Origin of the sequence: Streptomyces sp. SA15, assembly GCF_002291145.1 — a bacterium.
Taxonomy (GTDB): Bacteria; Actinomycetota; Actinomycetes; order Streptomycetales; family Streptomycetaceae; genus Streptomyces.
This window is the reverse complement of record NZ_NTGE01000109.1, coordinates 56,004-112,195: the sequence shown is the minus strand read 5'-3', so window position 1 is coordinate 112,195 and position 56,192 is coordinate 56,004. Positions and strand designations below refer to the sequence as shown.

Annotated in this window: 50 protein-coding genes and 1 pseudogene (2 of these 51 cut by a window edge); 29 read left to right on the top strand and 22 right to left on the bottom strand. The window is 70.3% G+C overall.

Annotated elements, in window-relative coordinates:
* Both CLM62_RS24560 and CLM62_RS24555 read right to left on the bottom strand, forming a co-directional pair.
* A protein-coding gene (locus CLM62_RS24560) for an HAD-IC family P-type ATPase (protein WP_095752063.1) crosses the window boundary here: on the bottom strand, nt 1–1,654 show its 5' portion. It extends 740 nt beyond the left edge of the window; the window shows 1,654 of its 2,394 coding nt (coding positions 1–1,654); its start codon is at nt 1,652–1,654; its stop codon lies beyond the left edge, outside the window.
* Nucleotides 1,655–1,835: 181 nt separating this feature from the next.
* Complete coding sequence (locus tag CLM62_RS24555) at nt 1,836–2,111, bottom strand: DUF2530 domain-containing protein (RefSeq protein WP_095752062.1); 276 nt, start codon at nt 2,109–2,111, stop codon at nt 1,836–1,838.
* 124 nt (nt 2,112–2,235) lie between these two features.
* Between CLM62_RS24555 and CLM62_RS24550 the strand changes: the two genes are divergently transcribed.
* Nucleotides 2,236–3,687: an NCS2 family permease gene (locus CLM62_RS24550; protein WP_095752061.1), complete on the top strand. Its 1,452-nt coding sequence runs from the start codon at nt 2,236–2,238 to the stop codon at nt 3,685–3,687.
* A 98-nt stretch (nt 3,688–3,785) separates the two neighbouring features.
* On the opposite strand, the gene CLM62_RS24545 is transcribed toward CLM62_RS24550, so the two are convergent.
* Nucleotides 3,786–3,968 carry a ribbon-helix-helix protein, CopG family gene (locus CLM62_RS24545; protein WP_095752075.1) on the bottom strand — a complete coding sequence of 61 codons (183 nt, stop codon included), beginning with the start codon at nt 3,966–3,968 and terminating at the stop codon, nt 3,786–3,788.
* A 152-nt stretch (nt 3,969–4,120) separates the two neighbouring features.
* Between CLM62_RS24545 and CLM62_RS24540 the strand changes: the two genes are divergently transcribed.
* Nucleotides 4,121–4,558: a MarR family winged helix-turn-helix transcriptional regulator gene (locus CLM62_RS24540; RefSeq protein WP_095752060.1), complete on the top strand. Its 438-nt coding sequence runs from the start codon at nt 4,121–4,123 to the stop codon at nt 4,556–4,558.
* 24 nt (nt 4,559–4,582) lie between these two features.
* On the top strand, nt 4,583–5,956 hold the full coding sequence (locus CLM62_RS24535; protein WP_095752059.1) for an MFS transporter: 1,374 nt from the start codon (nt 4,583–4,585) through the stop codon (nt 5,954–5,956).
* Between the two features lie 24 nt (nt 5,957–5,980).
* Here CLM62_RS24535 and CLM62_RS24530 read toward each other — a convergent pair whose 3' ends face one another.
* Nucleotides 5,981–6,499: a GNAT family N-acetyltransferase gene (locus tag CLM62_RS24530; RefSeq protein WP_095752058.1), complete on the bottom strand. Its 519-nt coding sequence runs from the start codon at nt 6,497–6,499 to the stop codon at nt 5,981–5,983.
* A 61-nt stretch (nt 6,500–6,560) separates the two neighbouring features.
* On the opposite strand from CLM62_RS24530, the gene thpR reads away from it, so the two are divergent.
* Complete coding sequence (thpR, locus tag CLM62_RS24525) at nt 6,561–7,133, top strand: RNA 2',3'-cyclic phosphodiesterase (RefSeq protein ID WP_095752057.1); 573 nt, start codon at nt 6,561–6,563, stop codon at nt 7,131–7,133.
* 136 nt (nt 7,134–7,269) lie between these two features.
* On the opposite strand, the gene CLM62_RS24520 is transcribed toward thpR, so the two are convergent.
* On the bottom strand, nt 7,270–8,262 hold the full coding sequence (locus tag CLM62_RS24520; RefSeq protein ID WP_095752056.1) for an aldo/keto reductase: 993 nt from the start codon (nt 8,260–8,262) through the stop codon (nt 7,270–7,272).
* A gap of 210 nt (nt 8,263–8,472) precedes the next feature.
* Complete coding sequence (locus CLM62_RS24515; protein ID WP_095752055.1) at nt 8,473–9,057, bottom strand: Uma2 family endonuclease; 585 nt, start codon at nt 9,055–9,057, stop codon at nt 8,473–8,475.
* Between the two features lie 91 nt (nt 9,058–9,148).
* On the opposite strand from CLM62_RS24515, the gene CLM62_RS24510 reads away from it, so the two are divergent.
* On the top strand, nt 9,149–9,910 hold the full coding sequence (locus tag CLM62_RS24510; protein ID WP_095752054.1) for an aminoglycoside adenylyltransferase family protein: 762 nt from the start codon (nt 9,149–9,151) through the stop codon (nt 9,908–9,910).
* On the opposite strand, the gene CLM62_RS24505 is transcribed toward CLM62_RS24510, so the two are convergent.
* Nucleotides 9,895–10,572 (bottom strand): SGNH/GDSL hydrolase family protein, encoded by a 678-nt coding sequence (locus CLM62_RS24505; RefSeq protein ID WP_095752053.1) that lies wholly within the window; start codon nt 10,570–10,572, stop codon nt 9,895–9,897. The two genes, CLM62_RS24510 and CLM62_RS24505, sit on opposite strands and share 16 nt — an antisense overlap.
* A gap of 89 nt (nt 10,573–10,661) precedes the next feature.
* Between CLM62_RS24505 and CLM62_RS24500 the strand changes: the two genes are divergently transcribed.
* Nucleotides 10,662–11,636, top strand: a complete 975-nt coding sequence (locus tag CLM62_RS24500) for a hypothetical protein (protein ID WP_095752052.1) — start codon at nt 10,662–10,664, stop codon at nt 11,634–11,636.
* Nucleotides 11,637–11,689: 53 nt separating this feature from the next.
* On the opposite strand, the gene CLM62_RS24495 is transcribed toward CLM62_RS24500, so the two are convergent.
* Nucleotides 11,690–12,481, bottom strand: coding sequence for a TetR/AcrR family transcriptional regulator (locus CLM62_RS24495; protein WP_095752051.1), 792 nt, complete (start codon nt 12,479–12,481; stop codon nt 11,690–11,692).
* A gap of 88 nt (nt 12,482–12,569) precedes the next feature.
* Here CLM62_RS24495 and CLM62_RS24490 point away from each other — a divergent pair, with 88 nt between their 5' ends.
* From CLM62_RS24490 to CLM62_RS24480, 3 genes are all read left to right on the top strand, one after another.
* Complete coding sequence (locus tag CLM62_RS24490) at nt 12,570–13,541, top strand: ATP-binding cassette domain-containing protein (protein ID WP_095752050.1); 972 nt, start codon at nt 12,570–12,572, stop codon at nt 13,539–13,541.
* Nucleotides 13,538–14,359, top strand: a complete 822-nt coding sequence (locus CLM62_RS24485; RefSeq protein ID WP_095752049.1) for an ABC transporter permease — start codon at nt 13,538–13,540, stop codon at nt 14,357–14,359. Before CLM62_RS24490 ends, CLM62_RS24485 begins: the two co-directional genes overlap by 4 nt.
* A 152-nt stretch (nt 14,360–14,511) precedes the next feature.
* Nucleotides 14,512–16,035, top strand: coding sequence for a cellulase family glycosylhydrolase (locus CLM62_RS24480; RefSeq protein ID WP_095752048.1), 1,524 nt, complete (start codon nt 14,512–14,514; stop codon nt 16,033–16,035).
* Between the two features lie 63 nt (nt 16,036–16,098).
* Here CLM62_RS24480 and CLM62_RS24475 read toward each other — a convergent pair whose 3' ends face one another.
* The 3 genes from CLM62_RS24475 to CLM62_RS24465 all read right to left on the bottom strand — a co-directional run bounded on the left by CLM62_RS24475 (nt 16,099) and on the right by CLM62_RS24465 (nt 18,016).
* A complete protein-coding gene (locus tag CLM62_RS24475) occupies nt 16,099–16,374 on the bottom strand; it encodes a helix-turn-helix transcriptional regulator (protein WP_095752047.1) in 276 nt (91 codons plus the stop codon).
* A complete protein-coding gene (locus CLM62_RS24470) occupies nt 16,374–16,868 on the bottom strand; it encodes a DUF2975 domain-containing protein (RefSeq protein ID WP_095752046.1) in 495 nt (164 codons plus the stop codon). The genes CLM62_RS24475 and CLM62_RS24470 overlap by 1 nt, the downstream gene beginning before the upstream one ends.
* Before the next feature lie 62 nt (nt 16,869–16,930).
* Nucleotides 16,931–18,016 carry an aldo/keto reductase gene (locus CLM62_RS24465; protein WP_095752045.1) on the bottom strand — a complete coding sequence of 362 codons (1,086 nt, stop codon included), beginning with the start codon at nt 18,014–18,016 and terminating at the stop codon, nt 16,931–16,933.
* A gap of 108 nt (nt 18,017–18,124) precedes the next feature.
* Here CLM62_RS24465 and CLM62_RS24460 point away from each other — a divergent pair, with 108 nt between their 5' ends.
* Nucleotides 18,125–18,751, top strand: coding sequence for a TetR/AcrR family transcriptional regulator (locus CLM62_RS24460; protein ID WP_095752044.1), 627 nt, complete (start codon nt 18,125–18,127; stop codon nt 18,749–18,751).
* A 72-nt stretch (nt 18,752–18,823) separates the two neighbouring features.
* Here the strand turns inward: CLM62_RS24460 and CLM62_RS24455 are convergent, their stop codons facing one another.
* Nucleotides 18,824–21,991 carry an amidohydrolase family protein gene (locus CLM62_RS24455; protein ID WP_095752043.1) on the bottom strand — a complete coding sequence of 1,056 codons (3,168 nt, stop codon included), beginning with the start codon at nt 21,989–21,991 and terminating at the stop codon, nt 18,824–18,826.
* A 276-nt stretch (nt 21,992–22,267) separates the two neighbouring features.
* Complete coding sequence (locus CLM62_RS24450; RefSeq protein ID WP_095752042.1) at nt 22,268–23,104, bottom strand: helix-turn-helix domain-containing protein; 837 nt, start codon at nt 23,102–23,104, stop codon at nt 22,268–22,270.
* A 113-nt stretch (nt 23,105–23,217) separates the two neighbouring features.
* On the opposite strand from CLM62_RS24450, the gene CLM62_RS24445 reads away from it, so the two are divergent.
* Nucleotides 23,218–23,814 (top strand): NADPH-dependent FMN reductase, encoded by a 597-nt coding sequence (locus CLM62_RS24445; protein ID WP_095752041.1) that lies wholly within the window; start codon nt 23,218–23,220, stop codon nt 23,812–23,814.
* A 28-nt stretch (nt 23,815–23,842) separates the two neighbouring features.
* Here CLM62_RS24445 and CLM62_RS51855 read toward each other — a convergent pair whose 3' ends face one another.
* From CLM62_RS51855 to serC, 3 genes are all read right to left on the bottom strand, one after another.
* Complete coding sequence (locus CLM62_RS51855) at nt 23,843–24,409, bottom strand: HEAT repeat domain-containing protein (protein WP_257004064.1); 567 nt, start codon at nt 24,407–24,409, stop codon at nt 23,843–23,845.
* A 5-nt stretch (nt 24,410–24,414) separates the two neighbouring features.
* On the bottom strand, nt 24,415–24,681 hold the full coding sequence (locus tag CLM62_RS51850) for an ankyrin repeat domain-containing protein (protein ID WP_257004063.1): 267 nt from the start codon (nt 24,679–24,681) through the stop codon (nt 24,415–24,417).
* 180 nt (nt 24,682–24,861) lie between these two features.
* On the bottom strand, nt 24,862–25,980 hold the full coding sequence (gene serC / locus CLM62_RS24435; protein ID WP_095752039.1) for a phosphoserine transaminase: 1,119 nt from the start codon (nt 25,978–25,980) through the stop codon (nt 24,862–24,864).
* A gap of 105 nt (nt 25,981–26,085) precedes the next feature.
* On the opposite strand from serC, the gene CLM62_RS24430 reads away from it, so the two are divergent.
* The 4 genes from CLM62_RS24430 to CLM62_RS24415 all read left to right on the top strand — a co-directional run bounded on the left by CLM62_RS24430 (nt 26,086) and on the right by CLM62_RS24415 (nt 33,148).
* Nucleotides 26,086–28,947, top strand: coding sequence for an FAD-binding and (Fe-S)-binding domain-containing protein (locus CLM62_RS24430; RefSeq protein WP_095752038.1), 2,862 nt, complete (start codon nt 26,086–26,088; stop codon nt 28,945–28,947).
* 96 nt (nt 28,948–29,043) lie between these two features.
* The gene (locus tag CLM62_RS24425) at nt 29,044–30,168 is read left to right on the top strand and encodes a peptidoglycan bridge formation glycyltransferase FemA/FemB family protein (RefSeq protein ID WP_095752037.1); all 1,125 of its coding nucleotides are present in this window, start codon (nt 29,044–29,046) and stop codon (nt 30,166–30,168) included.
* A gap of 119 nt (nt 30,169–30,287) precedes the next feature.
* A complete protein-coding gene (locus tag CLM62_RS24420; protein WP_095752036.1) occupies nt 30,288–31,223 on the top strand; it encodes a DMT family transporter in 936 nt (311 codons plus the stop codon).
* A gap of 56 nt (nt 31,224–31,279) precedes the next feature.
* Entirely contained in the window at nt 31,280–33,148 is a 1,869-nt protein-coding gene (locus tag CLM62_RS24415; RefSeq protein ID WP_095752035.1) for a leucine-rich repeat domain-containing protein, read from the top strand.
* 72 nt (nt 33,149–33,220) lie between these two features.
* On the opposite strand, the gene CLM62_RS24410 is transcribed toward CLM62_RS24415, so the two are convergent.
* Nucleotides 33,221–33,961, bottom strand: coding sequence for a class I SAM-dependent methyltransferase (locus CLM62_RS24410; RefSeq protein WP_095752034.1), 741 nt, complete (start codon nt 33,959–33,961; stop codon nt 33,221–33,223).
* 127 nt (nt 33,962–34,088) lie between these two features.
* On the opposite strand from CLM62_RS24410, the gene CLM62_RS24405 reads away from it, so the two are divergent.
* The 8 genes from CLM62_RS24405 to CLM62_RS24370 all read left to right on the top strand — a co-directional run bounded on the left by CLM62_RS24405 (nt 34,089) and on the right by CLM62_RS24370 (nt 44,205).
* Nucleotides 34,089–34,883, top strand: a complete 795-nt coding sequence (locus tag CLM62_RS24405) for a TIGR03084 family metal-binding protein (protein ID WP_095752033.1) — start codon at nt 34,089–34,091, stop codon at nt 34,881–34,883.
* Complete coding sequence (locus CLM62_RS24400; RefSeq protein WP_095752032.1) at nt 34,880–36,565, top strand: acyclic terpene utilization AtuA family protein; 1,686 nt, start codon at nt 34,880–34,882, stop codon at nt 36,563–36,565. Before CLM62_RS24405 ends, CLM62_RS24400 begins: the two co-directional genes overlap by 4 nt.
* Nucleotides 36,520–38,160, top strand: coding sequence for an acyl-CoA carboxylase subunit beta (locus CLM62_RS24395; RefSeq protein ID WP_373559183.1), 1,641 nt, complete (start codon nt 36,520–36,522; stop codon nt 38,158–38,160). The genes CLM62_RS24400 and CLM62_RS24395 overlap by 46 nt, the downstream gene beginning before the upstream one ends.
* An 11-nt stretch (nt 38,161–38,171) precedes the next feature.
* Nucleotides 38,172–40,013, top strand: coding sequence for a biotin carboxylase N-terminal domain-containing protein (locus CLM62_RS24390; protein WP_218835623.1), 1,842 nt, complete (start codon nt 38,172–38,174; stop codon nt 40,011–40,013).
* A gap of 82 nt (nt 40,014–40,095) precedes the next feature.
* Entirely contained in the window at nt 40,096–41,226 is a 1,131-nt protein-coding gene (locus CLM62_RS24385; protein ID WP_095752029.1) for an acyl-CoA dehydrogenase family protein, read from the top strand.
* Between the two features lie 47 nt (nt 41,227–41,273).
* A complete protein-coding gene (locus CLM62_RS24380; protein WP_095752028.1) occupies nt 41,274–42,842 on the top strand; it encodes a 4-coumarate--CoA ligase family protein in 1,569 nt (522 codons plus the stop codon).
* Nucleotides 42,839–43,585: an enoyl-CoA hydratase family protein gene (locus CLM62_RS24375; RefSeq protein ID WP_095752027.1), complete on the top strand. Its 747-nt coding sequence runs from the start codon at nt 42,839–42,841 to the stop codon at nt 43,583–43,585. The genes CLM62_RS24380 and CLM62_RS24375 overlap by 4 nt, the downstream gene beginning before the upstream one ends.
* 2 nt (nt 43,586–43,587) lie before the next feature.
* Entirely contained in the window at nt 43,588–44,205 is a 618-nt protein-coding gene (locus CLM62_RS24370) for a TetR/AcrR family transcriptional regulator (protein WP_179382211.1), read from the top strand.
* 73 nt (nt 44,206–44,278) lie between these two features.
* Here the strand turns inward: CLM62_RS24370 and CLM62_RS24365 are convergent, their stop codons facing one another.
* Nucleotides 44,279–45,388, bottom strand: a complete 1,110-nt coding sequence (locus tag CLM62_RS24365) for a citrate synthase 2 (protein WP_095752026.1) — start codon at nt 45,386–45,388, stop codon at nt 44,279–44,281.
* 347 nt (nt 45,389–45,735) lie between these two features.
* On the opposite strand from CLM62_RS24365, the gene pdxH reads away from it, so the two are divergent.
* On the top strand, nt 45,736–46,365 hold the full coding sequence (gene pdxH / locus CLM62_RS24360; protein ID WP_179382210.1) for a pyridoxamine 5'-phosphate oxidase: 630 nt from the start codon (nt 45,736–45,738) through the stop codon (nt 46,363–46,365).
* Nucleotides 46,366–46,390: 25 nt separating this feature from the next.
* On the opposite strand, the gene CLM62_RS24355 is transcribed toward pdxH, so the two are convergent.
* Together CLM62_RS24355 and iscB are read right to left on the bottom strand one after the other, a co-directional pair.
* Nucleotides 46,391–46,897, bottom strand: coding sequence for a carboxymuconolactone decarboxylase family protein (locus CLM62_RS24355; RefSeq protein WP_095752024.1), 507 nt, complete (start codon nt 46,895–46,897; stop codon nt 46,391–46,393).
* A 442-nt stretch (nt 46,898–47,339) separates the two neighbouring features.
* Nucleotides 47,340–48,671: an RNA-guided endonuclease IscB gene (gene iscB / locus CLM62_RS24350; RefSeq protein ID WP_179382207.1), complete on the bottom strand. Its 1,332-nt coding sequence runs from the start codon at nt 48,669–48,671 to the stop codon at nt 47,340–47,342.
* 548 nt (nt 48,672–49,219) lie between these two features.
* Here iscB and CLM62_RS24345 point away from each other — a divergent pair.
* The 3 genes and pseudogenes from CLM62_RS24345 to CLM62_RS24335 all read left to right on the top strand — a co-directional run bounded on the left by CLM62_RS24345 (nt 49,220) and on the right by CLM62_RS24335 (nt 51,449).
* Nucleotides 49,220–49,631, top strand: a pseudogene (locus CLM62_RS24345) (RidA family protein).
* On the top strand, nt 49,624–49,854 hold the full coding sequence (locus tag CLM62_RS24340; RefSeq protein ID WP_306457932.1) for a hypothetical protein: 231 nt from the start codon (nt 49,624–49,626) through the stop codon (nt 49,852–49,854). The pseudogene CLM62_RS24345 and the gene CLM62_RS24340 overlap by 8 nt, the downstream one beginning before the upstream one ends.
* Before the next feature lie 149 nt (nt 49,855–50,003).
* Nucleotides 50,004–51,449 (top strand): PAS domain-containing protein, encoded by a 1,446-nt coding sequence (locus CLM62_RS24335; protein WP_095752022.1) that lies wholly within the window; start codon nt 50,004–50,006, stop codon nt 51,447–51,449.
* Nucleotides 51,450–51,460: 11 nt separating this feature from the next.
* Here the strand turns inward: CLM62_RS24335 and CLM62_RS24330 are convergent, their stop codons facing one another.
* The gene (locus tag CLM62_RS24330; protein ID WP_095752021.1) at nt 51,461–52,216 is read right to left on the bottom strand and encodes an SIS domain-containing protein; all 756 of its coding nucleotides are present in this window, start codon (nt 52,214–52,216) and stop codon (nt 51,461–51,463) included.
* A gap of 338 nt (nt 52,217–52,554) precedes the next feature.
* Between CLM62_RS24330 and CLM62_RS24325 the strand changes: the two genes are divergently transcribed.
* Both CLM62_RS24325 and CLM62_RS24320 read left to right on the top strand, forming a co-directional pair.
* Nucleotides 52,555–53,247 carry a metal-dependent transcriptional regulator gene (locus tag CLM62_RS24325; protein WP_095752020.1) on the top strand — a complete coding sequence of 231 codons (693 nt, stop codon included), beginning with the start codon at nt 52,555–52,557 and terminating at the stop codon, nt 53,245–53,247.
* A gap of 635 nt (nt 53,248–53,882) precedes the next feature.
* Complete coding sequence (locus CLM62_RS24320; RefSeq protein WP_095752019.1) at nt 53,883–54,776, top strand: alpha/beta fold hydrolase; 894 nt, start codon at nt 53,883–53,885, stop codon at nt 54,774–54,776.
* Nucleotides 54,777–54,806: 30 nt separating this feature from the next.
* On the opposite strand, the gene CLM62_RS24315 is transcribed toward CLM62_RS24320, so the two are convergent.
* Nucleotides 54,807–56,192: the 3' portion of a transporter gene (locus CLM62_RS24315; RefSeq protein ID WP_095752018.1), read on the bottom strand. It continues 216 nt past the right edge of the window; 1,386 of the gene's 1,602 nt are visible here — the last part of the coding sequence; its start codon lies beyond the right edge, outside the window; the stop codon is at nt 54,807–54,809.

Genomic DNA, 56,192 nt, shown 5'->3' with positions numbered 1-56,192 from the left:
CGGTCATCGCCACCGTGTGGCCGTGGGACTGCAGCGCCCCCACCATGTCCCGCTTCTGCTGCGGGGTGACCCGTCCGAAGACCGTGCCCTCGTCGAGGGCCGTGGCCATCCCCTCCTTGTCGGTGGGGAGCCGGCGTGCGTCGATCGTGGTTCCGGTCAGCCCCAGCTTCGAAGCCACCGCGCCCACCGACACCGCGTTGTCCCCGGAGATGACCTTGGCGTCGACGTTCTGCTCGGCGAAGTAGCGCAGGGTGTCGGCGGCGTCCGGCCGCAGCCGCTGTTCCAGTACGACGAGGGCGGTGGGCCGGGCGCCCTTCGCGACCTCGGGATCGTCGAGGTCGCGGACGGCGCCGGCCAGCAGCAGCACCCGCAGCCCCTGTTCGTTGAGCCGCTCGGTCTCGGTGAGGGCGGGGTCGTCGTCGGGGAGGAGGACGTCGGGGGCGCCCAGGAGCCAGGTGCTGGCTTCCCCGTTGCCCTCGCTGAAGGAGGCGCCGCTGTACTTGCGGGCGGAGGAGAAGGGGAGGGATTCGGTGCAGCGCCAGTCCTCCGCGTCCGGGTAGGCGTCGATGATCGCCTGGAGGGAGGCGTTCGGGCGGGGATCCGATTCGCCGAGGGCGCCCAGCACCTTGCGTACGTACGTCTCGTCGCTGCCGCCCAGCGGGCGCAGCTCGGTGACGTCCATGCCGCCCTCGGTGAGGGTGCCGGTCTTGTCGAGGCAGACGGTGTCGACGCGGGCCAGGCCCTCGATGGCGGGGAGCTCCTGGACCAGGCACTGTTTCCGGCCGAGACGGATCACGCCGATCGCGAAGGCGACGGAGGTGAGCAGGACCAGGCCCTCGGGGACCATGGGCACGATGCCGCCGACCGTGCGGGCGATGGAGTCCTTGAGGTCGTTGTCCTTGACGACCAGTTGGCTGATGATCAGGCCGATCGCGGTCGGGACCATCATCCAGGTGACGTACTTGAGGATCGTGGAGATGCCGGAGCGCAGCTCGGAGTGGACGAGCGTGAAGCGGGATGCCTCCTCGGCGAGCTGGGCGGCGTAGGCCTCGCGGCCGACCTTGGTCGCCTGGAAGGCGCCGCCGCCGGCCACCACGAAGCTGCCGGACATGATCTGATCCCCCGGCCGCTTGACCACCGGATCCGCTTCGCCGGTGAGCAGCGACTCGTCGATCTCCAGGTTGTCGACCTCGACGCACACGCCGTCGACGACCGCCTTGTCGCCGGGGCCGATCTCTATGAGGTCGTCCAGCACGATCTCGGAGGTGCTGACCTGGGCGGCCACGCCGTCCCGTCTCACGGTGGGGCGGGCCTCACCGATCACCGCGAGCGAGTCCAGGGTCTTCTTCGCCCGCCACTCCTGGATGATCCCTATGCCGGTGTTGGCCAGGATCACGAAGCCGAACAGGCTGTCCTGGATCGGCGCGACGAACAGCATGATCACCCAGAGCACGCCGATGATCGCGTTGAACCGGGTGAAGACGTTCGCCCGGATGATGTCGACGGTGGACCGGCTGCTGCGCACCGGCACGTCGTTGACCTGGCCGCGTGCGACGCGCTCCGCGACTTCGGCGGCTGTGAGGCCGGTCACCGGGGTCGGGATCGCGGTGGGGTGCACAGGGCCGAGTTCGGTGCCCGCGTCGGTGTGCGTCATGCACCAGACGGTACGTGCGGATTTGGGGGTTCACCCGCCGAGTGGGCGGAAGATCCGACTTGGGGATGAGGGGCACGGCGGCAATTGATGCCGTGGTACTACTCGGGGCGGGTTATGGGCCGTTGCGGCCACTACTGCGGTTACTCCGGTTGCGGCGGTTACGGCGGTACGGCCCGCCCGGTCACTCGGCAGCGGCAGTCGGCGCGTCCTCCGTGGCCGCCGCCCTCTTGATCGCCGCGTCGCGCTTGCGGACGTACCAGATGCCGATCAGGCCCAGGCCGCCCCCGGCCAGGCAGGTCCACAGCCACCAGGTGTGGCCGTGGTCGTCGAACCAGCCGTAGAAGGGGAGCTGGACCAGGAAGAGGACGAACCAGATGATCGTGCCGCCGGTGACGGTGGCGACGACCGGCCCCTCCAGGGGCTCGGGCGCCTCGTGCTTCGGGGTCCATTTGGCCATGGGGCACAGCTTACGAGGCGATCAGGTCTACGCGCGGAGATGGCCGATCTCGACGTTATACGTTCATACTGAAACGGTTTGTGTCTGATCGCTTCTCTTCGTAGGAACCGGAACCGCCAAAAGCATGTCCACCTCGGCCCCCGCCAAGGTCCCCGCCCCTGAACAGCCGGGAGCCAGGCGCGCATACGGCGCACTCGACCGCTTCTTCAAGATCTCCGAACGAGGCAGCACCCTGCCCCGTGAAATCCGCGGCGGTTTCGCCACCTTCTTCGCGATGGCCTACATCATCGTGCTGAACCCGATCATCCTGGGCAGCGCGAAGGACATGTACGGGCACCAGCTCGACAACGGACAGCTGGTGACGGCGACGGCCGTGACAGCCGCGTTCACCACACTGCTCATGGGTGTCATCGGCAACGTACCGATCGCGCTCGCCGCCGGGCTCGGGGTGAACTCGGTCGTCGCCCTCCAGCTCGCGCCCCGGATGTCCTGGCCCGACGCGATGGGCATGGTCGTCCTCGCCGGGTTCGTCGTCATGCTGCTCGTCGCCACCGGTCTGCGCGAGCGCGTCATGAACGCCGTCCCCTACGACCTCCGCAAGGCCATCTCCATCGGCATCGGCCTGTTCATCATGCTGATCGGCCTCATCGACTCCGGCTTCGTCTCCCGCATCCCGGATGCCGCCCAGACCACCGTCCCGCTCCAGCTCGGCGGCGACGGACATCTGGGCGGCTGGCCGGTCCTCGTCTTCGTCCTGGGTGCCCTGCTCACCCTCGCGCTCATCGTCCGCAAGGTCTCCGGCGCGATCCTCATCTCGATCGTCACGATGACCGTCCTGGCCGTCGTGATCAACGCGGTCGCGGACATCCCCTCCTGGGGGCTCACCACTCCCAAGTGGCCCGGCAACCCCGTCGCCACCCCCGACTTCGGCCTGATCGGCGACGTCAGCCTCTTCGGCGGCTTCGACAAGGTCGGCCTTCTGACCGGCGTCCTCTTCGTCTTCACCGTGCTGCTGTCGTGCTTCTTCGACGCGATGGGCACGATCATGGGTGTCAGCGACGAGGCCGAGCTGACCGACGCGCAGGGCCAGATGCCCGGCATCAACAAGGTCCTCTTCGTCGACGGTCTCGCCGTCGCCGCCGGTGGCGCCGGCTCCTCCTCCGCCACCACCGCCTTCGTCGAGTCCACGGCCGGCGTCGGCGAGGGCGCGCGTACCGGCTTCGCGAACGTCGTCACCGGCGGGCTGTTCGCCGTGGCGCTGTTCCTGACGCCCGTCGCCACGATGGTCCCGTCCCAGGCGGCCACCCCGGCTCTGCTCGCCGTCGGCTTCCTGATCATGGCCGGGTCCGTCAAGGAGATCGACTGGGCCGACCACACGATCGCCATCCCGGCCTTCGTGACGATGGTGATGATGCCGTTCACCTACTCGATCACCAACGGCATCGGCATGGGCTTCATCACCTTCGTGGTGCTGCGCCTGGCGGCCGGGCGCGGCAAGGAGATTCCCGCCGCGATGTACGTCGTGTCCGCCGTGTTCGCCTTCTACTACCTGATGCCGGCGCTCGGTCTCACGTGATCCCGAGGAGCGTGTGATCCCGAGGAGCATGTGATCCCGAGGAGCATGTGATCCCGAGGGTCACGTGACCTCGTACACGTGACCTCGTACAACGTGGGTCACGTGACCCCGTAGAACTTCTCCGTCTCGTCCACGGCGGCCTGGAACCGCTCGTCGAAGTCGTCACGGACGAGCGTGCGGACCACATAGTCCTGGACGCTCATTCCCCTTTTCGCCGCGTGGTGCCGGAGCCGCTCGAGCAGCTCCCCGTCTATCCGCAAGCTCAGCACGCTGGTCCCCATGGACACGAGGGTCGCGGTCGTGTGCCGGGTGGCGTTCACTTTCCGCCACCGTCTCACTCGTATGGGTGATGATCAGGTTTTCGTGGTCAGTGTCACGGGAATCCCTGTGCGCGCCAGCTTGTTTAGCGAGAGTAATGAGTTACCCTAAAGAGATGCCGGACCTTACACATGGCGACGACGCTGCCGCCGTGAACTCCCTTCGCTCCGCCGTGATGCGGTTGTCCCGTCGGCTCAAGCACCAGCGGGTCGACGAGTCGCTGAGCCCCACCGAGATGTCGGTGCTCGGCACCCTGTCCACCTACGGCAGGGCCACCCCGGGCGAGCTCGCCCGCAAGGAGCACGTCCAGCCGCCCTCGATGACCCGCATCGTGGCGCTGCTCGAGGCCAAGGGGCTGGTCCGCCTGGAGCCGCACCCCGAGGACCGGCGCCAGAAGGTCGTCACGAAGACCGAGCAGGCCGAGGCGATGCTCGAGGAGAGCCGCCGTAAGCGCAACGCCTTCCTGGCCACCCTGGTCGACGGCCTCGACGAGGACGAGTGGGCGAAGCTGCGCGCCGCCGCCCCGGTGCTGGAGAAGCTGGCACACCTGTAAGCAGCGACGAGGAGGCGAGCCCTTTTGAGTACGGGATCCGGAGCAGACTCCGCCCCCGCACCTACCCACCACGATTCCCAGACCGCTCCCGACACCCCCTGCAAGTCGTCGATGTTCAGCTCCCTGAAGGTCAGGAACTACCGCCTGTTCTTCATGGGCCAGGTCGTCTCCAACATCGGCACCTGGATGCAGCGCATCGCCCAGGACTGGCTCGTTCTCAGCCTCACCGGCTCCTCGGCCGCCGTCGGCATAACGACGGCTCTGCAGTTCCTGCCGATGCTGCTCTTCGGCCTCTACGGCGGTGTCCTGGTCGACCGCCTGCGCAAGCGCCCCACGCTGCTCGTCACGCAGTCCGCGATGGCCCTCACCGCGATCGCCCTCGCCGTGCTGACCCTCACCGGCCAGGTCCAGGTCTGGCACGTCTACGTCGCCGCCTTCGCCGTAGGCCTCGCGACCGTCGTCGACAACCCGGCCCGCCAGTCCTTCGTCTCGGAACTGGTCGGCCCCGGCCAGCTGCAGAACGCGGTCAGCCTGAACTCGGCCAACTTCCAGTCCGCCCGCCTGGTCGGCCCCGCCGTCGCCGGCCTGATGATCACCGGCGTGGGCACGGGCTGGGCGTTCCTCTTCAACGGCCTGTCCTTCGTCGCGCCCCTCACCGGCCTGCTGCTGATGCGCTCGCGTGACCTGCACGCCGTGGAGCGGGCACCGCGCGGGAAGGGGCAGTTGCGGGAGGGCGTCCGCTACGTCACCGGCCGGCCCGAGCTGATCTGGCCGATCGTCCTGGTCGGGTTCGTCGGCACCTTCGCCTTCAACTTCCCCGTCTACCTCTCGGCCTTCGCGGACGACGTGTTCCACGCGGGCGCGGGCGCCTACAGCATGTTCAACACGCTGATGGCGGTCGGCTCCGTGGCCGGCGCCCTGCTCGCCGCGCGGCGCGGCACCGCCCGGCTACGGCTGCTGATCGCGGCCGCGATCGCCTTCGGCGCGCTGGAGATCCTGGCGGCCATGACGCCGACGCTGTGGCTGTTCGCCCTGCTCATGATCCCGCTCGGCCTCTTCGGCATGACGGTCAACGTCACCACGAACACCAGCATCCAGATGACCACCGAGCCGGCCATGCGCGGCCGTGTCATGGCCCTGTACATGATGGTCTTCCTGGGCGGCTCGCCGGTCGGCGCCCCGATCGTCGGCTGGATCACCGACACCTACGGCGCCCGGGTGGGCCTCGCCGCAGGCGGCGCCGTAGCCGCCATCGCCGCCGCGGTGATCGGCCTGATCCTGGCCCGCGTCGGCAACCTAAGGCTGTCGGTCGGCTGGAACGGCGGCCATCCGCACGTCCGCTTCGTTCCGCGCGAGCAGCGGGAGGAGCGGGACGAGCAGCTGGCGACGGTGGCGTGAGAAAGGCAGGGGCCCGGAGGCGGACTACACCCTCCGGGCCAGCACCTGTCCCGGCCACCCGTCCCTGCCCGTGAAGGCCTCGGTACGGGTGAAGCCCTGGCTCTCGTAGTAACGCACCAGCTTGCCGTCGTCGCCGGCGTAGCAGTCGACCCGCAACAGGGACACCCCCGCCCGCCTCGTCTCCTCGGCGGCGTGCGCGAGCAGGGCGCTGCCCAGGCCGTGGCCCTTGAAGCGGCGGTCGGAGGCGAGCCAGTGGATGTAGCGCTCGGGCTCGCCGGGCGGCGCGAGGTGGGACAGGTAGGCGCCGGCCGAGTCGGTGAGGGTGAGGGTGGCGGCCGGCACGCCGTCGGCCTCGGCGATGTACACATCGCCCTCGTCCATGTACCGGGCGACCGACTCCACGGTATTCGGGCTCTCCGACAGAGGCTTCGTCCCCCACTGGCCGGGGCGCCCCTGCTCGACGAGCCACTCCACGCAGCTGTCGAGCATGCTGAGTATCACGGGGATGTCGTCGGGGCCGCCATCTCTGATGATGATCTCCATGGAGGCAGACTAAGCGGCTCCGGAGCCGCTTAGGTGACCGTTCCCTGGAAGGGTGACGTCCATGAGACTCTTCGCCGCCGTGCTGCCCCCCGAGGAAGTGAACCGCGAACTCGCCGCCGAGATCGCCCAGTTGAGGAAACTGCCCGGCGCGGACGACCTGCGCTGGACCGGCCGCCCCGGCTGGCACTTCACCCTCGCGTTCTACGGCGAGGTCGACGACGACCTCGTACCGGACCTGTCGGCGAGGCTGGGGCGTGCGGCGCACCGTACGCCGCCGTTCCCGCTGGCGCTGCGCGGCGGTGGCCAGTTCGGGCACGGCCGCGCGCTCTGGGCGGGCGCGGAGGGCGACCTGCCGGCCCTGGGTCTGCTGGCGGACCGGGCGGAGTCGGCGGCGCGTAAGGCGGGCGTACCGATGGGGGAGCACCGCCGTTACAAGGCCCACCTGACGGTGGCCCGCAGCCGGGAGGACATCGCCGTACGGCCGTATCTGGAGGCCCTGAAGACCTTCACGAGCCGTACGTGGACGGTGGACGAGCTGGTCCTGGTCCGCAGCAACCTGCCGAGGTCGGGGGTGCCGGGGGAGCAGCCCCGCTACGAGGCGGTCGCCCGCTGGGCCCTCGGGGCGGCCGGTTAGGCTCGAAGGCGTGGACCCGAAAACCCGGAACCGGATCATGGCCGGTGTGCTTGTGCTGATGCTCGTGGTGGTCGCGGTGGCGGCGGCGGTCGGCGGGTAACCGACCGCCCCCGCCTTGCTGTGCCCTGGCCGGGCGCTACCAGGCGAAGGCCTCCGGGGAGGGCCCCGGGCCCGGGAAGATCTCGTCCAGGCCGGCCAGCAGCTCCGCGCTCAGCTCCAGCTCGACCGCGCGCAGCGCGGACTCGAGCTGCTCGGCGGTGCGCGGCCCGACGATCGGCCCGGTCACGCCGGGCCGGGTCAGCAGCCAGGCCAGCGCGGCCTCGCCGGGCTCCACTCCGTGCTTCTCCAGCAGGTCCTCGTACGACTGGATCTGCGCACGTGCGGCGGGGTCGTTGAGCGCGTCGGCCGCCCGTCCGGAGGTACGGCGTCCGCCCTGGACCTCCTTCTTGATCACACCGCCGAGCAGACCGCCGTGCAGCGGCGACCAGGGGATGAAGCCCGCCCCGTACTCCTGCGCGGCCGGGATGACCTCCATCTCGGCACGCCGCTCGGCGAGGTTGTACAGACACTGCTCGCTGACGAGCCCGATGGTCCCGCCGCGCCGCCCGGCTGTCTCATTGGCCTGGGCGATCTTGTAGCCGGGGAAGTTGCTGGAGCCGACGTACAGGATCTTCCCCTGCTGCACCAGCACATCGATGGCCTGCCAGATCTCCTCCATGGGAGTGTTCCGGTCGACGTGATGGAACTGGTAGAGGTCGATGTAGTCGGTCTGCAGCCGCTTCAGCGAAGCGTCGACGGCGCGCCGGATGTTGAGAGCGGACAGCTTGTCGTGGTTGGGCCAGGCCTCGCCGTCCCCGGCCATGTTGCCGTACACCTTGGTGGCGAGCACGACCTTGTCGCGCCGCTCGCCGCCCTTGGCGAACCAGTTGCCGATGATGCTCTCGGTACGGCCCTTGTTCTCGCCCCAGCCGTACACGTTGGCGGTGTCGAAGAAGTTGATGCCCGCGTCCAGCGCGGCGTCCATGATGGCGTGGCTGTCGGATTCGTCGGTCTGCGGACCGAAGTTCATCGTCCCGAGGACGAGTCGGCTGACCTTGAGTCCCGTGCGTCCGAGCTGCGTGTACTTCATGACTGCCTAGCCAACGGCTTGGAGTGCGCTCTATGCAAGCGTGCTTTCCTCGACGTTCTCCGTACGCCGTACAGCACTTGTTGGCGCGGGGCAGGGTGAGGGTGAACAACTCCCGCTCTGCACGGTCCAGTTCCACGCCGTCCTCGGGTCCGCCGAACAGCAGCGCGTACAGCACGTCCTTGGCCTGTACAGCAACTTGGCCCGGTGTCGTCAGTCGCGGGGGAACTCGTCGGTGCTGAGGGTGAGGCCGAGGTGGGTGGTGGTCATGTCGACGTCGGTGCCGAAGACGACAGTGAGTTCGCTGGCGTAGTCGCCGTTCTTGGGCTGGGTGTAGAGGTGGCACTTGCCCTGGTAGGGGTCGGCGATGAGGTAGACGGGGACTTCGGCGACGGCGTAGGCGGTCTTCTTGGGGCCGTAGTCGTTCTGGGCTGTGCTCTTCGAGATGACCTCGGCGACGAACTGCACATCCTGGCAGCGCCAGAGCCCCACCGGGGTCTTCTCGGCGCCTTCGGCCACGAGGGTCACGTCGGAGGCGAAGCCGTTGAGGTGGCCTGGGTAGTCGACGCGGACGTCCGACTTCAGACGCTTACGCGGGTACTTGGTGCGCAGCTGTTCGTAGATGTCGGCGATGATCTCCCAGTGCGTGTCCCGCTGCGGCGACATGAAGATGGCCCCCTCGACGATCTCGACCTTGTAGCCCTCGGGGGTGGTCCGCTCAAGCGACTCGAACAGCTCGTCCAAGGTCAGCTCGCCGTTTTCCTCGGCCATCTCGATCCTGTCTTCAAGGACGGTCATCGTGGCGCTCCTCCCCGGCTGCCCCTCGGACACGTGCAGCCGCGCAGTACAACGATACGCACGGTGACCAGGACACTGAGAGGAAAGCCACATGCCAGACCCCAACGCGCCGCACCTCGTGCCGCTCGTCCGACGGGTCCTCGGCGACGACAACATCCTCGGCATCTACCTCCACGGCTCCGCCGTCCTCACCGGCCTCCGCCCCCACAGCGACATCGACGTCCTGGTCGTCGTACGCCGACAGACCACCCACGACGAACGCCGGGCCCTTCTCGGTGAGTTGCTCAAGGTGTCCGGCGGCACAAAGGCACGCCCCGTCGAGCTGATCGTCGTAGTGCAGTCGGACGTACGGCCCTGGCGCTACCCGCCGAACTGCGAGTTCCTGTACGGCGAATGGCTGCGCGCCGACTTCGAGCGCGGTACCGTCCCCGCCCCCGGGCCCAGCCCCGACCTCGCCCCCCTCCTCACCATGGTCCTGCAGGGCGACACCCCCCTCTACGGCCCTCCACCCGCCGACGTCCTCGACCCCGTCCCGCACGACGACCTCAGGCGCGCCATCGTCGCCGGCGTGCCGCAGCTCATGAACGAGTTGCTCTCCGACACCCGCAACGTGCTCCTCACCCTCGCCCGGATCTGGACCACGCTCACCACGGGCACGATCCGTTCCAAGGACGCGGCCGCCGACTGGGTGCTCGAGCGGCTGCCGGACGAGCACCGGCCCGTGCTGGCGCACGCCCGAGCCGTCTACCTCGGTGAAGAGCAGGAGCACTGGGACCGGGACGACCTGCGCCCCGCCGTCCGCCCCTGCGCCGACTTCCTCCTCCGGGCCATCGAGGATCAGTGGGCCGCGTAGGGCTCCCCCATCCCCCAGCCCTGATACAGGGCGTCCGCGAACGCCCCCGCGATCTTGTGCTCACCGCTCGCGTTGGGATGCGTGCCGTCGTACGTATCGGTGTCGATGTCGTACGACGGCGGAATCGACGCCAGCAGCAGCGGCGAGCGGGGTTCGTCCAGGTCCGCCACGGTCTTCGCCAGCAGCTCGTTGAAACGGTCGACCTGCGCGGCGAAGGACGCGTCCGACGCGGCCCGGATGTTCGGGATCACCGGGAGCATGACCATCCGCACGCGCGGCCTGGCCGCCCGGGCCTCGGCCACGAACTCCCGTGCGTTCTGCGCCGTCTGCTCCGCGTTCGTGTAGAAGCCGAGGTCGATCAGACCCAAGGAGATCAGCAGGACATCCGCCCGGCAGCCCCGCACCGCCTCCCCGATCAACGGAGCCATGTGCAGCCAGCCCTCGCCCCAACCAGCCAGGTGGGCGCGGGGGAAGTCCGGTTCGGCGTACGCGTACGACGTCGGCGCGTCCGCGGCCTTGTCGTACAGCGTCTCGCGCGGTCCGACCAGGGCGAACGGGCCGCCGTATGTCGTGCACAGGTGCCGCCACATCCGGTAGCGCCACGTGTGGTCGCCCGCGCTCCCGATCGTCATGGAGTCGCCGACCGGCATGATCCTGAGCATCCGCTCATCATGGGGGATCACGGAGGCGGGCGGGGTGTGAGTCCGACCACGCGCCGTGAAACGCCGACCGGGATGGCACGCTTGACGGCATGCGCCGACCCTTCGCTCTCCTCGCCGGAATCCTGCTCGTGGGTGCGTTCGCCGTGCCCGCCTCCGCCGCCGACGGCGACAAGAGCTTCACCATCAGGGACACGCGCATCACCGAGTCCAGCGGCCTCGCCGCCTCACGTCAGCACCCGGGCATCTACTGGACGCACAACGACCAGGACAAGGGCGCCTACCTCTACGCCGTCGACAGCAGCACCGGCGAGACCGTCGCGACGATCACCATGACCGGTGTGGGCACGCCACGTGATGTCGAGGGGATCGCCATGGGCCCCGACAACCAGCTCTATGTCGGCGACATCGGCGACAATTTCGGCGGTCGGTGGCCCTACGTGTGGGTCTACAAGCTCCCCGAGCCCAAGACGCTCAAGGACCAGACGATCCGGGCCACGCAGTACGTCGTGAAGTACTCCGACGGCCCCCGGGACGCCGAGTCGCTCGTCGTGCACCCCAAGACCGGGCGCGTCTACATCATCGACAAGAAGGAGAACGGCGGGCATCTCTACGAGGGCCCGGCCAAGCTCTCCCCCTCCGGCAGCAACATCTTCAAGCCCATCGCCCCTGTCGACCTGTGGGCCACCGACGCCGCCTTCTCCCCGGACGGCCGACGGCTCGCCGTACGCGGCTACCTAGGCGGCATCTGGTACGACTGGAACGCCGGGAAGATCAAGCGGGAGGGGCGGCTCAGCGTGCCCCTTCAGGGGCAGGGGGAGTCCGTCAGCTACTCGGCCGACGGTACGAAGGTCATGTACGGCAGCGAGGGCACGGACAGCCCGGTGACGGCGGAGGACGCGCCCGGCGACAGTGGCTCCGAGTCGCCGTCCGGCAGCGGGGGTTCGGGGGCGTCGGACACCTCGGACGGTTCCGGCGGCGACGGCAACGTCAAGGTGGGTGCGATCGCCCTGGCCGTCGCTTTCGTTGCGCTGCTGGGTTTCCGGCGGATGCGGCGCCGGGGGTAGGTCACTCGTCGACATCCATAGACATCCATAGACATTCGTAGGCCACTCGCAGGTCACTCCTCCTCCCGCCGCCGGGCCACGAACACCTCCAGCCCGTCCAGGATCCGCTGCAGCCCGAACTCGAAGTGGTCGAAGTCGGGTCCGAAGGTGTCCTCGGAGAGGGAGGCCATGACCGGGTAGCGGCCCGACGCCAGGACCTTCTCCAGCGTCGGCACCTGGGCCTGCCAGAACTCCGCGTCCGTGAGGCCGGTCCGGCGCTCCGCCTCCTCCTGGTACACCTGCGTGCGCGCGGCGCCGACGACGTACCCGTCGATCGCGATGATCGCCGAGACCAGTTCGGGGTCGGTCAGTCCCATCGGCCTGATGCGTGAGAGCACCTTTTCCATGCCGTCGAGCGCGCTCGGGCCGAGGATCGGGCGGGACTGGTTGACCTGGAGCAGCCAGGGGTGGCGGCGGTAGAGGTCGAGGGTCGCGCGGCCCAGGGCCTCCAGGGCGGCGCGCCAGCCTCCGTCGCCGAGGTCCGCCGGGTCCTCGGACGGCTTCTGGACGCGGTCCAGCATCAGGTCGAGCAGCTCGCCCTTGCCGGGGACGTAGCGGTACAGCGACATCGTGCCGGTGCCGAGCTCGGCGGCGACGCGGCGCATCGACACCGCCTCCAGGCCCTCGGTGTCCGCGACCCGGACGGCCGCTTCCACGATCTGGTCCAGCGTCAGGGTCGGCTTGGGGCCGCGGCTGGGGCGCCGGCCGGTGTCCCACAGCAGCTGGAGGGTGCGCTCGATGTCGCCGCTGCCACTGGTTTCCGTACCGCCGCCGGCAGTGCCGCTGCCGCCCTTGCCGCTCGTCATGCGATTCAGCTTAGGTCCTGAAGAAAAAACTGGGTACGGCGTACGCGCAATCGGGTACGGTGTACTCAGTTACCTAGGGAGGGAATCCATGGAGGGGTACGCCGTAGAGGCACAAGCCCTGGAGAAGCGCTACGGCGAGAAGCGCGCTCTCGACGGCTTCGACCTGGCAGTCCGTGAGGGCACCGTGCACGGCCTGCTCGGGCCGAACGGCGCCGGGAAGACCACCGCCGTCCGCATCCTGTCCACGCTCGTCCGACTGGACGGCGGCCGTGCGACGGTGGCCGGACTGGACGTGGCCCGGCAGCCGCGCGAGGTGCGCGCCCGGATCGGGCTCACCGGGCAGTACGCGGCCGTGGACGAGGTGCTCACCGGCCGGCAGAACCTGGAGATGTTCGGTCGCCTGTTCCACCTCGGCGGCAAGCGGGCCAAGCTGCGGGCCACCGAACTGCTGGAGCAGTTCGACCTGACCGACGCCGGCGACAAGGGCGTCGGCGGCTACAGCGGCGGCATGCGGCGGCGTCTCGACCTCGCCGCCTCGATGATCCTCGCGCCGGCCGTCCTGTTCCTCGACGAGCCGACGACGGGCCTCGACCCCCGTAGCCGGGGTGAGGTCTGGGAGTCCGTACGGGCGTTGGTGGCGAGCGGCACGACCGTGCTGCTGACCACGCAGTACCTGGAGGAGGCCGACAAGCTGGCCTCGCACATCACCGTCATCGATCAGGGGCGTGCCATCGCCGACGACACCCCGGACGGGCTGAAGAACCGGATCGGCGGCGACCGTATCGAGGTCGTGGTCGCCGAGCGGTCCGAGATACCGCGCGTGGTGAAGGTGGTCGCCCGGGTCTCGGACGGCGAACCCGAGGCGGACGAGAGCGAGTTGCGGGTGCACGCCCCGGTGACCGACCGGGTCCTGGCGCTGACGGAGGTGGCGCGCACCCTGCAGGACGAGGGCGTCCGGGTCGAGGACATCGGGCTGCGCAGGCCGAGCCTGGACGACGTGTTCCTGCGCCTGACCGGACACCGGACGGACGTGTCGAACGCGAAGGAGGCCGCCGCGTGAGCGCCGTCGACTTGAGCTCGCCGGGCACGGGTGGCCGTACGTACTGGCTGCTCGCCGACTGCTGGAACATCGTCCGGCGCGGACTGACCCACTACCAGCGCCAACCGATCAACATAGCCTGGCAGTTGGGCTTCCCGATCCTGTCCGTCCTGCTCTACGGCTATGTCTTCGGCAGCGCCATGCAGGTGCCCGGCGGCGGGGACTACAAGGACTTCCTGATGCCCGGGATGTTCGTGATGACGATGGCGTTCGGCTTCATCAACACCGCCACCGTTGTCGTCTACGACTCCACCAAGGGCGTCATCGACCGCTTCCGCTCCATGCCGATGGCCTCGTCCGCGGTGGTCGCCGGGCGCGGGGTGACCGATCTGATCGTCGCCTGCGCGGAGTTGGGGATCATGATGCTCACGGCGCTGGCCATGGGCTGGCGGCCGGACGGGGGCTGGGGCTTCCTGGCCGCGTTCGGGCTGCTGCTGTGGCTGCGGTTCGCGCTGATCTGGATCGGGGTGTGGCTGGGGCTGCTCGTGCCCAACCCGGAGGCGGCGGGCGGCCTGTTCGCGGTCGCCTTCCCCCTCACGATGATCTCCAGCATCTTCGTCGCGCCCCAGCTCATGCCGGACTGGCTGGGCTGGGTGGCGGCCTGGAACCCGATCTCCTCCACGGCGGCGGCCGCCCGCGAGCTGTTCGGGACGCCGGTCGGCGGCGGTGACTCGTGGGTCGAGGAGCATGCGCTGCTGATGGCGGGGGTGTGGCCGGTGGTGCTGACGCTGATCTTCTTGCCGCTCGCGGTACGGCGGTTCCAGAAGCTGAGCCGGTGACGTCCGCCCGGTGCGCGGCAGTGAACATTCCGCGCACCGGGCGACGTCAGTTCTCTTGACGTGTCCATGCGAGCTGTCTTCTATGGGGGAGGCGGGAAGTGGGAGCGCTCCCACTCGTTCCGGGCCCGCGCCTCCCGAGAGGAAGCAGCGACATGTTCCGCAGCTTGCGAAGAGCGCTGTGCGCGGTGGCCGCCGCGCTCCTGTTACCGCTGGGGGCCGGCGCGCAGACGGCCCACGCGGCGGAGCCCGGCGCCGGCTACTGGCACACCAGCGGTCGGCAGATCCTGGACGCGGCCGGGCAGCCGGTCCGTATCGCCGGGATCAACTGGTTCGGCTTCGAGACCGCCAACCATGTCACCCACGGCCTGTGGGCCCGCGACTACAAGAGCATGATCGACCAGATGAAGTCGCTGGGCTACAACACCATCCGCCTGCCCTTCAGCGACGACATCCTCAAGCCCGGCACCATGCCGGACAGCATCAACTTCGACGGCAAGAACACCGATCTGCGAGGGCTGACGTCCTTACAGGTCCTCGACAAGATCGTCGCGTACGCGGGTCAGGGCGGCCTGAAGGTCGTCCTGGACCGCCACCGCCCGGACGCGGCCGGTCAGTCGGCGCTCTGGTACACGTCGGCGGTGCCCGAGTCGACGTGGATCAACAACCTCAAGGCCCTGGCCACCCGCTACAAGGGCAACCCCACCGTCATCGGCATCGACCTGCACAACGAGCCGCACGACCCCGCCTGCTGGGGCTGCGGCGACACGGCGAGGGACTGGCGTCTGGCGGCCGAACGGGCGGGCAACGCGGTGCTGGCCGCCAACCCCGACCTGCTGATCTTCGTAGAGGGCGTGCAGACCTTCAACGGCGTCTCCGGCTGGTGGGGCGGCAACCTGATGGGCGTCGCCCAGTACCCGGTCCGCCTCGACGTGCCGAACCGGCTGGTGTACTCCGCCCACGACTACGCCACCAGCGTGGCCCAGCAGAGCTGGTTCAACGACCCGTCGTTCCCCGCGAACATGCCGGGCATCTGGGACAAGTACTGGGGCTACATCTTCAAGCAGAACATCGCGCCGGTGTGGGTCGGCGAGTTCGGTACGACGCTCCAGTCGACGGTGGACCAGAGATGGCTGTCCGCGCTGGTGACGTACCTGCGCTCCACATCGACGTACGGCGCCGACTCCTTCCACTGGACCTTCTGGTCCTGGAACCCCAACTCCGGTGACACGGGCGGGATCCTGAAGGACGACTGGCAGTCGGTGGACACGGTGAAGGACGGCTACCTGGCGAGCATCAAGGCACCGGGCTTTCCGGCCGGTGGAGGCGGGCCCGGGGGTCCGGGTGACCCCGGGGGTCCCGGCGGCCCCGGCGGTACGGCCGCCTGCACCGCCGCGTACACCGTCAGCAGCGACTGGGGCGGCGGCTTCAACGCCGAGGTGAAGGTGACCAACTCGGGCACGACACCGCTCAAGTCCTGGAAGGTGACGTGGACGTGGCCGGGCGCACAGAAGGTCACCAGCATGTGGAACGCGTCGTACACGCAGACGGGTGGCACCGTCACCGCGTCGAACGCCGACCACAACGGGGCGGTCGCGGTGGGCGGTTCGGCCGGATTCGGATTCGGGGGTGCGCCTGGGGGCGGGGGAGTGCCGAGTGTGAGTTGTACGGGGACGTGACCGGGGAGTGAGATGGGGGCGCCCGGTGTTCGCGGGGCGCCCCCGTCGACGTACGGAAGGTCTTCACTCGTCAGCAGACGCCCGGTCGGCCCCGGTCACCGTCGCGGGCGGCTGAGGTCGCCCGTCAGCGGCGCCCTCCGCCTCCCAGCGCAGCAGATCCCCCGGCTGGCACTCGAGCACCTCGCAGAGCGCGGCGAGCGTGGTGAACCGCACTGCCTTGGCGCGGCCGTTCTTGAGCACCGCCAGATTGGCGGGCGTGATCCCGACGCGGTCCGCGAGCTCGCCCACGGACATCTTCCGCTTGGCCAGCATCACGTCGATGTCGACGGCGATCGGCATCAGATCACCTCTGCCAGCTCGGCCCGCATCCGCGTCGCCTCGACGTCGCGCGCGACGGCCTGGGCGAGCAGCATCCGCAGCACGAGCACGATGAGCGCGACCCCGAGGATGGCCACGACGGCCCCGCCCACCAGCAGGACAACGCCCGGTGCGACGGCCTCGCCCGGCGCCAGCAGTACCCCGAGCGTGAACATCAGGAGGGCGGCCGCCACCAGAGCGCCGATCACCACGTGCACGTACCGGAAGGCGGCGTGGGAGAACACGGTGCCATGTCGCACCATCGTCACCAGCCGCCATACGCAGAGCAGGACGACCTGGGCCGTCACGATGCCCAGCACGAGGATCACGAGGAACAAGCCGGGCGGGTACGCGAGGTCCGCGGCGACCTCCACGTCGCCGACCAGCAGCGGCACCATCACGGCCTGCACGACCAGCGAGCCGGCGAGCAGCACCACCAGCACGGCGCGCAGGGCGAGCACTGTCAGCTTTCCCATCGCCTCTCCTTCACCTCGTATTCGATCGAGCTACGATGGAAATCTATCGATTCTCGATAGCTTCAGCAAGCCGTCGAGCCGGACAAGGGGCAAGCTGGAGCTGTGAACCGACGAGAGCTCACTGGTGGGTTGAGACGGGCGAAGGCTTCCTGGCGTTGATAGGGGAAGTACGGGTAGGGCGCTGTTTTGCCGCTTGCCGCATCGAGTCTCGCCATCTGGTCGGGCGTGAGTGTCCAGCCGACGGCGCCGAGGTTCTGACGGAGCTGCTTCTCGTCGCGTGCGCCGATGATGACGGAGGAGACGGTCGGCCGCTGAAGCAGCCAGTTGATGGCGATTTGCGGAATCTCTCTGCCGGTCTCCTGCGCGATCTCGTCGAGGGCGTCGACCACGCGGTAGAGGTGTTCGTCCTCGACCGGCGGGCCGTAGTCGGCGGTGCTGTGCAGTCGGCTGGTGGCCGGTAGCGGCTGGCCGCGGCGGACTTTACCGGTGAGCCGTCCCCAGCCGAGCGGGCTCCAGATGACTGCCCCGACGCCCTGATCGAGCCCGAGGGGCATCAGCTCCCATTCGTAGTCGCGGCCGACGAGGGAGTAGTAGACCTGGTGTGCGACGTAGCGCGGGTGGCCGTACCGCTCCGCGATCGCGAGGGACTTCATCGTCTGCCAGCCGGAGAAGTTGGAGACTCCGAGGTAGCGAACCTTCCCCGCTCGAACGAGGTCGTCGAGCGCGGACAGGACTTCCTCGATCGGCGTGCCGGCGTCGAAGGCGTGCAGCTGGAACAGGTCGATGTAGTCGGTGCCGAGCCGGCGCAGCGCGTCCTCGCACGCGGTGATCAGGCGCGAGCGGGAGGAGCCCGCATCGCCTGGGCCGTCGCCCATCGGCAGGCTGGTCTTGGTGGACACGATCGCCTGGTCCCTGCGGCCTTTGAGTGCTTCGCCGAGGACCTCCTCGGACGCGCCACCGGAGTAGACGTCCGCGGTGTCGAACATCGTGATCCCGGCGTCCAGGCAGATGTCCACAAGGCGGCGTGCTTCTCTCGCGTCAGTGGTGCCCCAGGCGCCGAACAGTGGTCCTTGGCCTGCGAAGGTGCCGGCGCCGAAGCTCAGTGCGGGCACCTTGAGTCCGGAGGCACCCAGTCGCCTGTACTCCATGGTTGGTCCTCTTTCGTCAGCCGGCCAACTACCTAACGGTTCTCTGGTTCCGTTAGTGTGCCGGTAAACGTAGCAGAGGCGAGTGATTAACGAAACTGGAGTCCCGTTATGGGCTTTGAGAGTGCGGATCCGGGAACCGTCCGGCCGGGAGGGCGCACGGCACGGGTGCGGGCGGCGGTGCTGGAGGCGGCTGGGGACACCCTGGCGGAGCGGGGCTTCGCCCACCTGGACCTCGCCGACATCGCGCGCCGCGCCGAAGTGGGCAAGACGACCGTCTATCGGCGCTGGGGAACGGTGAACGGCCTGGTGGCCGACCTGCTCATGGACATGGCCGAACAGTCACTGCCGCGCACGGAGACCGGCTCGCTCCTCGGCGACCTCAAGGCCAACGCCCGGCTCGTGCAGCGCACTTTGGCCGACCCGCGGCAGGGAGCACTGTTCAAAGCGGTGATCGCGGCAGCCACCTGCGAGTCGAAGACGGCCGAGGCCCTGCACCGCTTCTACGACATCCGCGTCAAGGAGTGGGCACCCTGCGTCGAGCAGGCCATCGACCGGGGGGAGGTACCTGAGGGCACCGATGCCCGCGAGGTGATCCGTGCTGTCTCCGCTCCTCTCTACTACCGCCTGCTGACCAGCGGCGACAGCCTCGACGAGGCCGCCGCGGACCGGGCCGCCGAGGCAGCCGTGGTCGCGGCGCGCGCGGGAGCGTACGTGCGGGGCGAGGGAGGTCCCTGAGGCTCCCGGGTACGCCAAGACGGTGCTCGACCGGGTGTGCGAAGGCTCCGTCGGACCGGAACACCCGAATCCTCAGCAGCAGGAGTGGGGTATGTGCTCCTCCCGGTGCCACCAGAAACCGTCGCGGGCCGGTTGCTGAGGTACGTCGGGCAGGGCGGCGTTGCGGACGGCCGTCCGACTCTGCTTCGTCGCGGTCGCGGTCGCAGTTCCAGTCCCAGTCCCGGTCCCAGTCGCCGTCAGGTCCCTGACGGTGTGCGGGACACCGCCGACGACGACCTGGCGTACGGCGGCCGCGGCCGCGATGTCCGTCGTCGGATCACCCTCGACGAGGACGAGGTCGGCCAGCTTGCCCGGCTCGACGGTGCCGAGTCGGTCGGACAGGCCCAGGGTGCGGGCGCCTTGGACGGTGGCGGAGCGCAGTGCCTCGTACGGGCTGACGCCGTGGCGGACCATGGTCTGCAGGTTGAGGTGGTAGTAGACGCCGGGCGGGACGAGCGGGCTGTCGGTGCCGACGGCGACGTGGGCGCCCTGTTCGACCAGGCGGCGCACGGTCTCGCCGTGCCGGGCGACGAAGGCGAGTTCGGCGGTCGGCTCGTCGGCCAGCGCCGCCTCGATGCCCTCGCGCAGCTCCGCGTACTCGGCGGCGGTGAGCAGGGAGGTCAGCCGAGTGTCGTCCAGAGCCCACTGCGCGTAGCGGTAGAGGGCGGCCCGTACGGCGGACAGGCCGAGGCCGGAAAGCCCGAAGGTGGGCGTGAACGCCATGCCGCTCGCGGCCAGCGGGCCGGTGACGTCCTGGTAGCTGTGGCCGAGGTGGGTCTCCTTCTGGCGGCGGCCGTAGCGGCTGGTGCCGCCGATGTGCTCGACGCCGTCGGCGCCCAGGCCGAGCGGGCCGAACAGGTAGTGCGACGTGGTCCGCAGGCCGATCCGGTGGGCGGCCCGGGCGGCCTTGCGCTGGAGGGCGTAGGGCAGCCGGACGTACGTCTTGACCATGTCGTGGCCGAGGGCGCGGGCCTTGCCGATCTCGCGGAGCAGCTGCTCGTCGTCGGTGACCGGGCGGCCTGAGGAGTAGTAGACGCGGGAGCCGTCGACGAGGTCGCCGGCGGCGAAGACGCGGGGGCCGGTGCGGCGGCCGGAGGTCAGGGCCTCCTTGGCCTCTACGGCCGCGTAGTGCGCGGTGCCGGGTGAGCGCAGCGCGGTGATGCCGAAGGAGAGCCACAGGCGCATGAGTTCGTTGCGCTCCCAGGGACCGTGTTCGTGGACGGCGACGAAGCCGGGCAGCACCGTCAGGCCGCGGGCGTCGACGACCTTGTCCCCGGCGCGGACGGGACGCTCGCCGCGCGGGGTGACGGCGGCGATGCGGTGACCGTCGAGGAGGATGTCGACGTCGCGCCGCAGGCCGGGGCCGGTGCCGTCCCAGAGGGCACCGGCCTGGACGACCGTACGGCCGGTGGGCAGTGCCGGGCGCCAGGTGAGCCGGAGCGGGACGGCGGAGGTCGTTCCGGCGGGCGTGGTGAGGCGGAGGCGGCCGTCGGAGAGGTAGAGCAGGGAGGCGGAGTCGCCGCTCCAGCTGGGCGCGTCGGCGGTCTCGGTGCTGACCTGCCGGGCGGTGCCGGTGGTGCGGCCGTCGGCGTCGAGGTCGCTGATGTGGAGGGTGCCGTTCGCGATGTACGCCGTCCTGGTGCCGTCGGGCGAGTGGACGGGGCCCGCGTCGATGCGGTTGGCGAGGGAGCCGCCGGGGAGGGGCTCGCTGTAGTGGGCCTGGCCGGTGGTGAGGTCGACGGTGAGGATCCGGTTGCGGCCCTCGCGGTAGCGCGGGGTGACGGGGACAAGGACGGCGGCGGACAGGCGCTTTCCGTCGGCGGTGAAGGTGGGGCGGCCGGGGGCGTTCAGCGGACCGGCCACCTTGCGGACGGCGCCGGAGGCGAGCTCCAGGGTGCGGAGGGTGGCGCCCTCGGAGACGAAGGCGACGGTGGTGCCGTCCGGGCTGACGGCGGGCGCGGCGGCGGACAGGTCGGTGTCGGTGAGGCGGCGCCGGGCGCGGGTGTCGAGGTCGTACCGCCACAGTGCGATGCCACCGTCGCGGTCGCTGACGTATACGAGCCCGCGGCCGTCCGGTGTCCAGGCAGGGTCGGTGTTGCGGTGCCCGTCGGCGACGACCGCCTCGGGTGCCCGGCCGCGGCGCATGATCCACAGGTCGCCGAGGGCGCCGAAGGCGACGCTGCGGCCGTCCGGGGACAGCGCGGGCCCGACGACGCCCTTCACCTGACGGTCACCGGCACCGTCGAAGTCCCGTGCGGCGGCGGGCCGTTCGGTGACCTTGGGGACGGTGACACGGGCGCTGAACGGTACGTCCTCGACGGTGCCGCCCCGGAGCGTACGGCGGCGGAGGCGCCCGTCGGCGGTGTAGAGGAGCTGATCCGGGCCGGCCCAGCGGGCGGCGAAGGGGAACACGTCCTCGCCGTCGCCGGACACGGTCTCGCCGTCGACGATGAGCGCGGTGCCGGTGCTGGTGAGGTGGACGTGGGCGAGGCGGCTGCCGTCGGGCGAGAAGGACGGCCCGGCGAGACGGCCTTCGGTGACCTTGGCGAGGGTGGTACGCGTGCCGTCGGCGGTGACCTGGTCGATGACCTGCGGGGCGTCACCCGTTCCCGTGGTGAAGGCGATCGCCGTGCCGTCCGGTGTCCAGCAGGGCTGGCCCTCCTGGGCGGTGCCGGTGGTCCAGACGGTGGCCTCGCCGCTGTCGACGTCGACGACGTGGACCGCGTACCGGCCATCCCTCTCGGCGGCGCAGGCGATCCGGGTGCCGTCGGGCGAGAAGCGCGGCTCGCGGTGGTCGGCGTCACCGGAGGTGAGCTGCCGCCGCCCGGTCCCGTCGGCGTTCATCAGCCACAGCTGGAAGACGCCGTCGGTGTACGCCTGGTAGACGATCCGGCGGCCGTCCGGCGAGAAGTCCGGCTCGCTCGCCTCCTCCTCGACACCGGTGAGCGGCACGGCGTCACCACCCTCGGCGGGCAGCGTCCACAACAGGTTCAGCAGGTCCAGGACGACGGTCCGCCCGTCCGGGGCAAGCGCGGCGGAGGCGTTGGTCACCTCCGTGACGGTCACGTCGACGGCACGCGCGCCCGTCCCACCGTCCACGGCCGGGGAGGCCCACGCCGGAGTCCCCTGACCGTTCAACACCCCTGCCGCCGCGGCGAGTCCCGCTCCCCGCTTGATGAGCGCACGACGTGTCAGTCCCACTGGTCCACACCTCTCCGCAGATTTCGATGCACCCTACAGATGAGGTCAGTCCCACGGAACAGCCCGTTCCGCTCTGTTCCCGCCACGCAATATCCCCTTCACACAAGGGAGTTGGCGTCCGCAGTGAACAAACCCGACCGCAGCGAGCCAACCCACGACAAAGGGCGCCCGGTTCTCACCGGGCGCCCTCAGCGTCGTACCGCTCGAAACGGCCACGGCTTCTCGATCGCATGGTCGACGCACTTCGTCAGTGCGCCGCCGACCCACGGCAACCGATTACGAGATGGCCCGGAGCCTGCCGTGGGGCCGGCGGCGGAGTTGGTCGACGGCCTGGGCCGTCTTCTCGTCCGCGGGGAGGAAGACGACCAGTTGCTGGGCGTCCGAGGAGAGTTCGAGTGTCTCGCGGAGCAGCTGAAGTTCGCAGCCGGAGGGGTGGTTGAGGCGGAGAGTTCCGCGTCGCGGAACCACGTGACGGTTCATGCGGCGTGTGAAGTCGGGGCCGGCGACGGGGGCGAGTTCCGCGGTGAACCACTCGTGGTTCTCGAGGGAGGGTCCGAGCCAGAGGTCGAAGGCCTGCTCGTCCGCGACGTCGTCCCAGTCGGCGAAGAACGTCCGGGCGCGGGGGTCGGTGAAGACGTAACGGGTGAGGTTCGGGGCGTCGGAGTCGAGCAGTCCGGTTCCGCTCGTCACCGACTCGTAGCCGCTGGAGTGGGCGAGGACGTCGCCCAGCCGGTTGGTCACCAGGGCGATCCCCGGTTCAAGGAGGCGGAGTGTCTGAAGGACCGACGGACGGACGTCCCGGCGCGGTGGTGCGGGCCGGGCGTGAGCGGAACACTCGCCGCCGGTGATCTTCGAGAGGTAGCGCAGGTGGTCGCGTTCCGCGGGGTCGAGGCTGAGCCCATCGGCAAGCGCGTTCACCACGGCTATCGAGGGATAGCGGTCACGGCCCTGTTCGATACGGGTCAGGTATTCGACGCTGATACCGGCCCGCGCGGCGAGATCCGAGCGTCGTAGACCCGGTGACCGACGGCGGCCGTGAACGGGCAGTCCCAGCGATTCCGGCTGGATGCTGTCGCGCTTGGCCCGGACGAAATCCCCTAACGGCGTTCCCATGCCGTGAGCATACGGCGCCGCCCGGTGACCGCGGGACTGCTCAGGCTGGCCCTGCGGGGGCCAGCCTGAGCACGGTCTGGCTGGAGCCATGGCACGGCCCGATCGTGGTGGGCATGGAGAAGAACGAGCACAAGCTGGTGATCATCGTCGGAAGCGTCCGGGAAGGACGGTTCGGCCCGGTCGTGGCCTCGTGGGTCGCCGAACAGGCAGGCATGCACGGTGGTTTCGAGATCGATGTCGTCGATCTGGCCGAGATCGACATCCCGTTGGAGCTGCCCGCCGCATCGCCGAAGTACGCCGGCGACGATTACCCCCGCCCGGCCGGGATGGCGGCCCTGACGTCGGCTCTGGAGGACGCCGACGCGTTCCTCGTCGTCACACCGGAGTACAACCACAGCTATCCCGCGTCGCTGAAGGCGGCCATCGACTGGCACTTCACCCAGTGGACGGCCAAGCCGGTGGCCTTCGTCAGCTACGGTGGTGCAGCCGGTGGCCGGCACGCGGTGCTGCATCTGGAGAACGTGCTGACCGAGCTGCACGCGGTGACGATTCGCGACGGTCTCGCCTTTCCGAACTACTTCACGGCGTGGCAGGACGGCCGACCCCTCGACCCTGAGGCCCCCGGGTACGCCAAGACGCTGCTCGACCAGTTGGCCTGGTGGGCGGGCGCGCTCCGGTCGGCGCGCGCCGCCGCTCCCTATCCGGCGTGAACGTATCCGCGCCGGCCCTTGCCGGTCCTCAGCCGGCAGGCGGGTTGTCACTCCCCTCCATCCGCTCCCTCCACCGCCAGAACTCGTGGGGCCGGTGATCGTGCTCGAAACCGGCACCGAGAGGCCCCACGCGCTCGATCGCCTCCTCGGTACGCGGATCGTCGCGCCGGGCGAGACCGTAGGCGGCGTCCAGCCGTACGAGTTGCTCGTCATCGTCGATCAACGCCGCCAAGGCGTCGGCGACGGCGGGCGTGCGGGCCCTGGACGCGGCCAGGACTGACGCGGCCGCACCCCGCGTACCGGCATCCGGGTCTTCGACCATGAGGAGCAGCGCCCGAATGATCTCCGGGAGGAGCTCATCGTCCCGCATGCCCTCCCGGCACGCCGCGATCCGAACGTCGGCGTCCGGGTCCCGGGTGAGAGTGAGCAACGCGGCCCTGGCCGCGGGGCTGAGAGGGGCGTACGTGCCATACGTGGCGTACGTGGAGAGGGCGTAGGGAACTTCGCGGCGCACGCGGGGGTCGGGATGGTCGACGTAACGGAGCCCTATGGCCTCCTGGTCGGGATGCTCGCACCCGATGAAGAGATCGAGCACCTTCGTCAGGATCTCGCTGTCCGTTTCTTCGGCCGCCCAGGCGGCGAGGAGGAGTGGTCCGCTCCGCCCTCCACCAACGCTTCGGCGACCGGCGCGTCGTACCCCGCGACGGCCACGCACAGCACCGGCAGTCCGCCCGCGTCCCCGGCGTCGGGATCCGCGCCCCTGTCCAACAGCGCCCGCACCTCGTCGGCGGTCCCCGCCCGAACTGCCGCGACGAGCTGACCGTCGTATCCCGTCGATGTCCCGCCTGCTGGCCCACCCTCGCCCATGCTCCTGCCCCGATTTCCTTGGTGAGGTAGCGATTGGCAGATGTGTTCCACCCCCGCGAGGAAAAACCCCAGGTCACGGGTCGCTCCGGTGGAACACATCTGCCAATCGCTCACAACGCCAAAGGGCGCCCACGTCTCGCCGGGCGCCCTCAGCGTCGTACCGAAAACAGACCGAAACGGCTACAGCTGGCCGATGACGTAGTCGACGCACTTCGTCAGCGCCTCGACGTCCGCGGGGTCGATCGCCGGGAACATCGCGATGCGGAGCTGGTTGCGGCCCAGCTTGCGGTAGGGCTCGGTGTCGACGATTCCGTTGGCGCGCAGGACCTTGGCGACGGCTGCCGCGTCGATCTCGTCGGCGAAGTCGATCGTGCCGATGACCTGGGAGCGCTTGGCGGGGTCGCTGACGAACGGGGTGGCGTACTTGGACTCTTCCGCCCAGCTGTAGAGGCGGGTCGAGGAGTCCTTCGTGCGGGCCGTGGACCAGGCGAGGCCGCCCTGGCCGTTGATCCACTCCAGCTGGTCGTTGAGGAGGAAGAGGGTGGCCAGCGCCGGGGTGTTGTACGTCTGGTTCTTGCGGGAGTTGTCGATCGCCGTGGGGAGGGAGAAGAACTCCGGGACGTGGCGGCCCGACGCGTGGACGCGTTCCGCTCGCTCCAGCGCGGCCGGGGAGAACACGCCGATCCACAGGCCGCCGTCGGAGGCGAAGGACTTCTGCGGGGCGAAGTAGTAGACGTCGGTCTCGGCGATGTCGACCGGGAGGCCGCCCGCGCCGGAGGTGGCGTCCACCAGAACGAGGGACCCGGCGTCCGCGCCCTCGACCCGCTTCACGGGCGCCGCCACACCGGTGGACGTCTCGTTGTGGGTGAAGGCGTATACGTCGACGCCCGCCTCGGCCTGCGGCTCCGGGTGCGTGCCGGGGTCGCTGGAGATGACGGTGGGCTCGGCGAGCCAGGGGGCGAGCTTGGCGGCCTTGGCGAACTTGGAGGAGAACTCGCCGAAGCTGAGGTGCTGCGACTTGTTCTCGATCAGGCCGTGGGTCGCGATGTCCCAGAAGGCGGTGGAGCCGCCGTTGCCGAGGACGACCTCGTAGCCCTCGGGAAGCCGGAACAGCTCGGTGATGCCCTCGCGGACCTTGCCGACCAGGTTCTTGACCGGGGCCTGGCGGTGGGAGGTGCCCATGAGGGAGGTGCCGGTCGCGGCCAGCGCGTCCAGCGCTTCCGTCCGCACCTTGGAGGGGCCCGCGCCGAAGCGTCCGTCGGCGGGCTTGATGTCAGCGGGAATCTGGATCTCAGCCACGAAGGGAGGGTAGCCGGTGGGGGAAACCTGGTCGAAACGTAGTCCGTCGGGTGAGACGCCTCATCGGGCCTCATCGGGTGAGACTCATGGTGATTGGCTGGACGTATGACGGATCTTGAGGCCGAGCTGCGCAAGGTCGTCCGAGGCGAGGTCGGCTTCGACGTCACCTCCAGGGCGCTGGTCACCATGGACGCGTCCAACTACCGGCGTGTCCCGCTGGCCGTCGTCGCGCCGCGCGACGCCGACGACGTGGCGGCCGTACTGGAGGTGTGCAGGGCGCGCGGGGTCCCGGTCGTGCCACGCGGGGGCGGCACCTCGATCGCCGGTCAGGCGACCGGCACGGGCGTCGTGCTGGACTTCACCCGCCACATGAACCGGCTGTTGTCGATCGACCCCGGGGCGCGTACGGCGGTCGTGCAGCCGGGGCTCGTCCTCGACCGTCTCCAAGAGGCCGCCGCACCGCACGGGCTCCGCTTCGGCCCCGACCCCTCCACCCACAGCCGCTGCACCCTCGGCGGAATGATCGGCAACAACTCGTGCGGCTCGCACTCGGTGGCGTGGGGGACGACCGCGGACAGTGTGCGCGAGCTGGACGTGGTCACCGCGCGCGGGGAGCGGCTGCGGCTCGGGCAGGGGTGGGCGGGGGCGCCGGAGGGGTTGCGCGCGCTGGTGGAGGGTGAGCTGGCCCGGCTGCGCACCGGCTTCCCCGAGCTGCCCCGCCGTATCTCCGGATACGCCCTGGACGCGCTGCTGCCCGAGAAGGGCGCGGACGTCGCCCGGTCCTTCTGCGGCAGCGAGGGCACCCTCGCGGTCCTCACGGAAGCGGTCGTACGGCTCGTCGAGGCGCCACGCGCGCGTGCGCTCGCCGTGCTGGCGTACGGCGACGAGAGCGCGGCCGCCGAGGCCGCGGCGGGCCTGCTGCCGTACCAGCCCCTCACCGTGGAGGGCATGGCTGCGGACCTCGTGCCGTCCGCGGCCGTGCTGCCCCGGGGCGCGGCCTGGCTGTTCGTGGAGACGGGCGGGGAGACGGAGGCGGAGGCACGCGCGCGTGCGGAGGCGATCGTGCGGGCGGCGGATGTGGTGGATTCCCTGGTGGTGACGGACCCGGCCGGGCAGCGCGCGCTGTGGCGCATCCGCGAGGACGCGAGCGGTACGGCCACCCGGATGCCGGACGGGAGCGAGGCGTGGCCGGGCTGGGAGGACTGCGCGGTGCCGCCGGCCCGGCTCGGCGCGTATCTGCGGGACTTCCGCGCCCTCCTCGCCTCCCACGGGCTGCGCGGGACGCCGTACGGGCATTTCGGGGACGGCTGCATCCACGTCCGTATCGACTTCGACCTGCTCACGGAGGCAGGGATCGCCCGCTTCCGGCGCTTCTCGCAGGAGCTGGCCGAGGTGGTCGTGACGCACGGCGGCTCGCTGTCCGGCGAGCACGGGGACGGGCAGGCGCGGGCGGAACTGCTGCCGAAGATGTACGGCGACGAGATGGTCGCCCTCTTCGAACGGGCGAAGGGCGTGTGGGACCCGGACGACCTGCTCAACCCGGGCATGCTGGTGCGCCCGGCCGCCCTCGACGCGAACCTCCGCTTCTCCGTCCTCCCCCGCGAGCCCGTCGACGTGGCCTTCGGCTACCCGTCCGACGGCGGTGACTTCTCGGCGGCGGTGCGGCGCTGCGTCGGGGTCGCGAAATGCCGTACGACGACGGCGACCGGGTCGTCCGTCATGTGCCCGTCCTTCCGGGCGACCGGCGAGGAGGAGCACTCCACCCGCGGGCGGGCCCGGCTGCTGCACGAGATGCTGGCGGGCGAGGTGGTGACCGACGGATGGCGGTCCAAGGAGGTGCGGGGCGCGCTCGACCTGTGCCTGTCCTGCAAGGGCTGCCGCTCCGACTGCCCGGTCGAGGTGGACATGGCCACGTACAAGGCGGAGTTCCTGCACCACCACTACGCGGGTCGGCGCCGCCCGGCCGCCCACTACAGCATGGGGTGGCTGCCGGTGTGGCTGCGGGCGGTGGCCCGTACGCGTACGGCGTCCGTGGTCAACGCGCTCGCCGCCGTACGGCCGCTGGCGTGGGTGGCGAAACGGGTGGGCGGGATCGCGCCGGAGCGGGAGATTCCGCGGGTGGCGACGGAGACGTTCAGCCGGTGGTGGGGGAGGCGGCGCCGTATCGAGGGCCCGGGTGCGCTGGTCATCCTCTGGCCGGACACCTTCACCGAGCACCTGTCACCGTCCGTGGGCCGGGCGGCCGTACGCGTGCTGGAGGCGGCGGGCCTGCGGGTGGCGCTGCCGCCGACGTTGCGGATGCGTGTGCGCCCGGTGGGGGACGGTACGTCGAAGGCGGCGATCTCGCTGCTGAGCATGCGGCGCAGCCGCGTCTGCTGCGGCCTGACCTACGTCTCCACCGGCCAGCTGGACCGCGCCCGTACGGTGCTGCGCCGCACCCTCGACCTCATGGCGCCGGTGCTGGAGACGGACGCCCCGGTCGTCGTCCTGGAACCCAGCTGCGCGGCGGCCCTCCGCACGGACCTGCCCGAACTGCTGCACGACGATCCGCGCGCCCGCCGCCTGGCCGACCGTGTGCTGACCTTCGCGGAGGCCCTGGAACGCCTGGCGCCCGACTGGATCCCACCCCGAGTCGACCGCCCGACGGCCGGCCAGACCCACTGCCACCAGCACGCGGTCCTGGGCGACGCGGCCGACCGCCGCCTGCGCGCCGCGGCGGGCCTGCACGGGGATCTGGCGGGCGGCTGCTGCGGCCTCGCCGGCAACTTCGGCTTCGAGAAGGGGCACTTCGAGGTGTCGACGGCGTGCGCGGAGGAGCGGCTGCTGCCGGAGGTCAGGGAGGCCGCGGACGGGGCGGTGATCCTGGCCGACGGGTTCTCGTGCCGTACGCAGATGGAGCAGCTGGCGGGGGTGCGGGGGCGGCATCTGGCGGAGGTGTTGGCGGAGGCGTTGGAGAGCGATACCTGACTCCGACGCGCTGACGGTCTTCGGGTCACGGCAGGGTCGGCGGCCGACTCGTAGGTTGGCGGTCTCACCTGTACGAACGTACGAAGGAGCCCGCACATGCCCCTCCGCCTGAAGCCCCTCACCCGCGACGAGCACCTGGCGTTCGCCGCCGCCCGCCCCTCCGCCAGCCACACGCAGCTGCCCTCCTGGGGCGAGGTCAAGCCCGACTGGCGGGCGGAGAGCCTGGGCTGGTTCGACGAGGAGGGGCTGCTGGTCGGGGCGGGGCTCGTGCTGTACCGGCCGTTGCCCAAGCTGAAGAAGTACCTCGCGTATCTGCCCGAGGGGCCGTTGATCGACTGGTACGCGTCCGATCTGCGTGAACGATGGCTCGAACCGATGCTGGCGCATCTGAAGCGCCAGGGCGCCTTCTCGGTCAGGATGGGCCCGCCCGTCGTCGTACGCCGCTGGAGCGCCGAAGCCGTGAAGGCGGCGATCGCCGACCCGGCGGCCCGGCGGCTGCGCGACGCGGAGCCCACCTCGCACGACCCCCGCGCCCTCGACCTCGCCGAGCGCCTGCGCCGCGCCGGCTGGCGGCAGACCGAACCCGGCGACGAGGACGGCTTCGCCGCCGGACAGCCGCGCTACGTCTGCCAAGTGCCGTTCGCCGGGCGGTCGTTGGAGGACATCCACAGTGGGCTCAACCAGCAGTGGCGGCGCAACATCAAGAAGGCCGAGAAGGCCGGCGTGAAGATCGTCCGCGGCGGCCACGACGACCTGCCCGCCTTCTACGACCTGTACACCGAGACCGCCGAACGCGACCGCTTCCTCCCACGCCCCCTGGCCTACTTCCAGCGCATGTGGACCGCGCTGACCGCCGAACACCCCGACCGCATGCGGCTCTACCTCGCCCACCACGAGGGCGACATCCTCGCCGCGGCCACCATGATCACCGTCGGCGCCCACGTCTGGTACTCCTACGGCGCCTCCACCAGCCGCAAACGCGAGGTCCAGCCCAACAACGCCCTTCAGTGGCGCATGATGACCGACGCCCACGAACTCGGCGCCGCCGTCTACGACTTCCGGGGCATCACCGACACGCTGGAGGAGTCCAACCACCTGCTCGGTCTCCTGCGCTTCAAGGTGGGCGCGGGCGGAGAGGCCGTCGAGTACCTGGGGGAGTGGGACTTCCCGGTCAACCGGCTGCTGCACAAGGCACTGGCGATGTACATGGCGCGGCGTTAGCCGTTCCCGGCCTGGGACAGCTCCATAAGGGGTTCACACACCTGACGTGGTCCACTACTCTGGACTGCGCCGTACAGTGAGCTGAACGAAATGCCATCCCGAGCCGCCCGGAAGGCCCCGTGAGCACCCCCAGCGCCGTCCCCTCCACCTCGACCTCGGTCGAATCGGCCCCCGCACCGGCCGGCACCCCACGCCGCCGAGGCTCCCTCGGCCCGGTGGGCCTGGTCCTCGCAGGAGGCGTCTCGGTGCAGTTCGGCGGCGCTCTCGCGGTGACCTTGATGCCGAGGGCCGGCGCGCTCGGCGTGGTCACCCTGCGGCTGCTGGCGGCCGCAGTCGTGCTGCTGCTGATCTGCCGCCCCCGGCTGCGCGGCCACTCGCGCGCGGACTGGGGCACGGTCGTCGTCTTCGGCCTCACCATGGCCGCGATGAACGGCCTGTTCTACCAGTCCGTCGACCGCATCCCCCTCGGCCCCGCCGTCACCCTGGAGGTCCTCGGCCCGCTCGCGCTGTCGGTCCTCGCGTCCCGCCGCGCGATCAACCTCGTCTGGGCCGCGCTCGCCCTCACCGGCGTCTTCCTCCTCGGCGGCGGAGGCTTCAGCAGCCTCGCCCCCATAGGTGTCGCCTATGCCCTGGGCGCCGGTGTCATGTGGGCGGCGTACATCGTCTTCAGCGCGCGTACGGGCCGCCGCTTCCCGCAGGCCGACGGGCTCGCGCTCGCCATGGCGGTCGCGGCTCTGGCCTTCCTCCCGCTCGGCATCGCCGAGGCGGGCACGAAGCTGCTCGACCCGACGACGATCGCCCTGGGCTCGGCGGTCGCCCTCCTCTCCTCCGTCCTGCCCTACACCCTCGAACTCCTCGCCCTGCGCCGCCTGCCCGCCTCCACCTTCGCGATCCTGATGAGCCTGGAACCGGCCATCGCCGCCACGGCCGGCTTCCTGGTCCTCGACCAGTCCCTGACCGCCGCCGAGTCCGCCGCCATCGCCCTGGTCATCGCGGCGAGCATGGGAGCGGTGCGGACACAGACAGGGCGGGGCCGGGCGCGTAAAGCCGACTGACGGCGTGCCCGCGGTGAGGGCACTTCTGTCACACCCCGCCTCTACAGTGCCGTCCCATGACTCCGGACAACGTTGGCAACGACGGCGGCACGGCATCCCGACTCGACGAGCTGCGGGCGCAGTTGGAGACGGCCTCGCCGGTCAAGGCACGCAAGGTCATCCGGGAACTCGTCACGCTCGCGGACGGCGGAGAAGCGCTCGCCCTGGCCGCCCGGTTCGAGCGGACGGCCGAGTTCTCCTCGGAGATGCTGTTACGGCTGTGGCCGCGGGCGGCCGACCCGGACGGATTCTGCGCGGTCCTCCTCGCCCCCGTCTTCCGGCGCGAGGGCCGGACCTCGCTGCGGCTGCGTCGTACGACCTCGCTCCGGGGCCTGCGCCACCTCACCATGCTCCGCGGTCTCCACCTCGACCGCTGCAAGGAGATCACGGACGTCACCGAGATCGGCGCGCTCACCGGACTGACGGATCTCGATCTGAACGGCTGCGCGGGCATCGAGGACCTGACGCCGATCGGTCGCCTCACCGCACTGACCCGGCTCAACCTGCACCGCTGCCGGGCCGTCTCGGACACCGCGCCGCTGCTGACGCTGGGGCGGCTGCGTGAGTTGGACCTGAGCATGACCAAGGTGCGTTCCACCGCCGGTTTCGGCTCCGCCTTTCCCGATCTGCGGACCTTGACGCTGCGGGGCTGCCGGTCCTTCAAGGACGCGCCGCAACTGTCCGGGCTGACCCGGCTGACCAGCCTCGACCTCGGCTGGACCGGCGTCCGCGACCTGGCCGGCCTGCGGGACGTCCCCGCCGTCACCCGCCTGGATCTGCGCAGCTGCGGCCGACTCCGCGACCTGGTCGGCATCTCCGCGATGCCCGGCCTGGCCGAGCTGATACTCCGGGACTGTCCCCGCCTGGAGACCCTCCGTGGCCTCGGATCCCACCCCCGCCTGGACGAGCTCGTCATCAAGGGCTGTCCCGAACTGGGCGACCTGAGCGCGGTGTCCGTGCTGACGAACCTGAAGACCCTGGTCGTCGAGGGCAGCGAGCGGCTCACCTCCCTGCACGGCATCGCCTCACTGCGCCGCCTGGCGGGGGTCCACGTCGTCGACTGCCCTTCCCTGCGGGACTTCTCGGCGCTCGGCCGGCTTCCGTCGCTGCGTCGGCTCAGCCTGCGCGGGCTCGACGGACTCCGCGATCTCTCACCGTTCGCTGCCGTCTCCGGCCTCACGCACTTCAGTGTCGTCCACTGCGACGCGCTGCTCGATCTGGAAGGGCTCGGGCACCAGGAGCAGCTGACCGAGATGTCCGTCTCCCATTGCCGCACCCTGCGCACCTTCGGCCGTATCGGCGACCTGCCGGCCCTGCGCAAACTGTGGGTCCACGACTGCCCCTCCCTGACCGGCCTCCACCACCTCGGCAGCCTGCCCGCCCTGAGCGAACTGCATGTGGTGGACTGCCCCGTGCTCGCGGACGCCGACGGCTTGGAGGGCGCGCCGCTGAAGGAACTGGTCTTCTCCCGCGTGCCGAACCTGGCTTCGCTGCGTGCTCTGGAGGACTGCTCCGAACTGCGGATCCTGAAGACCATCGACTGTCCGCTCGTGGAGGACATCCCGGCCGGGCCACTCGACGAACTCACTCTCAGCGGCGTGCACTGGACGGACCTGTCCCGCCTGGCCGGTCACAAGGACCTCCGCGCCCTCCGGATCCGCTCGCCCGAGCTGGAGGACATCGGCGCCCTGACCGGTCTGTCGGGACTCACCGGCCTCAACCTCGGAGACTGCCCCGCCCTCAAGGACTGCCGCCCCCTGCTAGACCTGCCGTCCCTGACAGACGTCGTGTTGCCGCACCACATGTGGTGGGACGCCTACTACGGAGAGCCCGATCCGGTGATGACGGAACTCAAAGAGCGCGGAGTGACCGTCTCCCGCAGCTAGGGCCTGTCCGGCGGGACGCCGGGTCCCATCAGTCGGCGGTCGGTCGGCGGTCGGTCCGCGGTCAGTCCGCAGTCAGTCGGCGGGCTTCTCCCACATCGACACATGCTGCCGACTCTCGCTCGTGAAGGGCTCCCGGTTCCAGCCGTCCCACCGCTCGCGCAGCCGTAGCCCGGCCAACTGGGCCATCAGGTCGAGCTCCGCGGGCCATACGTACCGGAACGGCATGGACCAGTAGGAGCCGCGGCCGTCCTCGACCTCGACGTGGTGCGAGCTCATCGCCTGGGTCGCCACGTCGTACAGGTCGAAGCCCAGCCGCCTGCCGTCCACGTGGAACGGTACGACGTTCTGCCCGGGCGGCAGCCGGCGCAGGTCGGGGACCATGACCTCGATGACGAAGGTCCCGCCGGGCTCCAGATGGTCGGCGACGTTACGGAAACAGGCGACCTGTTCCGCCTGCGTCGTCAGATTCATGATCGTGTTGAAGACCAGATAGGCGACGGAGAACGTGCCCTCCACCTTCGTCGTCGCGAAGTCCCCGATCGTCACGCCGATCCCGTCGCCGCCCGGCTTCGCCCGCAGCCGCGCCACCATCGCCCGCGACATGTCGATGCCGTGCACGGCGACACCGCGCCGCGCCAGCGGCAACGCGATACGTCCGGTCCCGATGGCGAGTTCCAGGGCCCGTCCGTCTCCGGCCAGCTCGGCCAGGGCCTCGACCGCGGGTTCCACGACATCGGACGCGAACATCCCCGCCGACGACTCGTCGTATCGGGCGGCGATGGGCTCTCCGAAGTAGCCGTCAGTGTCGTCCATCGGGCGACCGTACTGCGGGGGCCGGTCGCGGTGCGCGCCATTTTTCCGGTGGGGGCGCGGGGATCTGCGGCCGTAAATCAATGCAAGCACGCTTGCTTGTTTCTGACCCCGCTGCCATGCTCGCCCCATGGCCGACCCGACGCCCGTGTTCGACGACCTGCGTGCCGAAAGCGACGAACTCGACCGGCTCGTCGCCGAGTTGGGGCCGGAGCAGTGGACGCTCCCGACCCCCGCCCCCGGCTGGACCATCGCCCACCAGATCGCCCACCTGGCCTGGACCGACCGCGCGTCCCTGCTCGCGGTCACCGACCAGGACGGATTCCGCGCCCTGGCCGAGAAGGCCCTCGCCGCCCCCGACTCCTTCGTCGACGAGGGCGCCGAGGAGGGCGCCCGGCTCCCGCCCGCCGAACTGCTGCCCCGGTGGCGCGAGGGACGCACCGCACTCGACACGGCACTGCGCGCCGCCCCACCCGGCGCCCGCTTCCCCTGGTACGGCCCACCCATGTCGGCCGCATCCATGGCCACCGCCCGTCTCATGGAGACCTGGGCCCACGGCCAGGACGTGGCGGACACACTGGGTGTGGTGCGCCCACCCACCGACCGGCTCCGGCATGTGGCGCGGATCGGTGTGCGGGCACGGAACTACGCCTTCGGGGTACGGGGACTGACCCCGCCCGCCGAGGAATTCCGCGTCGAACTCGTCGCCCCGAGCGGCGACCTGTGGGTATACGGCCCCGAAGCCGCCCCCCAGCGCGTCACCGGCCCCGCCCTCGACTTCTGCCTCCTGGTCACCCGGCGCGCCCACCGCGCCGACCTCGCCGTACGCGCCGACGGCCCCGACGCCGACCGCTGGCTGGACATCGCGCAGGCGTTCGCGGGACCCCCGGGTGCCGGGCGCCCACAGAAAGAGGACGCGGGTTGAGGGCTCTCCGCATCGGCAACGCCTCCGGCTTCTACGGCGACCGCTTCGACGCCATGCGCGAGATGCTCACCGGCGGCGACCTCGACGTCCTCACCGGCGACTACCTCGCCGAGCTGACCATGCTCATCCTGGGCCGGGAGCGGCTGAAGGACCCCGGCGCCGGATACGCCCGTACCTTCCTGCGGCAACTGGAGGAGTGCCTGGGGCTGGCACACGAGCGGGGCGTGAAGGTGGTGGCGAACGCCGGTGGGCTCAATCCCGCCGGACTCGCCATGGCCGTAAGGGAGTTGGCCGCCCGCCTCGGCCTCCCCGTACGCGTCGCCCACGTCGAGGGCGACGACCTCACCGCCGCCCACCCCCGCAGCCTCGCCGCCCATGCCTACCTCGGCGGCTTCGGCATCGCGGCCTGTCTGCGGGAGGGCGCGGACGTCGTCGTCACGGGGAGGGTGACGGACGCGGCGCTCGTCACCGGGCCCGCCGCCGCCCACTTCGGCTGGCGGCCGGACGACTACGACCGGCTCGCGGGCGCGGTCGTCGCCGGGCACGTCCTGGAGTGCGGGACGCAGGCCACCGGTGGCAACTACGCGTTCTTCACCGACCATGACGTACGACGGCTGCACCACCCCGGCTTCCCGCTCGCCGAGATCGACGAGGACGGCACCGCCGTCATCACCAAGCACCCCGGCACCGGCGGCCTCGTCGACGTCGGCACGGTCACGGCCCAGCTGCTCTACGAGACGGGCGGCGCCCGGTACGCGGGACCCGACGTCACCACCCGCCTCGACACCGTACGGCTCACCCAGGAAGGGCCCGATCGCGTCCGCATCGACGGCGTACGCGGCGAGCCCCCGCCCCCCACCCTCAAGGTCGGCCTCAACCGGCTCGGCGGCTTCCGCAACGAGGTCACCTTCGTTCTCACCGGCCTCGACATCGAGGCCAAGGCCGGGCTGGTGCGACAGCAGATGGCAGACGCGATGGCCAAGTCGCCGCCCACGGAAGTGCGTTGGGATCTGGTCCGCACGGACCGGCCCGACGCCCCGACCGAGGAGACCGCGAGCGCCCTGCTCCGGCTCGTCATCCGGGACCCGGAGCAGCAGGTCGTCGGACGGGCGCTCAGCGGGGCCGCCGTCGAGCTGGCGCTGGCCAGCTACCCCGGCTTTCATGTGCTCGCGCCACCTGGAAAGGGCGCGCCCTATGGGGTCTTCGAGGATGTGTACGTCCCCCATGGTGCCGTCGACCATGTGGCGGTCCTCAATGACGGGCGCAGGGTCCCTGTGGCGCCGGCCCACGAGACCGCCGTACTCGACGCCCTACGGGAGCCGCCCTTGCCGGAGCCGCTGCCGAACGGGCCCTGGAAACGCGCCCCCCTCGGCCTCGTCGCCGGCGCCCGCAGCGGAGACAAGGGCGGAAACGCCAACGTCGGCGTCTGGGCCCGCACGGAAGAAGCCTGGCGGTGGCTCGCCCACGAGCTGACCGTCGACCGCTTCCGGCAACTGATCCCCGAGAGCGGCCAGTTGAAGGTCACCCGGCACACCCTCCCCAACCTCCGCGCCCTCAACTTCGTCGTCGAGGGCATCCTCGGCGAAGGCGTCGCCGCCCAGCACCGCTTCGACCCGCAGGCCAAGGCGCTGGGCGAATGGCTGCGCTCCCGCCACCTGGACATCCCGGAGGCCCTCCTTTGACGGTCATCACCTCCACCCTGGACACGGGCGGCCCCGACTACCGGGCGAACCGCGAGACCATGCTCGCCAAGCTGGACCAGTTGTCGGCCGAGCACGCCAAGGCCCTCGCGGGTGGCGGCGACAAGTACGTAGAACGGCACCGGGGGCGCGGCAAACTCCTCGCCCGCGAACGCATCGAGCTGCTCCTCGACCCCGACACGCCGTTCCTGGAACTGTCACCGCTCGCCGCCTGGGGCAGCGACCACACCGTCGGCGCCTCCCTCGTCACCGGCATCGGAGTCGTCGAGGGCGTCGAGTGCCTGATCACCGCCAACGACCCGACCGTGCGCGGCGGCGCCAGCAACCCGTGGAGCCTGAAGAAGGCGTTGCGCGCGAACGACATCGCGCTCGCCAACCGCCTCCCCTGCATCAGCCTCGTCGAGTCCGGCGGCGCGGACCTGCCGTCCCAGAAGGAGATCTTCATCCCCGGGGGCGCCATCTTCCGCGACCTGACCAGACTGTCGGCGGCGGGCATTCCCACGGTCGCGGTCGTCTTCGGGAACTCCACGGCCGGAGGCGCCTACATCCCCGGCATGTCCGACCACGTGATCATGGTCAAGGAGCGCGCGAAGGTGTTCCTCGGCGGACCCCCGCTGGTGAAGATGGCCACCGGCGAGGAGAGCGACGACGAGTCCCTGGGCGGCGCCGAGATGCACGCGCGCGTGTCGGGCCTCGCCGACCACTTCGCCGTGGACGAGCAGGACGCGCTACGGCAGGCCCGGCGCGTGGTGGCCCGCCTCAACCACCGCAAGGCGTACGACGATCCGGGGCCGGCCGCCCCGCCCAAGTACGACGAGGACGAGCTCCTCGGCATCGTCCCCGGGGATCTGCGCACCCCCTTCGACCCGCGCGAGGTCATCGCCCGCATCGTCGACGCCTCCGACTTCGACGAGTTCAAGCCGCTGTACGGGACAAGCCTGACGACCGGGTGGGCCACCCTCCACGGCTATCCCCTGGGCCTGCTGGCCAACGCCCAAGGGGTCCTCTTCAGCGAGGAGTCCCAGAAGGCCGCCCAGTTCATCCAGCTCGCCAACCAGCGCGACATCCCGCTGCTCTTCCTGCACAACACCACCGGCTACATGGTCGGCAAGGAGTACGAACAGGGCGGCATCATCAAGCACGGCGCCATGATGATCAACGCGGTGAGCAACTCGAAGGTCCCGCACCTGTCCGTCCTCATGGGCGCGTCCTACGGCGCCGGCCACTACGGCATGTGCGGGCGTGCCTACGACCCCCGCTTCCTCTTCGCCTGGCCCAGCGCCAAGTCGGCCGTCATGGGCCCCCAGCAGCTCGCGGGCGTCCTCTCGATCGTCGCCCGGCAGTCGGCGGCGGCGAAGGGCCGGCCGTACGACGAGGACGCGGACGCCGCCCTGCGCGCCATGGTGGAGCAGCAGATCGAGTCCGAGTCGCTGCCGATGTTCCTGTCCGGGCGGCTGTACGACGACGGCGTCATCGACCCGCGCGACACCCGCACCGTCCTCGGCCTGTGCCTGTCCGCGATCCATACGGCGCCCTATGAGGGCGCGCGCGGCGGCTTCGGCGTCTTCCGGATGTGAGGGATCACGTGATGTCCACCCTGCTGGTCGCCAATCGAGGCGAGATCGCCTGCCGTGTCTTCCGCACCTGCCGTGAGTTGGGAATCCGGACGGTCGCCGTGCACTCGGACGCCGACGAAAACGCCCTCCACGCGCGCGTGGCCGACGCGACGGTACGGCTGCCGGGCTCGGCGCCCGCCGAGACGTACCTGCGCGGCGACCTGATCGTGAAGGCGGCCGTCGCCGCCGGAGCCGACGCCGTGCACCCCGGCTACGGCTTCCTCTCCGAGAACGCCGACTTCGCCCGCGCCGTCCTCGACGCCGGCCTGGTGTGGATCGGCCCGCCCCCGGAGGCGATCGAGGCGATGGCGTCCAAGACGCGCGCCAAGCAGCTGATGGGCCTGGAACCCCTGCGGCAGGTCACCGAGGCCGACCTGCCGGTGCTGGTGAAGGCGGCGGCGGGCGGTGGCGGGCGCGGAATGCGGATCGTACGCCGGCTCCACGAGCTGGACGGCGCCCTCGAGGGAGCGCGCGCCGAGGCGGCGAGCGCCTTCGGGAACGGCGAGGTCTTCGTCGAGCCCTACATCGAGGACGGCCGCCACGTCGAGGTACAGATCCTCGCCGACACGCACGGCACGGTCTGGGCACTCGGCACCCGCGACTGCTCCCTCCAACGACGCCACCAGAAGGTCATCGAGGAGGCCCCGGCGCCGGGTCTGCATCCCGAACTCACCCACACACTCCACGAGCTGGCCGTACGAGCCGCCCGCGCCGTCGACTACGTCGGCGCGGGCACCGTGGAGTTCCTGGTGGCCGACGGACGCGCCCACTTCCTGGAGATGAACACCCGCCTCCAGGTCGAACACCCCGTCACGGAAGCCGTCTTCGACCTCGACCTGGTGGCCCTCCAGATCCGCATCGCCGAAGGCCACCCCCTCGAAAACGACCCCCCACGCGCGCGTGGCCACGCCGTAGAGGCCCGCCTCTACGGCGAGGACCCGGCGAGCGACTGGTCCCCGCAGACCGGAACCCTGCACCGCCTGACCGTCCAGGAAGACGTCCGCCTGGACACCGGCTACGAGGACGGCGACTCCATCGGCATCCACTACGACCCCATGCTCGCCAAGCTGGTCGCCCACGGCCCCACGCGCGCGGAGGCCATCCGCAAACTCGCCGACGCCCTGGAACGAGCGGCGATCCACGGCCCCACCACCAACCGCGACCTGCTCACCCGCTCCCTGCGGCACAAAGAGTTCACCACCGCCCGCATGGACACCGGCTTCTACGACCGCCACCTGCCCGAACTCACCGCAGCCGCCCCCGACCCGTACGCCCCCCTGGCCGCCGCCCTCGCCGACGCCCACGGCCGCTCCCGCTTCGGCGGCTGGCGCAACGTCCCCTCCCAGCCGCAGGTCAAGCGCTACGCCATGGCGGGCGAGGAATACGAGGTCCGCTACCGGCACACGCGGGCGGGCCTGGAGGCGGACGGGGTGCGAGTCGTGCACGCCGACGCGCGTCTCGTCGTCCTCGAAGTGGACGGAGTACGGCGGAAGTTCGAGGTAGCGCGCTACGGCGACCAGGTCCACGTCAACACCTCCACTCTCACCGCGCTGCCGCGCTTCCCCGACCCGACAGCACAACTGGCGCCGGGCTCCTTGGTGGCACCCATGCCCGGCACGGTCGTACGGATCGCCGAGGGAGTGGCCGTAGGAGCCGCTGTGCAGGCCGGAGAACCCCTCCTATGGCTGGAGGCGATGAAGATGGAACACAAGATCACAGCGCCCCTCACAGGAACGCTGAGCGCCCTCCACGCCGTACCTGGCCAACAGGTGGAGCCAGGCTTGCTGCTGGCGGTGGTACAGCCGACCTCTTAGGGGCGCGGGGCTGCATTGAATATGCGGCTCCGCCGCGTGGGCGCGACCAGCCACAACGATTCCGCAGCCGGAAGGAGCCCTCATGCCCCCCACTCTCGAATCCGAAGAACACAAGGCCCTACGAGCCGCAGTATCCGCCCTCGGAAAGCGTCACGGCCGCAACTTCGACCGAGAGGCACTCTGGTCCGAAGCAGCCAAACTCGGCTATCTCGGCGTCAATCTCCCGGAGGAATACGGCGGCGGTGGCGGTACAGCAGAACTCTCCATCGTCCTCGAAGAACTCGGCGCCGCAGGCTGCCCCCTACTGATGATGATCGTGTCCCCCGCCATCTGCGGCACAGTGATCGCCCGCTTCGGCACGGACGCCCAGAAGCAGCAGTGGCTCCCCGCCCTGGCGGACGGCACTCGCACGATGGCCTTCGGCATCACCGAACCGGACGCCGGCTCCAACAGCCACCGCCTCACGACCACGGCCCGCCGCGACGGAGCCGACTGGCTGCTCACCGGCCGCAAAGTCTTCATCTCCGGCGTCGACATAGCGGACGCGACCCTGATCGTCGGCCGCACCGAAGACGCCCGAACCGGCCGCCTCAAGCCCTGCCTGTTCATCGTCCCGCGCGACACCGAAGGTTTCACGCGACACCAGATCGACATGGAACTCCACGCCGCGGAAAAGCAGTTCGAGCTGACCCTCGACGACGTACGACTCCCCGCCGACGCACTCGTCGGAGACGAAGACGCAGGCCTCCTGCAACTCTTCGCCGGCCTCAACCCCGAACGCATCATGACGGCCGCCTTCGCGATCGGCATGGGCCGCTACGCGCTCTCCCGAGCCGTCGAATACGCCCGCGACCGCACCGTCTGGAACACCCCCATCGGCGCCCACCAGGCCATCGCCCACCCCCTCGCCCAGGCGCACATCGACCTCGAACTCGCCCGCCTGATGATGCAGAAGGCGGCCCACCTGTACGACTTGGGCGACGACGTCGGAGCCGGGGAGGCCGCCAACATGGCCAAGTACGCCGCCGGCGAGGCCTGCGTGAAGGCTGTCGACCAGGCCGTGCACACCCTCGGCGGGAACGGCCTCACGCGCGAGTTCGGGCTCGGTTCGCTGATAACGGCCGCGCGGGTGGCTCGTATTGCTCCGGTGAGCCGGGAGATGATTCTCAACTACGTCTCCCACCAGACTCTCGGCCTGCCGAAGTCGTACTGACGGCTACCACGGCTACCGATCGGCATCGTGTCGCGCGAGGAGGAACCATGTTCCGCAGCGAGTACGCAGACGTCCAGACCGTCGAACTCCCCATCCACGAAGCGGTGCTCGGCCGGGCCGCCGAGTTCGGTGACGCGCCCGCCCTGATCGACGGCACCGACGGCACCACCCTCACGTACGACCAACTCGACAGCTTCCACCGGCGGATCGCCGCCGCCCTCGCCGAGGCGGGCATCCGCAAGGGCGACGTCCTCGCCCTGCACAGCCCCAACACCATCGCCTTCCCGACCGCGTTCTACGCCGCCACGCGCGCGGGCGCCTCCGTCACGACCGTGCACCCCCTGGCCACCCCGGAGGAGTTCGCCAAGCAGCTCACCGACTCCGCCGCCCGCTGGATCGTCACCGTCTCGCCCCTGCTGGAAACGGCACGCAGGGCCGCCGAACTCGCCGGCGGGGTCAAGGAGATCTTCGTCTGCGACAGCGCCCCCGGACACCGCTCCCTCATCGACATGCTGGCCTCCGCCGCGCCCGAACCACACGTCCCCATCGACCCCGTGGAAGACGTGGCCGCCCTGCCGTACTCCTCCGGCACCACCGGCATCCCCAAGGGCGTGATGCTCACCCACCGGCAGATCGCCACCAACCTCGCCCAGCTCGAACCCGTCATGTCGGCCGGCCCCGGCGACCGCATCCTCGCCGTCCTGCCGTTCTTCCACATCTACGGACTGACGGCCCTCATGAACGCACCCCTCAGGCTGGGCGCCACCGTCGTCGTCCTGCCCCGCTTCGACCTCGAAACGTTCCTCGCGGCCATCCAGAACCACCGCATCACCGGCCTGTACGTGGCCCCGCCGATCGTCCTGGCCCTCGCCAAGCACCCCCTGGTCGCGCAGTACGACCTGTCGTCCCTGAAGTACATCATCAGCGCCGCCGCACCCCTCGACGCGAGGCTCGCCGCCGCCTGCTCCCAGCGGCTCGGCCTGCCCCCCGTCGGCCAGGCCTACGGCATGACGGAACTGTCCCCCGGCACCCACGTCGTCCCCGTGGACGCCATGCGTGACGCACCCCCCGGAACCGTCGGCAAGCTCATCGCCGGCACCGAGATGCGCATCGTCTCCCTCGACGACCCCGACAAGGACCTCGGCGCCGGAGAGTCCGGCGAGATCCTCATCCGCGGCCCCCAGGTCATGAAGGGCTACCTCGGCCGCCCCGACGCCACCGCCGCGATGATCGACACGGACGGCTGGCTGCACACCGGAGACGTCGGCCATGTGGACGAGGGCGGCTGGCTGTTCGTCGTCGACCGCGTCAAGGAACTCATCAAGTACAAGGGCTTCCAGGTCGCCCCCGCCGAACTCGAAGCCCTGCTCCTCACCCACCCCGGCATCGCCGACGCCGCCGTCATCGGCGTCTACAACGACGACGGCAACGAAGTCCCCCACGCCCACGTCGTCCGCCAGCCCACCGCCACCGACCTCTCCGAAGGAGAGGTCATGATGTACGTCGCCGAACGCGTCGCCCCCTACAAACGCGTCCGCCAGGTCACCTTCATCGACGGCGTACCCAGGGCCGCCTCCGGCAAGATCCTGCGCCGCCAACTCAGGGAGCGCACGTGACGGCCGCCCTGGTCCACACCACACACGAACGCGGCATCACCACCCTCACCCTGGACTCGCCGCACAACCGCAACGCCCTGTCGGCCACGCTCGTACACGAGCTGGCGGACACGCTGAAACAGTGCGGCAAGGACGGCCACGTACGCGCCGTCGTCCTCACCCACACCGGCAACACCTTCAGCGCGGGCGCCGACCTGCGCGACCCACCCAAACCCAAGGCCCTCGTCGCCCTGCTACGGCAGATCATCAAGCTGCGCAAGCCCGTCGTGGCCCGCGTCACCGGCCACGTACGGGCGGGCGGCCTCGGCCTGCTCGGCGCCTGCGACATCGCCGCCGCCTCCCACACCGCCACCTTCGCCTTCACCGAGGTCCGCATCGGAGTCGCCCCGGCAGTGATCTCCCTGCCCCTCACGCACCGCGTCGACCCCCGCGCCCTCGCCCGCTACTACCTCACCGGCGAGACCTTCGACGCCACCGAAGCCGCCCGCATCGGCCTCCTCACCACGGCCGGCGACAACGCGGACGTCGACGAGGTCCTGGCCCCCATCCTGGACGGCCTGCGCCGGGCCGCCCCCTGGGCCCTGACCGAGACGAAACAGCTGCTCACCACCAAGGTGCTGGAGGCCTTCGACGAGGACGCCGGGTACCTGACCTCGGTCTCCTCCCGCCTCTTCGCCTCCGCCGAAGCCCGCGAGGGCATGACGGCCTTCCTCGAACGACGGGATCCACCATGGGTGCTGTGAACATGGACGCGGTGAACACGGTCGACCGCGCCCCCAACACCCGTGCCCCCAAACAGGACCGCAGCCGAGCCACCCGACAACGCCTCCTGGAAGCCGCCGTGGCCTGCCTCGCCGAACACGGCTGGGCAGGCTCCACGGTCGCCGTCGTGGCCGAACGCGCCGGCGTTTCCCGAGGCGCCGCCCAACACCACTTCCCCACCCGCGAGGACCTCTTCACGGCAGCCGTCGAGTACGTCGCGGAAGAACGCTCCACAGCCCTGCGCGCACTCTTCCCACAGGGCGCGACGGGCGACCGCCGAGCAGTCGTCTCAGCCCTCGTCGACCTCTACACCGGCCCCCTCTTCCGCGCCGCCCTCCACCTCTGGGTCGCCGCCTCCAACGAGGACCAGCTACGCCCCCAAGTCACGGAACTCGAGGCCCGCGTAGGCCGCGAAACCCACCACATCGCCGTCGACCTCCTGGGCGCGGACGAGACCCGCCCCGGCGTCCGCGAAACGGTCCAGGGCCTGCTGGACATGGCCCGCGGCCTGGGCCTGGCCAACCTCCTCACCGACGACCGGGGCCGCCGAGAACGGGTGATCGCCCAGTGGGCGGCACTGCTGGACGAGGCACTGGACTGACGGGCCGACCGCCGAGTCGCGTCACGCGGAACCGCTCAGCCCCGCATGACGCCTCCCCGACACCCGGGCCCGGCTAGCGGCCGACGGCCGCGATCTCCTCGTAGCCCTCGATCGCCCGGGGATTCCGCGTGCCCGGACCGACATAGCGTGCGGACGGGCGCACGAGACGGCCCGTCCGCTTCTGCTCCAGGATGTGCGCCGACCAGCCCGCCGTACGGGCGCAGGTGAACATCGACGTGAACATGTGGGCCGGGACCTCGGCGAAGTCCAGCATGATGGCCGCCCAGAACTCGACGTTCGTCGCCAGGACGCGGTCCGGGCGGCGGTTGTGGAGCTCCTCCAGGGCCGCCTTCTCCAGGGCCTCGGCGATCTCGAAGCGGGGCGCGCCGAGTTCGCGGGCGGTACGGCGGAGCACGCGCGCGCGTGGGTCCTCGGCGCGGTACACGCGATGGCCGAAGCCCATGAGGCGCTCGCCCTTGTCCAGAGCCTGTTTGACGTAGGCCTCCGCGTCGCCCGTCCGCTCGATCTCCTCGATCATGCCGAGGACGCGGGAGGGCGCGCCGCCGTGCAGCGGACCGGACATGGCCCCTACGGCGCCCGAGAGGGCCGCGGCCACGTCCGCGCCCGTGGACGCGATGACGCGGGCCGTGAAGGTGGAGGCGTTCATGCCGTGCTCGGCGGCTGACGTCCAGTAGGCGTCGACGGCGGCCACATGCTTGGGGTCCGGCTCGCCGCGCCAGCGGATCATGAAGCGTTCGACGACGGACTGTGCCTTGTCGATCTCCCGCTGCGGAACCATGGGCAGCCCCTGCCCACGCGCGGACTGGGCGACGTAGGAAAGAGCCATGACGGCGGCCCGGGCCAGGTCCTCGCGGGCCTGCTCGGCGTCGATGTCGAGGAGGGGTTTCAGGCCCCACACAGGTGCCAGCATGGCGAGCGCCGACTGTACGTCGACGCGGATGTCGCCGGAGTGCACGGGGATCGGGAACGGCTCGGCGGGCGGCAGGCCGGGATTGAAGGCGCCGTCGACGAGCAGGCCCCAGACGTTACCGAACGAGACGTGACCGACCAGGTCCTCGATGTCGACGCCCCGGTACCGGAGTGCGCCGCCCTCCTTGTCGGGTTCGGCGATCTCCGTCTCGAACGCGACGACTCCTTCGAGTCCGGGTACGAAGTCGGACATCAGGCGGCTCCTCGTGATGTGTGCGACAGTTGGCGCCCAGTCGGGATCGGGATCCGCGGTCGCTGTCCGAAGCCTCATGTTCGAAGCCCACGTCGAGGACTCGCGGTCCTGGGCGGTCACCCCGGTGATGCCCCCTGCGGCAGGCGGTCACCCAACCGGAATGGCACCAGCACCATATCCCCGAGTGCCACCTTTGGGGAGAGTTCGCGGCACTCAGTGCCACCACCGTGACGCGCGCCACTCCGGCGCCCGGCATACGGCAAGATGACGACGTGACCGACCGAGATGCCGCCCTCGATCCCTCTCTCGATCCCTCCCTGGACCCCACCGGCCCCGATCCCGCGTCGATGCGCAAGCAGTACCGGGCCGAGGGCTTCGCCGAGACCGACCTGGCCGCGACCCCCGTGCAGCAGTTCGCGCGCTGGTTCAAGCAGGCCGCGACGGAGGGCCACCTCTTCGAGCCGAACGCCATGGTCGTCTCCACGGCCGACGCCGAGGGCCGCCCCAGCTCCCGTACGGTGCTCCTGAAGCACTTCGACGAGCAGGGCTTCGTCTTCTACACCAACTACGACTCCCGCAAGGCCCGCGACCTCGCGGAGAACCCGTACGTCTCCCTGCTCTTCCCCTGGCACCCGATGGCCCGCCAGGTCATCGTCACGGGCATCGCCCGCCGCACCGGCCGCGACGAGACCGCCGCCTACTTCCGCACCCGCCCGCACGGCTCCCAGCTCGGCGCCTGGGCCAGCACCCAGTCCTCGGTGATCGCCTCGCGCGCGGACCTGGACGCCTCGTACGCCGAGCTGGCCGCCCGCTACCCGGAGGGCGAGCAGGTCCCGGTCCCGCCGCACTGGGGCGGCTTCCGGGTGGCCCCACAGGAGGTCGAGTTCTGGCAGGGCCGTGAGAACCGGCTGCACGACCGGTTGCGGTACGTGGCGGAGACGGACGGGAGCTGGCGGGTGGAGCGGCTCAGTCCGTGAGCTGACGAGCCCTAGCCGGGTGGCCTCACTTCCACGGGTCGCTGAACGACCGGCCGGGCACCGGCTTGGCGATGAGCGCCACCGGGATGAAGAAGTTGACCTGGCCGATCGCGAACATCAGCGTGGCGAGCGCCTTGGCCTCATAGTGCTCGGCTGCCTGCGCATACAGCTCGTTGGAGACCCTCTCGCCGTCTGCGGACGGCTGAAGCACCCCTTCCACAAGAGCCAGCGCGGCACGCTCGGCACCCGTGAAGTACGGCGAGTCCTGCCAGGACGCCACCGACGTGATCCGCTCCTCCAACTCCCCGGCCTTGCGCAGGAAGCCCGTGTGCAGAACGGTCAGGTAGGTGCTGCCGACGATCTGACCAGCACGCAGCTGGATCAAGCTGATCGTGGAGCGCGGTACTGAACCGTTGCCGGTGACCTTGAACAACGCCGCCGACACCTCCGCCAGCTCGGGGACGAGCTCCGCAGGGTCCTCGGACATCCGCGGAACCATCGGGACCTCGGCCGTGATCGAACGTGCTTCCATCGCCGTCTCCTTCGGGTTTTCATGTCGCTGTCACTGCCCTGACGGATCGCGACAAGGAAATGTGACCGACGGGAGACGGTCGTTCTTGGTCAGGCAGAGCCCCGGAGAGGTGCAGCGTCAACCGCCGCCCTCCGATGTCGTACCGGCGCCCGCGAACGCAGACGACCCGCGAGCTCGGGTCCCTCCGCCTGGCGGCGGGGGAGCCGGCCGGACGTACCGGCGAGCTCGCGGGTCGGGTGACTGCGTTGGTTTGGGCCGGCTGCGTGTATCTGGCACACGCTGGTCCGGCACCGCACTGGGTGGGGTGCTGGGCTGCTAGCCCGCAGCCACCTCTTCTGTCCGGTATGAATACATCTGCCGAACCACCTCCTCTCCGAAGTGATAGTCACACTAAGAAGCTGCAGGGTCCGGAGCAACCGGTTTTCCGAGATGTTGACGGAGCTCATTCGGACCGGAAGGCGTATCCGTAGCCGTCGCCCCGTTGTAGTAGCCGCAGATTCTGGTGGAAGACATCGATCCGGCCCTTCGGCGTTGTGAGGCTGTGCCGTCCCGTGGCACGGACTGAGACGCGGCCCGTCCACGTGCCAGCCCACTTACCGGCAGGCACGATGGCACGTACGAGGTCGCCGGTGGCGTATCCAAAGTGACGCTTGACGCGGGCCCGCCGCAGGCGCGGGAATCCGAACCGGTCCGGAGTCGTGCGTGCGTATGAGCCGCGCCCGGTGGCCTTGACGACGAGTACCCGCTCCGGCAACCGCACGATTGCGTCGCCACTCTCGTGGGCCAGACGTCCGACACAGAGCGCGTCCAACGTGTGCGTCTTGTCGAGCCCCATGGCCTCGCGGTTCCACTTTGTGCGCGCGCCCGACCAGGGGTGCACTGGTCTACCGAGGGTCCCGAGCGCCTTTATGAGTTGCCAAAGGGTCGCGTTCATCGCGGTAGCGTCGTTGAGCGGTGTCCTGGCTTGCCGGAGGATCTTCGCGAGGCGGGCGGGGCGGTCGGCGAGGAAGACCTCGACGGGCATGTTGTCCTTGGCCTTGTTGCAGGGGACGCAGGCTAGGACGAGGTTGGCAATGCGATTTGAGCCCCCTCGGCTGCGGGGCCTGAGGTGCTCGACGTTCAGGGGCACGCCCGTGGCGTCGCAGTAAGCGCAGGCGCCGTTCCACCTGGCGTGCAGGTAGGCGCGGGCTTCGATCCCGGCCAGAGTTCCTTGTTGGTACTCCACCCCGGCGAGGGGCCTGCCCGTGCTCATGGAGTGGACGTCGAAGGCAACGCGTTCCACATGAATTTCAGTGACCGGTGCGTAGCGGCAGAGGCGAGATGCCAAGGAGTAGGCGGTATCGACACGGTGGCGTAGGGAGGGCGGTAGCCATCCTGCTGGACGGGGCCGGTTGTCCGGACGGGGTGCTCGGTAGCGGTGGTTGGCGGAGCGGCGCCTGTGCCGGTAGCCCGCGCGCTGCCGCATGCACAGGCGGATCTGTTCGCCGCGGTGCTGGAGTTCGACCGAGACCAACCCCCGCCTGATGGTAATCACGGCTCCTTGCCCGTCGAGCTCCTTCTTATCGTCGGTGAGGGCGAGGCCGGTTCCTTTGGAGCCGGGGTCGATGCGCAACTGCACACCGTCGACCTCCGACTCGGCATGAGTGCGGTCCTTCAACCGGATGGTGAAAGGCGCCTGTCGGGCGACAACAGCTCTCTCCTTGCTGAGGAGTTCGCGGGCGCGGGCGGGATGGCAGGGCATGAGGGGCTTCCCGTCCTTGGACAGAACGAACACCCTGCTCGCGCCGACACCGCCCGAATACGACGGATTGTGCGGGGGAGCGTCACCGCTCCCGTTCTCTGCCGCCTCCGCTGCCGTGGCAGCGTTCTTGACGTGACGCCGACGGGGCTTGGTGCCTTGCACGTCGGTCTCCCCTCGCCCATGTTCCCTGCCGGTGCCCCGCGCGATGGCGGGGTGTCCGTGAGCCGTTTCGTCCCTGCTCCCAGGGGTGTCTGCTCTCACGGATTCCAGAGCAGGCTGCTGAGGAAGCACAGTCTGGTGGGTCTGCTCGCCTGCAGGAAACGTAGTCATCTAGGGCACCTCCTTGATCCTCAGATCTCGATGACTGGGGCTGGTCAGCCGACAACCTTGCGGTCGGGGAGCGACTGACCTCGCGCGTCCGGGTACCGAAAACGCTAGCGATCAAGCTGCGGGCGAGCGGCCGAATCCACCTATGGCGCTCATTCGTGCGAAAGAATCCAATTCGTCGAACGCGCAGCCGATCTTGCTGCTAATGCGATTCCTATTAGACGTATGTCTGCCGCTCACCTAGCGTTCCGCGCATGACGGAGACGAGTGCGGCCCGGCGAGCGATTCTCAGCGGGTCCACCTTCGAGGAGCAGATCGGGTACGCACGCGCCGTGGTCGACGGGGGACTGGGTGCACGTGTCGGGGACGACCGGGTGCGACTACGCCACGATGACGATCTCCGACGATGTTGTCGAACAGGCCGAGCAGTGTCTGCGTAACGTCGGGGCGGCGTTGGCGGAGGCGGGGTGTTCGTTCGCCGATGTCGTGCGGGTGCGGTATCTGCTGCCCGAGCGGGAGGACTTCGAGCCGTGCTGGCCGGTGTTGCGGCGGGTGTTCGGGGCGGTGCGGCCGGCGGCGACGATGATGGTGTGCGGGCTCGCGGATCCTCGTATGCGGTTCGAGATCGAGGTGTATGCGCGGAGGGGGAGCGGTGGTGGTGTCTGATCTTCGGGATCTTGCAACGCAGTGCGCTACCGGCTGGAGAACGCTCGCGCACGCGCACGCGCGCGTGCTCGGCGTCGGGGTGATCGAGACCTGTGTGCTGGCGGCCAACGTGGAGGGCGTCCGGTTCGCTGAGGCGCGTGGCTTTGTGGAGTTCGACCGGTATGTGGTGGACGGCGAGAGTGATCTGTGGCTTGACCTGCGGTTGGAGTCGGCCGCGGCCTAGGCTGGTGGGGGCGTCGCGTTTCCGGCGGACAACGATTGCTTCAATCTTGTGGGAACTCGGGTGTGTGCTGCGTCACGTTCGAGTTAGATGATTGCAAGTGAGCGAACCGACGCGCCGTACGTGCGGACGCAGCTTGGCAGGGGGTCCAGGTGAGTGCTTCCCGGCGTAGTGGAATCACGGACGAACTCGGGCCGGAGCCCGGGCGGGACGGTCCGGAGGGCTCGGGTGGTTCGGAGGGCTCGGGTGGGTCCGATCTGCTCGCCGCGCTTCTGGACGGGATGGACGCTGCCCTGTGCGCGTTCGACGCGGACGGGGTGGTGACGCACTGGAATCGTGAGGCGGAGCGGATTCTGGGGTGGACCGCGGCCGAGGCCGTGGGGCGGCAGGGGCTCGCGGGGTGGGCGGTGCGCAGTGCGGATGCCGCGGAGGTCGAGGGGCGGCTGATGTCCGCCATGCACGCCCCGGGGCGGCAGGTGAACGAGTTCGCGCTGGTGACCAAGGACGGCGGGCGGGTGCTCGTACGGACGCAGTCGGCGGCCGTGCGGGGGCCCGACGGGAAGCCGGCGGGGGTGTACTGCGCGTTCAGTGAGGTGCACGCGCAGATCGACCTGGAGCGGTCGATCGCGTTGAGTGAGGCGCTGTTCGAGGACGCGAGCTGGGGTGTGGTGCTCGTCGACGCCGATCTGCGGCCGGCCGTGGTGAACGCGCATGCGGCGCGGGCGCTGGGGATCGGGCGTACGTCCGTGCTGGGGCGGCCTCTGGGGGAGTTGCTCGCGCAGGGTGTGGAGGAGTTGGAGAGCGCGCTCACACATGTGCTGGCGGAGGGCGCGCCGCCCGCGCCGGCGGAGATCTGGGTGAGTGTGCGGACGCCGGAGGGCGAGAAGCGGCGTTGCTGGCGTTGCGGGTTCGTGCGGCTGGCGTCGCCGCTCGCGGAGGAGCCGGTGCCGTTGGGTGTCGGCTGGCTGTTCCAGGATGTGACGGAGGCCAAGCAGGGCGAGCAGGAGGGGTCGCTGCTGCGGTTCCGTACGAATCAGTTGCACCGGGCGGCGCGGGCGGCCGCGGAGTGTGAGGACCCGGGGGAGGCGGCCACCGTTCATCTGGACTTCGCGCTGGCCGGGTTCGCCGACCATGCGCTGATCGACCGGGTGGCGGGTGGTTCGGTGGCGGACGGGGCGGAGGCGGGTTCGGTTCGGCTGGTGCGGGTGGCGGCGACGCCCTCCGGGGCGCCGGGGCCGAGTCTGATCACCGGGCAGGCCGGGTTGCCCGTGCGGTACGCGGAGGGGCATCCGGCGTTGCAGTGCGTGGACCGGGCCGGGTCGGTGCGGGCGAGCGTGGGGTCGGTGCCGGCGGCGGAGGCGCGGGAGTGGGCGCTGGCCCGGCAGTGGCCGGCGGACGCGGTGCACGCGCTGTGTGCGGTGTTGCGGAGTCGGGGGCGGACGTTGGGTGTCGTGACGTTTCTGCGGGGGGCCGGGCGGAGTCAGTTCGAGCGTGGGGACGCGGTGTACGCGGAGGATGTGGCGGTGCGGATCGCGTCCGCGCTGGATCTGGCCGAGGTGTTGGGGCGGGAAGCGGGGCGGGAGCTGGGTCAGGAATAGGGTCTTGCGGCTCAGCGGAGGTAGAAGATCCGGTCCCCGTACTGCTCCATGACCCGGGCGTTCCACTCGTGGCCCCCGTCGATGTTCCCCGATCGCAGCAATGGCGGTTCGATGCCCCGGTCGGCCAGGTTGCTCGCCGCCGTGGCCATGACCGCTTGGAGGATCGCCGAGGTGACGACCGTCGAGGCGGGCGCGAAGGGCGCCGGGATGGTGTCGAGGGTGAGTTCCGCGTCGCCGACCGTGATCTTCGAGTCGAGGACGATGTCGCAGTGGTCCTTGAGGTGCGTGCCGGAGACGTGCCGTGACGTCGTCTCGGTGGCGTACGCCACGGACGTCACGCCGATCACCTTCACGCCCAGGGCGTGGGCCTTGATGGCCATCTCCACGGGCAGCGCGTTGCGCCCGGAGAGGGAGATGATCACGAGGGTGTCGCCGGAGCGGAGGGGCGAGGAGTCCAGGACGGCGCTCGCGAGGCCGTCGACACGCTCGAGGGCGGAGCCGAGCGTGGCCGGCATGACGTCGACGCCGACGACGCCCGGGACGGCGAGCAGGTTCATCAGGGCGAGGCCGCCCGCGCGGTAGACGACGTCCTGCGCGGCGAGCGAGGAGTGTCCGGCGCCGAAGGCGAAGAGGCGGCCGCCGGAGGCGACGGTGTCGGCGAGGAGGGTGCCGGCCGCCTCGATGGCCTCGGCCTCCTCGTCCCGGACCCGTTGCAGCAGGCCGATCGCGGCGTCGAAGAACTGGCCGGACAGCTTGCCGTCGCTCATGCGGGGTCCCTTCGGAGCGTCAGATGTCTGGGGCGTCGTATCGAATGTCTGGGGCGTCGTATCCGAGTGCTGTCAGCGTCGCGTCTGTGGCGCAGATCACCGTGCGGTCTGGACCAGTGGGAGTCAATCGGGAGGCCGAGGGGATGTCAATCGGGAGGCCGAGGGGATGTCGATCGGGACGTCGATGCGGCGTCGATACGGCCGTGACAGCCCCGCCGTAACGTCTTGGTTTCCACGGCGCGGCACGGTTGTCAGTGGTATCCGGCAGAATTGATGTCAGGGCCAGCGCACGCGCCGAGAAGCTGTCGTGCTTCCGGCAATCTCATCAAGGGGCACGTATGTCCGGACTGATCGACACCACGGAGATGTACCTCCGCACCATCCTGGAGCTGGAGGAGGAAGGTGTGGTCCCCATGCGCGCCCGGATCGCCGAGCGGCTCGACCAGAGCGGGCCGACGGTCAGCCAGACGGTGGCGCGGATGGAGCGCGACGGCCTGGTGTCCGTCGCCAGTGACCGCCACCTGGAGCTGACGGACGAGGGCCGTCGGCTGGCCACGCGCGTGATGCGCAAGCACCGGCTCGCGGAGTGCCTGCTGGTCGACGTGATCGGTCTGGAGTGGGAGCAGGTGCACGCGGAGGCGTGTCGCTGGGAGCACGTGATGAGCGAGGCCGTCGAGCGTCGCGTGCTGGAGCTGCTGCGTCACCCGACCGAGTCGCCGTACGGCAACCCGATCCCGGGCCTGGAGGAGCTGGGTGAGAAGGACGGCGCGGACCCGTTCCTGGACGAGGGCATGGTGTCGCTCGCCGATCTCGACCCGGGGCTGGAGGGCAAGACGGTCGTCGTGCGCCGGATCGGCGAGCCGATCCAGACGGACGCGCAGCTGATGTACACGCTGCGTCGCGCGGGCGTGCAGCCCGGTTCGGTGGTGAGCGTGACGGAGTCGGCGGGCGGGGTGCTCGTGGGCAGCGGCGGTGAGGCGGCCGAGCTGGAGGCGGACATCGCCTCACACGTGTTCGTGGCCAAGCGCTGAGCGGCGCACCGCCGGACCGCCGCCGGGTGCCGGGGTCGTCAACTCCCGGGAGCGGTGGGGTAGTTGGGGTGCTCCCCTCGTTCTTGTATCCAATCCAAGATTCACTGTGCCGAATCGCAGCGCCGGGGCGTTTCCCGTGCGACGCTGTCGCGTGAGGCATATGACCTGAGGGGCTCTGGGGCGGGACGCGGCAGTGATGCCGTCCGGCCGGGGAGGGGGCGGGAAGATGTGCCGTAGAGACCGTAGAGACGGAGAGGGCCCCGGCGCCTTGTGGCGCCGGGGCCTGTCCTCCCCTGTGCTGACCCGGAGCCCCGAGCTCTCAGGGTCATTCCCCTCGGACCGGTTTCCCCGACCGGCCCGCCCCCCGCTGAAGATCTCCCCTCGGCGACGGCGATCATTCCTTGGGCGGGGTCACTCGAACGAGGGGTGTTGCTCGCAGAAGAGTCATCTTCGAATACGGGTTCGATAGTCTGCGGGTGACGAGTCGCGGGGGACGTCCGCTGGCACATACAGCGGGTTCGGCAGACACGGCAGGCAGGACGCGGTTCACAGGACGTGATTCACAGGACCGCCGCCTCGAGCGGAAGCGAGCGGGAACGAGCGGTCCGAGCGGAGCTAGGGGGGTGCCAGGACATATGGCGCGACGCATCGACGTGACCGGGGCGGGCGGCGTACGCCTCGCGGCCTGGGAGTTCGGCGACCCTCCCAAGACCGACCCGGCACCGGACCAGGGTCCCGCCGAGACCGAGCCGACGCCCGGTGTGCTCTTACTGCACGGCCTGATGGGCCGCGCCTCGCACTGGGCCTCCACCGCCCGCTGGCTCTCCGGGCGGCACCGAGCCGTCGCACTCGACCAGCGCGGCCACGGCCAGAGCGAAAAGCCCCCACGGGCCGCCTACACCCGCGAGGCGTACGTCGAGGACGCCGAAGCCGTCCTCGAGCAGCTCGGCCTCACGCCCGCCGTCCTCATCGGCCACGCCATGGGCGCCCTGACCGCTTGGCAGCTCGCCGCCAAACGCCCCGACCTGGTCCGCGGGCTGATCATCTGCGACATGCGGGCCTCCGCGCTCGGCGCGGCCTCGCAGCGCGAGTGGGAGAACTGGTTCAAGGCCTGGCCCGTCCCCTTCGCCACGCTCGCCGACGTCCGCAAGTGGTTCGGCGAGGACGACCCGTGGGTGGAGCGCCCGAACTCGTCCCGCGGCGAGTTCTACGCCGAGGTCATGCACGAGTCCCCCGACGGCTGGCGCCCGGTCTTCGAGCCGGAGCAGATGCTGGAGTCCCGCGAGACCTGGGTGTACGACGCGCACTGGGAGGAGCTCACCCAGGTGCAGTGCCCCGCCCTGGTCGTCCGCGGCCTCGACGGCGAGCTGGGCCGCGCGGAGGCCCAGGAGATGGTCCGCGTGCTGCCCCGCGGCCAGTACGCGGAGGTGGCCGACGCCGGCCACCTCGTGCACTACGACCAGCCGGAGGCCTGGCGCGCCGCCATCGAGCCCTTCCTCGACGGCCTCCTCACGGACCTCAAGGGCTGACGCCCCCCGCACGGCGCGCGCCCCGGGAGCTCACCCCTTGCTGACCGCCGTAAGAATCTCCGGCAGCTGCCGTGCCGTCCGCGGCGCCGCCATCCGCAGCCCCGCCACGGTGATCGCCGTCCCGTAGACCGCCCCCACCGGCAGCAGCAGCCAGGTCCACTCGTCGCCGCCGTCGCTCACGTTCAGCCAGATCGTCCCCACGATGACGGGGGCGCACAGCAGGGCGCCCCCGACCATCCCGCCGAGGATCGCCATGAAGGCGAGCCCGGACTGCCCGGGAGCGACGTTCTTGTAGCCCTCCTGCGGGATGGAGTACGGGAAGCGGGCGGAGGTCCACGCGCCGGTCGCCAGCATCGCGCCGAGCAGCGCGAAGGACAGTCCCAGCACCTCGGGCAGTTTCGGCCAGTCGCCGAGCAGGGCCGTCGTCAGGACGGTCACGAGTGTGGCGTACGGCAGCGTGATCACCAGCAGTGCCAGCGCCCGCGCCCGCAGCTCGACGTACGCGTCACGGGTCGAGGAGATCGTCATCGCGACCATCCAGAACGCGGACGTGTCCTGCCCGAACTGGTTGTACATCTGCACGCCGAGCATCCCGGCGGCGAAACAGGCGAAGTAGATCGAGCCGCTGCCCTGCACGGCGTTGAACACCGGCACGATCAGCCCGATGGCGAGGGACGTCACCCAGGCCGCCTTGGTCTTGGGGTCGCGCCACACATAGCGCAGGCTGCGCTCCATGACGGTGCCGGTACGGCCGCCGGGCAGCAGCCGGGACAGGCCCGTCAAGGTCCGCTCCCGGGCGCCCTTGGCGTCGATGGCCTGAAGGGTCGATCCGTCCGGCGCGGTCATCAGCCGGGTCAGATGCCGCGACCACACCGCCAGCAGCCCCGCCAACGCCAGGGCGGACAGGGCGAGCTGGAGGACGGCGACACCGTACGAGCCCTCGCTCGCGGAGTCCGCCGCCCCGATCGCCGACGCGGGCGGCACCCACTTCAGCACCTCGGCCGGCGCGTCGAGCTGGCCCAGCCCGCCGGAACTCAGCCGCTGCGCACCGAAGTTCACCACCTGCGCCCCGATCGCGACGACCAGCCCGCTCAGCACCGCCAGATCACGGCCCTTGCGGCTGCTCAGCAGCCGGATGTTGGCGGCGGCGACGGCCCGCGCGAGGGCCACGCAGACGAGCAGCGCGAGGACCACGCCGACGACGCCGACGACGTACGCCACACCCCCGTGGGCGACGGAGATCACCGATCCGGCCAGCATGCACAGCGTGAACAGCGGCCCGATGCCGACGAGCGAGGCCGCGAGCAGCGCCCGTACCAGCGGGCGGGGCCGCAGGGGCAGCATCACCAGGCGGGTGGGGTCGAGGGTCTCGTCGCCGCTGGGGAAGAACAGCGGCATCACCGCCCAGCCCACCGC

What these genes read in the sequence shown, in the direction of transcription:
- CLM62_RS24555 (WP_095752062.1), bottom strand. Translation starts at nt 2,111, where the DNA reads ATGGCCAAATGGACCCCGAAGCACGAGGCGCCCGAGCCCCTGGAGGGG.
- CLM62_RS24550 (WP_095752061.1), top strand. Translation starts at nt 2,236, where the DNA reads ATGTCCACCTCGGCCCCCGCCAAGGTCCCCGCCCCTGAACAGCCGGGA.
- CLM62_RS24545 (WP_095752075.1), bottom strand. Translation starts at nt 3,968, where the DNA reads ATGGGGACCAGCGTGCTGAGCTTGCGGATAGACGGGGAGCTGCTCGAG.
- CLM62_RS24540 (WP_095752060.1), top strand. Translation starts at nt 4,121, where the DNA reads ATGCCGGACCTTACACATGGCGACGACGCTGCCGCCGTGAACTCCCTT.
- CLM62_RS24530 (WP_095752058.1), bottom strand. Translation starts at nt 6,499, where the DNA reads ATGGAGATCATCATCAGAGATGGCGGCCCCGACGACATCCCCGTGATA.
- thpR (WP_095752057.1), top strand. Translation starts at nt 6,561, where the DNA reads ATGAGACTCTTCGCCGCCGTGCTGCCCCCCGAGGAAGTGAACCGCGAA.
- CLM62_RS24520 (WP_095752056.1), bottom strand. Translation starts at nt 8,262, where the DNA reads ATGAAGTACACGCAGCTCGGACGCACGGGACTCAAGGTCAGCCGACTC.
- CLM62_RS24515 (WP_095752055.1), bottom strand. Translation starts at nt 9,057, where the DNA reads ATGACCGTCCTTGAAGACAGGATCGAGATGGCCGAGGAAAACGGCGAG.
- CLM62_RS24510 (WP_095752054.1), top strand. Translation starts at nt 9,149, where the DNA reads ATGCCAGACCCCAACGCGCCGCACCTCGTGCCGCTCGTCCGACGGGTC.
- CLM62_RS24505 (WP_095752053.1), bottom strand. Translation starts at nt 10,572, where the DNA reads ATGCTCAGGATCATGCCGGTCGGCGACTCCATGACGATCGGGAGCGCG.
- CLM62_RS24500 (WP_095752052.1), top strand. Translation starts at nt 10,662, where the DNA reads ATGCGCCGACCCTTCGCTCTCCTCGCCGGAATCCTGCTCGTGGGTGCG.
- CLM62_RS24495 (WP_095752051.1), bottom strand. Translation starts at nt 12,481, where the DNA reads ATGACGAGCGGCAAGGGCGGCAGCGGCACTGCCGGCGGCGGTACGGAA.
- CLM62_RS24490 (WP_095752050.1), top strand. Translation starts at nt 12,570, where the DNA reads ATGGAGGGGTACGCCGTAGAGGCACAAGCCCTGGAGAAGCGCTACGGC.
- CLM62_RS24480 (WP_095752048.1), top strand. Translation starts at nt 14,512, where the DNA reads ATGTTCCGCAGCTTGCGAAGAGCGCTGTGCGCGGTGGCCGCCGCGCTC.
- CLM62_RS24475 (WP_095752047.1), bottom strand. Translation starts at nt 16,374, where the DNA reads ATGCCGATCGCCGTCGACATCGACGTGATGCTGGCCAAGCGGAAGATG.
- CLM62_RS24470 (WP_095752046.1), bottom strand. Translation starts at nt 16,868, where the DNA reads ATGGGAAAGCTGACAGTGCTCGCCCTGCGCGCCGTGCTGGTGGTGCTG.
- CLM62_RS24465 (WP_095752045.1), bottom strand. Translation starts at nt 18,016, where the DNA reads ATGGAGTACAGGCGACTGGGTGCCTCCGGACTCAAGGTGCCCGCACTG.
- CLM62_RS24460 (WP_095752044.1), top strand. Translation starts at nt 18,125, where the DNA reads ATGGGCTTTGAGAGTGCGGATCCGGGAACCGTCCGGCCGGGAGGGCGC.
- CLM62_RS24450 (WP_095752042.1), bottom strand. Translation starts at nt 23,104, where the DNA reads ATGGGAACGCCGTTAGGGGATTTCGTCCGGGCCAAGCGCGACAGCATC.
- CLM62_RS24445 (WP_095752041.1), top strand. Translation starts at nt 23,218, where the DNA reads ATGGAGAAGAACGAGCACAAGCTGGTGATCATCGTCGGAAGCGTCCGG.
- CLM62_RS51850 (WP_257004063.1), bottom strand. Translation starts at nt 24,681, where the DNA reads ATGGGCGAGGGTGGGCCAGCAGGCGGGACATCGACGGGATACGACGGT.
- CLM62_RS24430 (WP_095752038.1), top strand. Translation starts at nt 26,086, where the DNA reads ATGACGGATCTTGAGGCCGAGCTGCGCAAGGTCGTCCGAGGCGAGGTC.
- CLM62_RS24425 (WP_095752037.1), top strand. Translation starts at nt 29,044, where the DNA reads ATGCCCCTCCGCCTGAAGCCCCTCACCCGCGACGAGCACCTGGCGTTC.
- CLM62_RS24415 (WP_095752035.1), top strand. Translation starts at nt 31,280, where the DNA reads ATGACTCCGGACAACGTTGGCAACGACGGCGGCACGGCATCCCGACTC.
- CLM62_RS24410 (WP_095752034.1), bottom strand. Translation starts at nt 33,961, where the DNA reads ATGGACGACACTGACGGCTACTTCGGAGAGCCCATCGCCGCCCGATAC.
- CLM62_RS24405 (WP_095752033.1), top strand. Translation starts at nt 34,089, where the DNA reads ATGGCCGACCCGACGCCCGTGTTCGACGACCTGCGTGCCGAAAGCGAC.
- CLM62_RS24395 (WP_373559183.1), top strand. Translation starts at nt 36,520, where the DNA reads ATGGCTGCGCTCCCGCCACCTGGACATCCCGGAGGCCCTCCTTTGACG.
- CLM62_RS24390 (WP_218835623.1), top strand. Translation starts at nt 38,172, where the DNA reads ATGTCCACCCTGCTGGTCGCCAATCGAGGCGAGATCGCCTGCCGTGTC.
- CLM62_RS24385 (WP_095752029.1), top strand. Translation starts at nt 40,096, where the DNA reads ATGCCCCCCACTCTCGAATCCGAAGAACACAAGGCCCTACGAGCCGCA.
- CLM62_RS24380 (WP_095752028.1), top strand. Translation starts at nt 41,274, where the DNA reads ATGTTCCGCAGCGAGTACGCAGACGTCCAGACCGTCGAACTCCCCATC.
- CLM62_RS24370 (WP_179382211.1), top strand. Translation starts at nt 43,588, where the DNA reads ATGGACGCGGTGAACACGGTCGACCGCGCCCCCAACACCCGTGCCCCC.
- CLM62_RS24365 (WP_095752026.1), bottom strand. Translation starts at nt 45,388, where the DNA reads ATGTCCGACTTCGTACCCGGACTCGAAGGAGTCGTCGCGTTCGAGACG.
- pdxH (WP_179382210.1), top strand. Translation starts at nt 45,736, where the DNA reads ATGCGCAAGCAGTACCGGGCCGAGGGCTTCGCCGAGACCGACCTGGCC.
- CLM62_RS24355 (WP_095752024.1), bottom strand. Translation starts at nt 46,897, where the DNA reads ATGGAAGCACGTTCGATCACGGCCGAGGTCCCGATGGTTCCGCGGATG.
- CLM62_RS24330 (WP_095752021.1), bottom strand. Translation starts at nt 52,216, where the DNA reads ATGAGCGACGGCAAGCTGTCCGGCCAGTTCTTCGACGCCGCGATCGGC.
- CLM62_RS24325 (WP_095752020.1), top strand. Translation starts at nt 52,555, where the DNA reads ATGTCCGGACTGATCGACACCACGGAGATGTACCTCCGCACCATCCTG.
- CLM62_RS24320 (WP_095752019.1), top strand. Translation starts at nt 53,883, where the DNA reads ATGGCGCGACGCATCGACGTGACCGGGGCGGGCGGCGTACGCCTCGCG.